This window comes from Nostocoides vanveenii, assembly GCF_039531165.1.
GTDB classification, from domain to species: Bacteria; Actinomycetota; Actinomycetes; order Actinomycetales; family Dermatophilaceae; genus Nostocoides_A; species Nostocoides_A vanveenii.
This window is the reverse complement of the sequence record NZ_BAAAPN010000103.1, coordinates 1-56,467: the sequence shown is the minus strand read 5'-3', so window position 1 is coordinate 56,467 and position 56,467 is coordinate 1. Positions and strand designations below refer to the sequence as shown.

The following is a 56,467-nucleotide window of genomic DNA, read 5'->3' as shown; positions in this document are numbered from 1 at the left end:
GCGAGATCGAGGAAGTCGGCACCGACGATGTCGATGGTGCCCTCGAAGGCGTTCCCGACGACGTCGATGACCTGGGCACGCCGCCGGTCACGGCTGACTTCCCGAAGCGCATAGCCGAGACCGAAGCGGCGGGCGGTTGTCGCCGCCTCGCTGCGCGGGCCAAGTCCGGCGATCGAGGTGATCGCCGCCAGCGGAATGATGCTCCCGCGTTGCTCCGTCGGCGCGACCGCGAGCCAGTCGGCTCCGACGTCGACGAGGCGACCATGGGCGCGGGCACCGCCGACCAGCCGCAGGTCGATGGTTAGCCCCCGGTGCGCACACAGGCGGCCGGCTAATTCGATCCGGGCGCGCTCGCGCCTGGTGCGGTCGGCCACCTCGGCATCACGAACGGCGCGTTCCTGCGCGTCAAGGGTGACCTCCAGGTCGGCGAAGAGGCGCTCGAATCGATCACCCCAGTCCACGCTCCCCATCGTAGGGAGGCGCCCGTGGCCGCGCGCGACGTCATCCACAGGGCACGAGGCCACCGGTTGCGCACATCGGCAAAGCACGCCAAACTGCTGCAAACGATATCTTTTATCACCAAATCACGCAGAGGGGGAGCCATGGTGGGCCTGATCTATCGGGCGATTCGGCCGGGACTGGCGCTCGGCGCCCTGCTCTTCGCTTGGGCGGCGCTCGGCTGCGGCTCGCTCGTGGCCGGGTCGGTGCTGTGGGACGCCAAGGACGACATGCAGGTCGATCCCACTGTGGTGGTGGCCGGGGGCCTGGGCACTGCCGGCCTGATCCTCGCCTGGGCCGTATGCAGTGATGTCACCCTGGCCGCGGCGCGCCTGCTGCGCGCCCCACGACGGCCGCATCCCGCGGATGCGGCCACCCAGGCCCGGTGGGCGGCGCGGGTGGCCGCCGTCCTGATCGGCTTGGGCACCGGTCAGGGCGTCGCCCACGCCGCCCCCGGTGCCGCCGCGCCCATCTCGGTAGTCGCCGTGATCGGCGCCGGCCCGGTCTCCCCAGGCAACCCGTCCGCGCCGGCCACGGCGCCCGATCCCCGCTGGGGTCACGGCTCTGACGGCACCTCCCCCGAGATCGCCCTGGTCGGCGGACGTCCGCCCGAGGACCGGCCACCGGACGAGGTCGTCGTGCGCCGCGGCGAATGCCTCTGGGATATCGTCGCGCGCCACCTCGGCCCCAGCGCCTCAAGCGCCGACATCGCCGGCGAGTGGCCCCGCTGGTATGCCGCCAATCGCGCCCGCATCGGCGCGGATCCCGATCTGATCCGGCCCGGCATCCGGCTGCACATCCCGCAGGCGCGGTCATGAGCGCCGCGCGCGCCGGTGCCGCCGTGACCCGCGGGGCCGCCGCGGACCTGCCGCCGATCCGGGTGCTGCCGATCCCCGAGCACCGGCCCATGGCACTCGACCCGGACGAGCCGGTCTTCGTCACCTGGACGGGCGCGATCGATCATTCGCAGCCCTTCATCCAGGACGCCCTCGCCTTCGAGTTGATGCCCCGCCGCAGCGATGTCGACAGGGAGGTCGCCAAGGTCGACTTGCCCGATCCGCACATCTGGATCAGGACCACCGGGCAACTTCTCATCGAGGTGATGGCCGGCCTGCGCTCACCGGCCCAGGTGGTCCGGGCCTGCGCGCCCGAGGTCTATGACGCTATTGCCCGGCGGCATGCAGCCATGGCGCGGCGGCGACCCGAGGGCCAGGGCCCGTCGATCCGACCGCGCGTCGCGCGAGTGCGGACCTCGAACCCGGTGCCGGGGGCCATCGAGGCGGCCCTCCTCATCGTCCACGGCGCACGCGTTCGCGCCATGGCCGTGCGCGTCGACGCCACCGTCACCGGCTGGCGGGTGACGGCCCTGCAGTTGGGCTGAACCGGGCCCGACGGGCTACTTCGTGTCGCGGCCGTGACAGGCCTTGTACTTCTTGCCCGACAGGCAGGGGCACGGCTCGTTGCGCTTGGCCAGCGCCAGCTGGTCCGCGGTCAGCGGTCGCGAGCGGGGATCCTCATCCCGCTCGACCACGTCACCGGACTCGCTCGGCGCCGAGTAGTGCAGCCGAGAAGGACGCAGCTCCTGCTCGAGGCCCTTGGCCGTGACCGCGGGGCGCGCGGCCCCGGCAAGCCCCGGCTCGGGCTCGCCCGCGGCGGCATCCGCCGCGTCCAGACCGCGCAGCATCTCGCCGATCGCGACCGGCTGCAGCGGCGCAGCCTCGGGCTGCTGCCCTTGGACCTCGGCGTTGAACAGGAAGCCGACAGCCTCCTCCTTGATCGCGTCGTTCATCGCCTCGAAGAGCTGGTATCCCTCGCGCTGGTACTCCACGAGCGGGTCGCGCTGGGCCATCGCGCGCAGGCCGATGCCCTCCTTGAGGTAGTCCATCTCGTAGAGATGCTCGCGCCACTTGCGATCGAGCACCGAGAGGATGACCCGGCGCTCGAGTTCACGGGTGACCGTCTCGCCCAGCGCCGCCTCGCGCGCGTCGTAGGCGTGGTGAATGTCGGAGATCAGCTCCTCGGAGAGTGACTCGTGCGTCAGGCCCGCACGACCACCGGCACCGGCTTCGACCTGGGCCGCGGTCACACCCACCGGGTAGAGCGCCTTCAGCGCCGCCCACAACCGGTCGAGATCCCAATCCTCGGCATAGCCCTCAGCGGCTTCGGAGTCGACATATCCGGCGACGACATCGGTCATGAAGCCGCGGACCTGGTCCTGCAACGATTCACCCTCCAGCACGAGGCGACGCTCGTCATAGACGACCTCCCGCTGCTTGTTCAAGACGTCGTCGTATTTGAGGACGTTCTTGCGGATCTCGTAGTTCTGGCCCTCGATCTGGCTCTGCGCGCTCTCGATGGACCGCGAGAGCAGCTTGCCCTCGATCGGCGTCGCGTCGTCCATCCGGGCCGAGGTCATCACCCGGTCGACGAAGCCGGCGTTGAACAGCCGCATCAGGTTGTCCTGCAAGGAGAGATAGAAGCGCGACTCCCCCGGGTCACCCTGACGACCGGACCGGCCCCGCAACTGGTTGTCGATGCGGCGGGACTCGTGCCGCTCGGTCCCCAGGACATAGAGACCACCGAGGCCGGTGACCTCGTCATGCTCGGCGGCAACGGCCTTCTCGGCCGCGGCGAGCGCGTCGTCCCACGCGGCTTCATACGCCTCGGGGGTCTCTTGCGGGTCCATGCCCTTTTGCTTCAGGCTCGCAACGGCCATGAACTCGGGGTTGCCGCCGAGCATGATGTCGGTGCCTCGACCGGCCATATTTGTCGCGACCGTGACCGCGCCCTTGCGCCCGGCCTGCGCGACGATCGCAGCCTCGCGCTCGTTGTGCTTGGCGTTGAGGACCTCGTGCGGGATGCCGCGGCGGCGCAACTGGTCGCTGAGATATTCGGACTTCTCGACGCTGACCGTGCCGACGAGGACCGGTTGACCCTTGGTGTGTCGAGCGGCGATGTCGTCGACGACCGCGACGTACTTCGCCTCCTCGGTGCGGAAGACGAGGTCGGCTTGGTCCTGGCGGATCATCGGGCGGTTGGTCGGGATCGGGACGACCCCGAGCTTGTAGATCGAGTGCAGTTCGGCCGCCTCGGTCTGGGCGGTGCCGGTCATCCCCGAGAGCACGTCATACATGCGGAAGTAGTTTTGCAAGGTGATCGTGGCGAGCGTCTGGTTCTCGTTCTTGATCTCGACGCCTTCCTTGGCCTCGATGGCCTGGTGCATGCCGTCGTTGTAGCGGCGGCCGGCGAGGATGCGCCCGGTGTGCTCATCGACGATGAGGACTTCGCCGTTCATCACGACATAGTCCTTGTCGCGGTGGAAGAGTTCCTTGGCCTTGATCGCGTTGTTGAGATAGCCGATCAGCGGGGTATTGACCGACTCGTAGAGGTTGTCGATGCCGAGGTAGTCCTCGATCTTGTCGATGCCCGACTCCAGGACGCCGACGGTCTTCTTCTTCTCATCGACCTCGTAGTCGCCGAGGCCGGACTCGAACTCGCCCCGGTTGAGCCGGGTGACCATCTTGGCGAACTCGGTGTACCACTTGGTCGCCTGGTCGGCCGACCCGGAGATGATCAGCGGCGTGCGGGCCTCATCGATGAGGATGGAGTCGACCTCGTCGACGATGGCGAAGTTGTGGCCGCGCTGGACGAGCTCGTCGGTCGACCAGGCCATATTGTCGCGCAGATAGTCGAAGCCGAACTCGTTATTGGTGCCATAGGTAATGTCCTTGGCGTATTCGGCGCGGCGCTGCTCGGGCGTCATGTGCGAGAGGATGCAGCCGGTCTCCAGGCCGAGCATGCGGTGCACGCGGCCCATCAACTCGGACTGGTATTCCGCCAGATAGTCGTTGACCGTGACGACGTGCACGCCCTTGCCGGCGAGCGCGTTCAGATACGACGGCAAGGTCGCGACGAGGGTCTTGCCCTCACCGGTCTTCATCTCGGCGACATTGCCCATGTGCAGCGCGGCTCCACCCATGATCTGGACGTCGAAGTGCCGCTTGCCGAGGGTCCGCTTGGACGCCTCGCGGACCGCCGCGAAGGCCTCGGGCAGGATGCTGTCGAGGCTCTCACCCTTGGCGATGCGCTCGCGGAAGAGATCGGTCTCGCCGCGCAATTCTTCGTCGGTCATCTTCTCGAAGTCCTCTTCGAGGGCGTTGACCGCGGCGGCGATGCCTTCGAGGCGCTTGACCACACGGGATTCACCGGCGCGCAACAAGCGCTCGAACAACTTGGGCACGGAGGAACTCCTGACATAGCGACCTGGAACCCGACAAGACTAATCGAGGCCGAGCTCCCTTCCCCAACGTGCCGGGACGGGGGCACGTTCCGGGAGGGAACGGCATACGGGCGGGCAATGCGGTGGCCGCGCGCATCGCGCGCGGGTGAGGATTGCCGTATGCCGTTCCCCGCCAGTGTCCCGGAACTCACCGACGGCGTGGTGCTGCTGCGCGCCCACCGCCCCACCGATGCCGACGGCATCGTCGGACAGTCGAACGACCCCGCCTCGATGCGGTGGACGACGGTGCCGCGCCCGTATGCCGGCAAGCAAGCGCAGGAGTTTCTCGCATCGATCGAGGCCGGGTGGAACGCGGGCGAGGGAAATCTGCACTGGGCCATCTGCGAGGTCAGCGCTCCCGAGCGCTATCTCGGGACCATCGACCTGCGCGAGCGGCCGGGCGGCACGGCCGAGGTCGGGTTCGGCCTGCACCCGGACGGCCGTGGCCGCGGCGTGATGGCGCGGGCCGTGCGGCTGCTGGCTTGCCACTACTTCACCGAGCGCGGTGGGCGGCGGCTGTATTGGTATGCCGAGCGCGGCAACTGGGCGTCCTGGCGGGTCGCCTGGGCGTGCGGCTTCCAGCATCACGGGCTGTTGCCGCTGAAACTCGCGGGGTTGGCGGACGTGCCGGGCGATCCGGCGCGCGACGGCTGGGTCGCCAGCGTCGGGGCCGAGGACGATCTCGGCCGGCCGGCCGCGCCGTGGTACGTGCCCCCCGTTCTCGACGGCGACGACATCCGGCTGCGGCCCTGGCGGGAGTCGGACAGCGAGAGCGTGGAAGCGGCAGACCACCCGGCCCATTTCGTGCCGGCGGGGGCGATCCCGACGCCGGAGAATTGGGCCGCGTGGTTCGAGCGGCGGCTCGGAGTCATGTCGCGGGGCACGAGCGTCAACTGGTGCATCGCGGATGCGCGCAGCGATCGGGCGCTGGGCGAGGCGCTGGTGTTCGTCCATAACGGGTCCCTGGACGCGGCGGACACGGCCGAGTTGGGCTATTACCTGTTTCCGTCGGCGCGGGGCCGGGGCGCGGCAAAGGAGGCGGCCCGGCTCGCCACGGCGCACGCCTTCACGCCGCGCGAGGCAGGCGGCCTCGGTCTGCGGCGTCTGGTCGCCGAGACCGCCGCCGACAATGCGGCGAGCAATGCCGTCCTCGAATCAGCGGGCTTCACGCGCTGGGGGCACGAAGCGGCCGCCACGGCGCCCGACGGCAGCATCGGCCCGGCCGACCACTGGGAGCGGCTCGCTCCGTAGGCGACGCGTACGTGGCAGCGTGAGAGTGGTGACCAACTCCGCGTCGGCCGGCGACTGGTCAGCGGCATTCCTACGCGTGGGTAACATGTCCAGGCATCTCCGCCCGGCAGCAACTCCAGCCTCAAAGCCGAATAGGTCACGATCGTCAACAACACCGGTCCACGCTCTCGCTGACCGGGTGGACGCTGCGCGACAAGAGCAACCACGTCTTCACTTTCCCGAGCTTCTCGCTGCGCGCGGGTGGCTACGTCTACGTCAAGTCGGGGAAGGGCACCAACAGCTCGTCCTCGATCTACTGGCAGCAGACGTGGTACGTCTGGAACAACTCCGGCGACTCGGCCTACCTGCGTGACAGCAAGGGCACGCTGAAGGACTCCTGCACCTGGGGTTACGCGATGACGACCTCCTGCTGACGCCCAGGTACGCCGAGGAAGGTGGCGAGCAGGTCGAGTTCCGCCACCAACTCGGCCCGGTCGGCAGGACCGCCGCGGCCGGGCTCCCACGTTAAACGCTGGACGCGAAGCACACCGGCGGCCCGGTCGGACTTCAAGTCCACTCGCGCGACCAGCTCGTCACCCAGGAGGAAAGGCAGCACGTAGTAGCCGTGCACGCGCTTCGGCGCCGGGACGTAGATCTCCAGCCGGTAGTCGAAGCCGAAGATCGCCGCCACTCGATCCCGTTGCCAGACAAGGGAATCGAAGGGTGAGAGCAACGCCCGGGCGGTGATCGCCCGCGGCCGGCGCGCGTCGCGATGGACGTATGCCGGCCGCCGCCACCCCTCGATGGACGCCGGCACGAGCGTCCCCTCCCCCACCAGGCGTTCCACGGCCGCCGCTGCCGGCGCCGGTGGGATGCGGAAGTAATCGCGCAGGCACTGCAGGCTCCCGACGCCATGTGCGCGGGCGGCGATCTCGATCAGCCGCGTGATCGCGACATCGTGGGGCGGGCGGCCGGCCGGGTCGGTCGCCGAGCGCATGCCGGGCGGCAGGACGCGGTGGAGCGCGTCATACCGGCGCTCGAATTGCGTTGTGCGACCGGCAGATCCGATCTCACCAGCCCAGAAGAGATGCTCCAGGGCGTTCTTGACCAGTGACCAGTTCCAGCCCCACTCGCTCCTCGACCGGGGCACGTCGTGCGCCAGCGCGACCTCGGTCTCGCGCGACGTCATCGGCCCGTGTCGCTCGATCTCGGCCCGCACCGCGGCGACCAGGCCGGGATGCTCGCGCTCGACGCGCTGCATCCCGCCCCACGAGTCGGTCTTGGCGCGCTGCATGCGGAAGTCCAGCAGCGGCCACGTGCTCGGCGGGATCAGGCTCGCCTCGTGCGCCCAATACTCCACCAGCCGCCGCGGCGCGCGATCACGGATGCGATCGAGGAGGGTCGCGTCATACCGACCGAGCCGGGAGAAGAAGGGCAGGTAGTGGCTGCGGGCGAGCACATTGACGCTGTCGATCTGGATCACGCCGACGGTGTCGATCACGCGTTGCACATCGCGCACCGGAGTCGCCGACACACCACGCGGCCGCCCAAATCCTTGGGCGGCCAACGCGATTCGCCGTGCTTGGGCCCGGCTGAGGCGAAGCTCGGTCACGACAACCGGATCAGGACAACGCCGCCTGGGCCGCGCCGACTTCCAGGTGGATGACGCCGTACTTCCAGCCGCGCCGCCGATAGACGACGCTCGGTTTGTCGGTCTCGCTGTCGTGGAAGAGGAAGAAGTCGTGGCCGACGAGCTCCATCTCGCGCAGCGCGTCGCTGAGGGTCATCGGGACGCTCTCGTGCACCTTTTCGCGGACCTCGATCGGCGAGTCACCGAAGGCCCCGAAGAGGTCCGGCTCGGTGTCCTCCACCGGCGCGGCGGTCGCCGGCTGTTCGACGATCGCGGGCGCGGCCTCGACCTTGCGGCCGCGTGAGACGCGGCGCCGATCGTTGGCGCGGCGCAGGCGCTCGACGAGCTTGTCCTGGGCGAGATCGAAGGCGGCGTACTTGTCCTCATGGATGGCTTCGGCGCGCACGACGGGGCCGCGGGCATGGCAGGTGATCTCGACGCGTTCGGAGGCTTTGGTTTTGCTGCGGGTGGGTTCGTGGGTCAGCATCACCTCGATGCGCAGGGCGCGCGGCGCCAGTGCCTCGACCTTGGTCAGGCGGGCATTGACGTGATCGCGGAAGGATTCGCTGACGGGTTGGTGACGGCCAGAAATGACGACATCCATGTGAACTCCAAATGGTGACGGATCAGCTGCGAACTCGAGGCGTCGAAAAGGTACACTCCGGTCGCATCACCTGCCTCGCGTGACCGCGGCCAGCGAAAGACGTTCCCATAGAGGGACGCTAGCCCAAACCCTGACCGCTGTGGGACTCGGGTCGGAATCGGCGTGGCGTGGCCGCGATGGCCGCCTGGCCGACGACCTCGATGCCGGTCGCGTTCAGCGCCCGCGTTGCTTCGGCCATCGACGCGCCCGTGGTGAGGATGTCGTCGGCGAGGATCACCGTGGCGCCGTGCCAGTCCCCCGCCCGCACCCGCATCCGGCCGGCGAGATTGCCCGCCCGCCCGGCCGCATCGAGGCCGGCCGTGTCCCTGACCCGGCCGTGCACGCGCAGCACCTCGGCGCTCGGCAGACCAGCCTCGCGCGCGGCCAGCCGGACCAGGTCCCGCACCGGATGATCCCCGCGGGCGCGGATCGAAGCAGCCGAACTCGGCATCGAGAGCACCACATCGATTCCCGTATGCCGGGTGCTCACCGCCTCCGCCGCACGCACCAGCGCCTGCGTGAGCAGCACGGCGAGAATCGTGCGCAGGTCGCGTCGCGCCCCGTCCTTGTAGCCACGGATCAAACCGGACAGCGGCGGCAGGTAAGCGGCCGTCACCCAGGTCGGGCCGATGCCGAAGGGTGCCGGCGCCGGGAAGACAGGCTGCGGCCCACCCGCGAACGTCGTCCCCGTCACCGCATCGACGCACTCAGCGCACAGGGTGAGCAGGGGCGCGCCGCACCCTGCACACCGGCGGGGCAGCGCGAGATCGATCAACCCCGCCACGTCGAATCGCCGGCCCATCGCGCCATCGTCCCAGTATGCCCACGCCAGGGGACCCGGGTCCCAACCGGGCTGTGGACAACCCTCAGCGGCCGGGGACGATCAGATCGCTGCCCACGGCGGGGAGCCAGCCGGCACCCGCACGCACGAATACCCGATCCTTGGTGCGCACCACCAGTCGCCGCTCACCGCCCAGCGTGGTCAGGGCGAGCGCGCCCTTGACCGCGGGCAAGGGCGTGACCTCCTGGCCCAGGGTGACCAGGAAGGGTCGCTCCACATCTTTGGTCACCGAACCCAGGACCGACAAGGTCGTGTCGTCGATCCAGGTGACATCGCGCAGCGACGCGAACTGCGGTCCGAGCCGAAGTGGCGTCGCTGCCAGCGCGGTCGGCAGACCATTTGCGGACCGGACGATGCCGGCGACATCCAGCCGGGCGTCCTTGTGGTGGCGGTCGGTGGACACGATCGCGATCCGGCTGCCGTCCACCGACACGCTCAACGCGACCGGCAGGCGGCCGGTGAGCCAGTCGGCCGGGATCCGCACTGCGGCCGCGTCCGGGTCGGTCGCGGGCCAGACGAGCGAGTTGACCGCCCAGACCGCGGCGTCGTTCGGCTTCTTGGCCAGCCGGCCGCCGACCCACAAGGCCCCCATCCGGTCGTATGCCGGCGCGGTCAGGTCGGTGCCGAAGTTCGGCACCGTCTCGGCCGAGTCCGCCCGGAAGCGGGCCAACTCGCCCTGGTCGACGGCCGCCACCTCCTGCCCGGTGAAATTCGCCGCCAAGTCGTCGAAATAGGGCTGCACTGCGGGAAAGACGGGAGTCCGGTCGGTGAAATCCTCGGCCTGGCTCTGCTCCACCTGTGACGGATCAACCGAATACAGGCCCTGCCCCACGCGCACCAGCGGCAACACGCCGACGTGCGGGCCCAAAGAGTCGATGCCCAACTCGCGCAGGGTGGCGACGGGAGCGTCGATCCCGGCAAGGGCAAGCCGGGTGCCCTCGACCGTGACATCGACCCCGACGACGCCGGGCGCCTGGGTGACCGTCGAGACAAGTTGCGCCCAGATATTGCGCCGGGCGGCGGAGTCATTGGTGATCCCGGTGCCAGCCAGGTTGACCGTCGCGATCCCGTCGGACACGGGCACCGAGTCCACCAGCAGGTGAACGCCGCCACCGAGATCGGTGCGGACGGCACCGGTCAGGTAGTTCGGCACCGCGCCGAGTTGCTGCCGCACCATCCGCGTCGCCATCCGGTCTGAGACGACCCAGCGCACGTCGGGCACGAGCGAGGCACTGCCCGTGGCCACATAGTTGACGGTCACCTGCCGCATCAACCCGGCGAAGGCGCTCGGCGACAACCAGCGTCCAAAGGTCTTGGGGACATCGCTGATCCGCCACTCGCCGCCGACCTCGGTCAGCATGAGATCCATCCGCACCGGTTCCGAGCCTGGCGCGGCCGGGGTGTACCGGCCGTCCGCGGTGAGCGTGCCGACGGGGGTGGCCGTCAGCCGATAGCGACCGGCCAGCCCGTCGATAACCACCGCACTGCCTTCTTGGACGACCACCGTGCCGACGTCGGGGTTCCAGCGGGCCGCCGCACCGGTCGTCAGATAGGACTTGGCGCCGGCGATGGCATCACCGGAGACCCCACCGGCGCGCAGGAAGCCGCGGATCACATCCTCCGGAGTAGCTCCCGGCCGGGGACCCTCGGGCAGGATGACAACCGGTTGGCCGTCCTGGGCGTCGACCGCGAGCCCCGGGCGGATCCGGTCGTCGGCGTGCAGGCCGACGCAGCCGCCGAGCAGCCCGACGACGGCGAGGGCTGCACACAGGCGGGTCGCGCGCGTCATCCGATCGCCCCGGGGCGATAGGGCCGCAGTTTCGTCGTCGCGTCCTTGTCCGCAAGCTCGGGCGGTGCCAGCGGCAGTGGTGACTCGCCGATCGGTTCGCCGGCATGCCGCGGCAGCGTTAGGCGGAAGACCGAGCCCTGGCCCGGCTCGCCCCAGGCCTGCAGCCACCCGTCGTGCAGGCGGGCATCCTCTAAGGAGATGGCCAAGCCCAAGCCGGTGCCGCCGGTCGTGCGGGCGCGGGCCGGGTCCGCCCGCCAGAACCGGTTGAAGACCAGCCCGGCCTCCCCCGGGCGCAGCCCGACGCCGTGGTCGCGCACGGCAATGGCCGCCGCCGTAGCATTCTGGGCGAGGGTGATCGTGATCGGCCGGCCCTCGCCGTGCTCGATGGCGTTGACGAGCAGGTTGCGCACGATCCGCTCGACGCGCCGGGCGTCGACCTCGGCTACCACCCCTCGCTTGGGGATCACCATCTTGACCTTGGTCTCCTTGCGACGGGCGAGCCCGTCGACGGCCTCGACGACGCGTCGCACGACACCGCCGAGATCGGCCTGCTCCGGCTCGAGGGCGGCAGCGCCGGCGTCGAAGCGACTGATCTCCAGCAAGTCCGCGAGCAGTTCCTCGAAGCGGTCGAGTTCGGTGTTGAGCAACTCCGCGCTGCGGCCCAGCGCGGGCGGGAACTCGCCCCGGCTGTCGTGGATGAGGTCGGCGGCCATCCGGATGGTCGTCAGCGGGGTGCGCAACTCGTGGGAGACATCGGAGACGAAAACTTGCTGGACCCGAGAGAGATCCTCCAGTTGCCGGATCTGACTCTGCAGGTGATCAGCCATGGCATTGAACGAGCGACCGAGCAGGGCGAGGTCATCGGCGCCCCGCGCACTCATCCGCTCGTTGAGATTGCCCAGCGAGAGCCGCTCGGCGACAGCCGCGGCGCGCCGCACCGGGCTGACGACCTGCCGGGTCACCAGCCAGGCGATGGCACCGACGAGGGTGACGAGCAGGGCACCGCCGATGAGGAACAGCCGGCGGATCAGGTCGAGCGTGGCCTGCTCCCGATCCAGCGGATAGATGAAGAAGAGGTCGTAGTTCTCGGCGGTCCGGACCTCGACGCGGGTGCCGACGACAACCGCGGGGATGGTCGGATGCTGCCAGGTGGTGGGAATCGACTCAGCCGTCAGGGCGCCTCGGTCCAGGGCGATGATCGTCGACTGTTGGTGGGCGGCGTCGGCGTCGAGGGCCTGGCGCAGGGTCAGGGGGATCGGCGATTCGCGCAGGCCGCCGGTGACGACGGTGTCGATGATGACGGCACTCTCGTTGTCCAGCGAGCGGGTGAAGACGACGTACCGGTCCGAGTCGGAGGAGCTTTGCGCGACCTTCTTGATCTCGTCACTGGCGAAGGTGTTGAGCGCGTCCGGTGTCTGGGTGGCGTCGGTGTTGTCGAAGTCCTCCTGGATCCGCGCGGCGACGGCCTTGGTCTCGACCTCGGCGCGGCTCACCCGGTCGTCCTGCAGGCCGTTGGCGATCGACTGGAAGAGATTGAAGCCGATCAGGGACACCGCGAGGATGCCGAGCAGCACCGTCGAGGTGACCACCCGCAACTGCAGGGAGCGGCGAAGCGGCCCGATCAGCCGGCGCAGGAAGGTCATCACCGGCCGTGCCGAATCAGCTGCCGGTCCCGGCCTTGTAGCCCACGCCGCGGACGGTCACCACGATCTTGGGGTCCTCGGGGTCGTGTTCGATCTTGCTGCGCAGGCGTTGGACGTGGACGTTGACCAGGCGGGTGTCGCCGGCGTGGCGGTAGCCCCAGACCTGCTCCAGGAGCACCTCGCGGGTGTAGACCTGCCAGGGCTTGCGGGCGAGCGCGACCAGCAGGTCGAACTCCAGGGGAGTCAGGGGGATCTGCTTGCCGTCGCGCTTGACCGAGTGGCCGGCGACGTCGATGGCGAGGTCGCCGATCTCGAGCCGCTCCGGTTCACCCTCGTCGGTGCGCCGCAGCCGAGCCCGGACCCGGGCGATCAACTCGGCCGGTTTGAAGGGCTTGAGGACATAGTCGTCGGCGCCGGACTCGAGGCCGACGACCACGTCGACGGTGTCAGTGCGGGCGGTGAGCATCACGATCGGGACGCCGGACTCGGCGCGGATGCGCTTGCATACGGCAATGCCGTCCATCCCGGGGAGCATGACATCGAGCAGGATCAGATCCGGGCGGTGGTCGCGGAAGGCCGCCAGCGCGGAGGCCCCGTCGGCGACGTGGTGGACATCGAGGCCCTCCCCCCGCAGCACGATCCCGAGCATCTCGGCCAACGCCAGATCGTCATCGACGATGAGCACGCGCCCCTTCACGGCCTGACACTGTCCTTCCACGATCCCCCGATAACGATTCGGCCAATCATCACACAGCGCCCGGCCGTTGCCTGGTATGCCGCGCCCGGCCGGCCCGAAGCGGAGAAGAGCTTGGGCGGGCCGGGCGGCGAGGCAGGTCAGTAGCGGTAGTGCTCCGGCTTGAACGGGCCGGCGACGTCGACGCCGAGATACTCGGCCTGGTCCTTGCGCAGCTCGGTCAGTTCGACACCGAGCGCGTCGAGGTGGAGGCGGGCGACCTTCTCGTCGAGTTGCTTGGGCAAAGTGGTGACTGCCGGCTTCCCGTCCTCATCGAGATAGGCCTCGGGGTGGTTGAACAGCTCGATCTGGGCGATCGTCTGGTTGGAGAAGCTGTTCGACATCACGAAGCTCGGGTGCCCAGTGGCGTTGCCGAGGTTCATCAGCCGGCCCTCGGACAGCACGATGATCGAGTGGCCGTCGGCATAGGTCCACTCGTGAACCTGCGGCTTGATCTCGGTCTTGACCACGCCCGGGGTCGCGGCGAGGCCGGCCATGTCGATCTCGTTGTCGAAGTGGCCGATATTGGCGACGATGGCCTTGTTCTTCATCGCGGCCATGTGCTCGGCCGTGATGACGTCGAAGCAGCCGGTCGAGGTGACGAAGATGTCGCCGAACTCGGCGGCCTTGTCCATCGTGGTGACCTGGTAGCCCTCCATCGCGGCCTGCAGGGCGCAGATGGGGTCGATCTCGGTGATGACGACGCGCGCACCCTGGCCGGCGAGGGACTGGGCACAGCCCTTGCCCACATCGCCGAAGCCGGCGACGACGGCGACCTTGCCTCCGATCAGGACGTCGGTGGCCCGGTTGAGGCCGTCGACGAGGGAGTGGCGGCAGCCGTACTTGTTGTCGAACTTGGACTTGGTGACCGAGTCGTTGACATTGATCGCGGGGAAGAGCAGGTCGCCCGCCTCGGCGAGCTGGTAGAGACGGTGGACGCCGGTGGTGGTCTCCTCGGTAACACCCTTGATGCCTTCGGCGATGCGGGTCCACTTCTGCGGGTCCTGCGCCATCGTGGTGCGCACGAGCGCCTTGAAGACGCCGAACTCCTCGGAGTCCTCGGGCGTGGTGGGCGGGACCTGGCCGGCCTGCTCCCACTCGCGGCCCTTGTGGACCAGCATGGTGGCGTCGCCGCCGTCGTCGAGGATCATGTTGGGGCCCTCGCCGACGGGCCAGGTGAGGATCTTGTCGGTGCAGTCCCAGTACTCGGGCAGGGTCTCGCCCTTCCAGGCGAACACCGGGACGCCCTGCGGGTCCTCGGTCGTGCCGGCCGGGCCGACGACGACGGCCGCAGCGGCCTCGTCCTGGGTGGAGAAGATATTGCAGCTGGCCCAGCGGACCTCGGCCCCGAGGGCGGTGAGGGTCTCGATGAGGACCGCGGTCTGGACGGTCATATGCAGGGAGCCGGCGATCCGGGCGCCCTTGAGGGGCTGGGCGGCGCCGAACTCCGCGCGCAGCGCCATCAGGCCGGGCATCTCGTGCTCGGCGAGGCGGATCTGGTGGCGGCCGGCGGTGGCCAGGGCGAGGTCGGCCACCTGGTAGTCGAACGACATTGAGAAATCCTTGTCAACGGTGTCGGACGGCCCGTCGGTGGCCGCGCGCGTGCGCGGCCGATTGACGTATGCCGTTGTGGTGGCCGGCGCCGCCGCTCTCGGCGCGCGGGTCAACACCCACGCCGGGGTGGACAAGTTTACCCGGCCGGGCGACGTGCGGTGCTACGTGAGGAGATCGCGCAGTTCGGCGACGGCCGGGGCGTGTGTGGGGTCGTAGCCGTGACCGAGGGCGAGGTAGGTAGCCGAGAAGTCGAGGGTCGCGACGAGTTCGGCGAGGCGGGCCAGGCCGGGGCCGGGCGCCGGGGTCAGCGACCGGACACGGGCGCCCCGCGCCTCGGCCAGGTCGCTCACACCCTGCGCGAGATTGATCCGGGAGATCTCTTCCGCGCTGAGGTCGAGGCCGTGGTCGGGCTGGATCGGGGCGAGGTCGAGGCCGCCCAGGTGCAGATCGGGGTCGGTGCGGGGGTCGGCGTCGCGGACCATGAGCAGACCGGCCTCGGTGCGTTGCTCCTCAAGCTCCGGGTCGGCGAAGATGTCGCGCCCGCCGTCGGCGGCGCGGGGCGCGGCATACGGTCCGTCAAGGCAGGCGAGAATCGACGCGGCCGCGTCGGGGAGCACGCCAGTCAGGGCCGGCACCCGGGCGGTGCGGGCGAGCATGGTGCCGGCGCGCCGGGCAGCGACGCCGGCCAGCGGGCCGTCGCCGAGCACGAGCGGCAGCCGGTCGGCGAACTCGACGGCGAGGGACTTGGCCGGACTGACGAAGGATTCGCTGGTCGGCCGGGAGGCCTCGGCAACCGCGTCCAGCCGGTCGGCGGCAGCCTCCAACTCGTCGGCGGCCATGGGCAGCACACCAGCGGCAGACATCGCCAGCAGCGCGGGCGTCAGCAATGCCCAAGCAGCGGCGCGCGAGGCCGCGTGCGGCGCGGTGACGGGCAGGAACACACCGCGCGCGGACGCGGTGACGTGCGCCAAGGGCGAGTCGGCAGCGCCGATCCCGACGAGTGCGGCACCCCGGCGGGCGGCCTCGTGGGCCAGGCGCATCGGGCCGCCGGCCCGCCCGGAGAGCGAAACCGCGACGACCACGTCGAGCGAGCCGACCCAGCCCGGCAGCGGCAGGTCGTGCGTCGGCCACACCGGCACGGGCGACCGGCCCGCGGCCAGCGTGGCGAGCACGTCGGCGACCAGGTCGTCGGCGCCCATCGCGGCGACGACGACGGCTCGGGGACGCTCGAGGCGGCCCGAGCGCAGGGCCGGGTTCTCGCCGGCGAGCGTGAGCCCGCGGCGAATCTGGGCGCCCGAATCGGCCAGGGCGCGAAGCATGCCAGCGCGATCGGCGCTCGCGAGGGCGCCCGCATCGTCGAGCCGGTCGTGGTCGAAGGCAGCCATGGCGATCAGGCGGTCGGGCGGGCCTTGTCGATCAGGAGCACCGGGATGCCGTCCTCGACGGGGTAGGCGCGGGCGCAGTCGTCGTTGGTGCAGACGAGTTCAGGGGCGCCGTCATGGACGTCGTCGCGCAGCTCGGCCAGGCAGTTGGGGCAGCGCAGGAGTTCACGGACCCAGGGGGTGATCGTGGTGGGCTCGCTCATGCGTCGGCATCCTTCGGCGTCGAGAGTTCGGGTCGTGTCGAGAGTTCGGTTCGTGCTCCAGTCTCCCCCAGCGCACCCGGCGGGCGCACCCTGGGGCGCCGCTCAGTCCGAACTGGTGGGCACCGCACGCAGGTGAGCGCGGCGATTGCCACCCGGCCCGCTAGGCGCGGGGGGTGCCGGGGGCGGTGCAGCGGGTGTGGCGCGCCGGGTCTCGCGCACGACATTGGCCAGCGCGACGAGATCGTCGTGGGTCTCCGGGGGCGCCGCGTCGATCGCCAGGCGGACGACTTCCCAGCCCCGCGGCGCGGTCAACCGGTCGGCGTGATCACCGCACAGGTCGTAGGAGTGCGGCTCGGCATAGGTCGAGAGCGGCCCAAGGACGGCGACCTGGTCGGCATACACATAGGTGAGCGTGGCGATCGCGGCACGGCCGCAGGCGGTGCGGGTGCAGCGGCGAGCGACGGTCACCGGGGAAGACTAAGTCATCCCGTTGCCCGATGGCACCCACGGCTCGCCGTACCATCGCCGGTATGACGCGCCAGACACCCACCCGCGGGCGCGACCGGCACGGACGCGGCCCGCGCGGTCCGCTGGCCTGGCCGCCCGTACCGGCGATGGTGACCCGGGCGCAGGCGTTCGACGAGTTGGTGATCGAGTCGGCCGCGCGATTCGATCGAGCCCTCGGACAGCGTTATGCCGCAACGGAATTCGCGGTCGAAGAGGTGCCACCCAGCGAGCCGGCACCATGGGAGGACGAGCGGCTGCCCCTGGGCCGGCTCTTCCCGCCGGCCGGCCGGCTACCCGCCCGAATCGTGCTCTACCGGCGCCCGATCGAGGCGCGCTGCGCGGACCCGGCCGAACGCCCCGAGCTGGTGCGGGTGATCCTCGCCGAGCATGTCGCCGCCCTGCTCGGCGTCGCGCCCGAGGACCTGGACTCGCATTGACCCGGCGCCGGACGTTCAGCCGCGATCGGGCTGGACAGTGACCGGGGTGACCGTGAGCCGGACCGGCTGGAGCGGGAGGCCCGCGAGCACGAAGTCGTCCCCCGCGGGTGCGCTCGTGGTGACCGCAGCGTGGAGTTGGCCGGCCCCGGAGGTGGGGCGCACCCATACGGCAATGCTGTCGCTGACATCAAAGGTGCGGCTGGCATCGGCGGGCACGGCGATCGTGGCCGTCCGGGGGGCGCCGTCCGCGGCGCGGGTGGTGACCTGCGCCGTGACGGGGCCGTCGACAGCTGCCAGCGCCAGCGTCCGGTGGCGTGGTGAATCAGCGGCGAGGGGCGGATAGGCAGCGGCCGAGACGGCTGCGGTCGCGGGCGAGGCGACCGACCAGCCGAAGTCGCTGCCTGACTTCGGGGCGCTGAGGGCGGCGGCGGTGACGGGCTGATCGGCCGTGATCTCCAGGGCGAGCGTGGCGTCCGGCGCCGGGATCGAGAGTTCGGCGACGCTGCCCGCGGGCACGCGCAGAACACCGCGGCCGCCGGGCAGGGCCCGGGGACCGTCGGTCGTCAGCGCGCGGATCTGGACGAGCGCCTCCTTCTCCCCCGCACCGACCACGCGGACCGTCGCGGGCACGTCCGCCGGGATGCCGGGGACCACCAGGCGGGTGCCCGGCGTCGCGAGGGGCGCGAGGTCCTCGATGCCGCGCGGCGTGACGCCGTCGAGCCAGTAGTCGTTCAGCGCGGCGACGACGAAACCGCCCCGGCTGACCAGATGAAAAGCGGGGCTGGCCTCGTCGGGGGCGAGGGCGTCGAGTAGCACGCTGGTGCGTGCCCGCGGCGGGACGACGATGCCGCGCCCGCCGGGTGCATCAATGGGGCCGGTCTTGCCGAAGACGTCGACATCGACGGTCACCGAGTTGGCGCCGGGGTTGAGAAGCAGAAGCCGCTCCTGGCGGCCGGGTTCGCCCGATCCACCGGTCAGCCAGGCATCCGCGGTGGGGGTCAGGCAGGGCAGGGCGGCCAGCCCTGCGACCGTCTTGCCCGCGGCGTCGTTCTGCTGGCCCGCGATCAGGCCCGGGGCCCGCGCACCGGTTGCCGTCACCAGCGCCGGGTCCGGGCCCGCCATGGTCGCCGTGACGGGGGTCCGCGCATCGCTCGATCGGGCACCGCCGGTGGCCGTCGTGTCCGTGGCGAGGATGCCGTCCTGGCCGGTGCGGGCCTGGAGGTCGCCCGTCGTCCCCACCGAAGTGACCGCAGGTGGCAATGCTTCGACGGGCGCTGCCGACCCGATGAGGGTGGCTATGGTGGCCACCGAGGGGACGCCCGGGACGCCGGCGATCTCGGCTCCCGGGCAGAAGAGCGCGCTGGAGGTGACGGCGACCTGACCGGCGGCGCCGGCGACCGGATCGGTGCGCACGTCGACGGTGGTTTCGACCTGCCCCGCCCCGTAGACCAGCGCGGCGCCCGCAGCCAGCGTGGCAACGGTCCGGGCGGCGGCGGTGATCGGGCGCGTCATGCCGGCTCCCCTTCGGATTGACCGGCGGGAGCGCCCGCGGCTGCGGCGACGGATCGCGGCGGTGCGCCGAGCGGGATCGCGAGATAGACCAGCAGGAGCAGAGCCGCGAGGTAGGCCCATTGGCCGAGCCGGTGCTGCGGGGGCACCGCAATCCGGACGGCATCGGCGCCGGCGGGCACGGCATACGTCAGTAGGCCGTCGGCGCTGACGGTCGCGGCGAGCCGGGTGCCGGAGGCGGACACGACGGCGCGGCCGGCCCAGCCGGCCGGTTCGGCGATGACGAGCGTGCCTTGGCCGGTCAGCGGCTCGCGGGTCGCCGCGTGCGAACCGGTCACGGGGACGGTGCTTCCCCACCCCGGGGCCGGGGAGGCGGCGGGCACCCACCGCACGCGCGCGGGGGCGAGGCGCTCGGCTCCCGATTCGGGTTCTACGCGCCAGACCGGCCGGCCGCGGTAGTCGCCGATCCGGGTCAGGCCGGACGTCGCATCCAGCTGGCGGATCAACGGCGCGCCCAGTTCGCCGTCGGCTACGACGAAGCCGATCGCCCACTGGGCCAGGCCACGTGCCGGATCTGCGCCGATGCCATTGGCGCCGGCGTCCACCAGCGCCGCGATCTGGCGTTCGAGTTGCCGGTTGCCGCTGTCGGTGGGCAGGTCGCGGGCGGGGATGCCCGGCTCGCGACCGATCAGGTCGTACGTCAATCCCGATGGCGCGGAAGCGGTTTCGGTTTTCGGACGAAGAATCAGGGTGCGCGTGGCAGCGTCGCCGGTGGCCTGGTCGCTGGCGACGGCCGGCCGCGGATCGAGCGCCGGCGAGAGGCCGCTGCCCAGGCCGCTCCAGGCGAATTGGCCGGCCAGCGCCAGCCCGCCCAGTCCCGCGACGACGACGGCGGGGACCCGCCACGCCGCGCCTGGGGTCACGGGGTGGCCGACCCGGCCGGTGGCAGGGGCCGGGTCGTCCATCGCCAGCAGGCCCGCCCCGAGCAGACCGGCGACGACGACGAGGAGACCGATGCCCGGCCAGGGCGTCAGCGAGGTGCCGTCGGCTGCCGTACCGACCTGCAGGTGCGGGCTCGCGAGAGCCAGCGCGAGCCCGCCGAGGGCGAGGAGCGCGGAGGCAGCGGCCAGCCCGGGACGCCGAGTTGGGCGGGCCAGGCCGAGCACGCCGAGGACGAGGACCGGGACGGCCAGCCACACCCGGTAGTCGCCGGGCCCCCCGAGCGCGGAGCCGTCGGGCGTCGTCGGGCCGGCGTGCAGCAGAGCGAGTTGCCAGGGCGGCGGTGTCGCCTCGCTGGCCAGCCCGCCCCACCCGCTCAACAAACCCGCGGGCCGCTCCCTCAGGCGCAGCAGTGTGGGGGCGGCGGCGAGGGCGACCAGCGGCAGGAAGCCGATGGCCCGGACGCGTGCCACGCGGCCGCCTGCGAGGAGCAGCCCAAGGGTGAGCGCCCCAGCCAGGGCAAGGGTGCCTGGGAGGACGGTCGCCAGGCCCGCGGTCGCGAGCGCGGTCATCGCCATCACGCCCGGGCGCACCGCGGGCCGGGTCATCGACACCACCCCGGCGAGCACGATCGGCAAGGCGACGAGCGCTGCCAGCGGGCCGAGGCGGCCTTGAGCGAGCGCCGTGACGGCCACGGGATTGACGACCCAGAGCAACGCGACCACCGCGCGCGGCAGGCGACGCTCGGTACCGACGCGGGCTGCGGCATACGTGATCAGCGCGGCGAGCGGGAGGCTCGCCATCATCAGCAGGCCGATCACGCGGCCGGCGGGGTTGGGTCCGGCCTCGCCGGGGAGGGCCTGAAAGAGCCAGGTCAACAGGGCGAGGATGCCGGATCCGGGCGCTCCGGGGCCGGCGACACCGAGCCCGGAGCCGACCCAGCCGTCCCACCACGAGTGCCACAACGCGGCGGCGTCGCTGCTGAGCGGGCGCAACTGGCCGCCGTGCAAGCCGGCGGTCAGACCCGCGTCGAGGGAGCCCGGCAGGGTTCGTGCAGCCGTGGCAGCGAGCCCGGCGATCAGAAAGGTCCCCCAGACCGCGGGGCTGGAGATCAGCGGTCGCGCCTCGCCAGGCGCGCTGGGGGCCGGAGCGCGGGAGCCGGCGCGGCGAGGCACGAGGACGTCATGGAGGCGATCGCGGGCCCGGGCGCGCGCCTGGGACGAGGTGACGAACAGGCCCCGCAGGTCGCGATGGCGGACCCGCCGCCGGCCGCGAGTGCGCCAGCGGGCGGCAATCGGGCGCCAGGGGTCGAGGACGGCGATCAGGTCGCCGGCCTGGCGGCGGGCGGCGGCCGGCCTCTTCAGCACGGCCAGGCCGAGCGCGACGGCCGCGGTGCTCAGCGCGATCCACAGCGCGCGGATCGGGGCGGTCAGGATCGGACCGCGGGCCAGGGCCACTCGCCGGGCATCGCGGCGATCGGACGCGCTCGGCACCGAGGCGTATGCCGTGCCCAGCCGGACCCGCGCCCGCGGGCTCAACTCGACCCGGTGCCCGGCGAGTTGGGCGCGCCAGCCGAAGTCGAGGTCGCGCCCGAGCGAGCCGAGCGTGGAGCGGTGGGCGCCCAGATCGGCATACGTCGTGCGACGCAGGAGCAGGCCCTCGGCGGGCGCCGCGAGGGCATCGACGCGGTCGTCGTACTGCTGCTGGTCGGGTTGGCCGGGGCGCGGGTCGAGTTGGAGCCGGCCGGAGCGGGTGATCTGGATCCCGAAGCGCTGCAAGCGAGAGGTGCGGTTGGCGTCGGTGAGTTTGGGGGCGGCCATGCCGACACTGTGGGAGCCGGCGAGGGTGGCGGCGAGATGGCCGAGGGCGTCGTGCTCGGCCACCGTAGCGCCGGTGAGTAGCCACAGGGCGCTCGTCCCCGGGTTGGCGGCGTCGCCGGCCGCAGCGTCCGCGGCGGCCACCGCATCCGGCAGGCCCTCCCGCAGGTCGGTCCCCGGACGGACGCGAAGGACCGTGGTGGTGGGCAGCTGATCGAGCAGGGCCTGGGAGCGCGGCAGACGTTCGGTGAGATCACCGGCCGGCGTGGCGTCGAGCACGACCAGGGCATCGGCGGGTAAGTCCTGGTCGGCGAGCGCCCAGAGCGCGTCGATGAGCGCATCGTCGATGCGCTCGGCGAGGAGAACAGCCGTGACGTGGAGGCCCGACGCGGGCACGTCAGGCGTCAGGGGCGCAGTCATACGGGTGCAGCGGGGAGCGGGCGCCGAGGCGCGCCGGCTCAGACCGCGCGCCGCTTCAGCTTGCGGCGCTCGCGCTCGGAGAGCCCGCCCCAGATGCCGAAACGCTCGTCATTGGCCAGAGCGTAGGCCAGGCATTCGGCACGGACGTCGCAGCCGACGCAGACCTTCTTGGCCTCCCGGGTGGAGCCACCTTTCTCGGGGAAGAAGGCCTCCGGATCGGTCTGGGCACACAGCGAACGCTCCTGCCAGGACAGGGCTTCGTCGACAGCGAGCCCCAAATACACCACGTCAGGCACGGGCCACTCCTCACTCCACTTCGGACTTACTTGTCAGTAGCGAACACGCCACATCGTGCCCGTACCGTAACCACACCAATGGAATTACATGCGTGTCATACCCCGGAAGTCAAGCCCTCGAGGGATATACGCAAGGATGCCGCCATGTTGATCACCGCCTTGGCCGGCGGCGTCGGTGGCGCCCGCTTCCTGCGCGGGTTGCGCGACGCCCTCGACGCGGACCCTGCTCTCGCGCAATCCGATCTGACGATCGTCGCCAATACTGGCGACGACATCACGCTCTTCGGGCTGCGGGTCAGCCCCGATGTCGACACCCTGCTCTACACCCTCGGCGGCGGGATCGACGAGGCGCAAGGGTGGGGACGCGCGGACGACAGCCGCATCGTCCAGGGTGAGCTCGCGGCATACGGCGTGGGACCGCAGTGGTTCGGGCTTGGCGACCGCGACTTCGGGACGCACATCGCGCGCTCATACTGGCTCGGCGAGGGCCTACAGCCGACCGCCATCACCGAGCGGCTGGCAACCCGGTGGGGACTGCCGGGACAACGGATCACCCTGCTGCCTATGACGGACGCGCCGGTCGAGACCCATGTCGTTGTTGAGCGCGAGGACGGCCCGCAGGCGATCCACTTCCAGCAGTGGTGGGTCGAGGACCGCACGCGGACGCCCGCGCAGCGCTTCGTCGTGGCCGGGCTGGACCGAGCGGCCGCGGCGCCCGGGGTGCTCGACGCGATCCGCGAGGCCGACCTGGTGATCCTGCCCCCGAGCAACCCCGTGGTCTCGATCGGGATCATCCTGGGCGTGCCCGGCGTGCGCGATGCCCTGCGCGGCACCACCGCGCCGGTGGTCGGGGTGTCACCGCTGATCGGCGGGCGACCCGTGCGCGGGCATGCCGACGCCTGCCTGAGCGCCATCGGCGTTGAATCGAGCGCCGCTGGGGTGGCGAGCCTGTACGCCGACTTCCTCGACGGGTGGCTGATCGACCCGGCCGATGCCGTCCCCGGCCCGCCGGGCCTGCGCGTCGAGACCTATGACCGCGAACTGCTGATGGGCGAACGCGCGGGCGCTGCGCGCCTCGCGCGGGCGGCGCTGGACCTGGGCCTGGCGCTGCGCAATGACTGACGCTGTAGTGGAGGTTCAGGCTTTCCCGGTGGTGTCCGTGATCGGGGTGCGGGGCATTCCCGAGGTGGTAGCCGGCGCGGATCTGGCCGCGCTGGTGCACGCCGGGATCGCCGGCGGGGGGCTGGCGATCGAGCCGGGCGACATCGTGGTGGTCACCAGCAAGATCGTCTCCAAGGCCCACGGTCGGTATGCCGATTCCACCGACCGGCGCGCCGTCGTCGCCGCGGAGACGGTGCGGGTGGTGGCCGAGCGGATGACGAGCACCGGGGCGACCCGCATCGTCGAAGGCCGCTGTGGCGTGGTGAGCGCCGCCGCCGGCGTGGACGCGTCGAACACCGGGGCCGGCGAGGCGATCCTGGTGCTGCCGGAGCGCCCGGACGAGGCGGCCGAACAGTTGCGGGCCGGCCTCGCGCTGCTGGCCGGACATGACGCGTTCGGGGTGATCGTCACCGACACCGCCGGCCGGCCCTGGCGCGGCGGGCAAACCGATTTCGCGCTGGGCGCGGCGGGGGTGCGGGTGATCGAGGACTACCGCGGGCTGCCCGATGCCGACGGCCGGCAGCTGGACGTCACCGCGATCGCCGTTGCGGACGAGCTCGCGGCCGCGGCCGATCTGGTCAAGGGCAAGGTCGAGCGCATCCCGGTGGCCCTGGTGCGCGGGCTGGGCCGGCTGGTCGCGCCGGACTCCTCGGTCCCGCGGGACGGTGCGGCCCGCCTCGTGCGCCGCGGCCCCGGCGACTTCTTCGCGATGGGGCACATCGAGGCCGCCCGGGCCGCACTCGGTGCCGCGCCGGGATCCGCCGAATCGGTGGCTGTCGGCATCCGCTCGGTGGGTGCCGAGCCGGGAAGCGAACGCCTGGCCCGGGCCGTCCGCCTGGCCGCCTTGACGTTGACCGACACGCCTTCCGTGCTCGAAGCGAGCGGCGACACCGAGCCCGAAGCACGGGTGGTCCTGCACGTCCCCGGTGACGATGTCGACCTGGGCCGGCTCATCGCCCGCCTGGAGGTCGCCCTGTGGTCCGAGGGCCTGACCGCCCACGCTGAGCGGGCCGGGCGAGTCCTGACCCTTCGGGCAAATGGGTCGGGAGGGTAAAACGGGGGCCGCGCCGGGGCCGGCGGGAGCCGGCGAGCGCGAGGAGGGCCTGCACGCGATAGCGGTGACCGGCATACGGCTCCAGTAGGTGCGCCAGCTCGTCATCGTCGATGTCATGGCCGAGCAGCGCCCAACCGATCTCCTTGGCGACGTGATAGTCGCCAAAGCTCGGCGAATCGGGATCCCCGAGGGCGCGCTGGGTGCATTCGGCCGCCGTCCAGACGCCGACCCCGGGCAGGGCGAGCAGCCGCGCGCGAGCGGCGGGCAACGGCATACCGACGATCTCCTCCAGGCGGCCGGCCACCCGGGTCACCCGCATGATCGTGTCGGAGCGCTGGGGCGTCACCCCCGCCCGGAGGTACTCCCAGGACGGTATGCCGCGCCAGCCCGCCGCGGTCGGCGCCATCACCAGTCCCGCGCGCGGGCCGGGCGCGGGCTCACCGAAGCGCCGGACCAGGGCGCGGTAGCCGGCGAAGGCCTCCTTGCCGGTGACCTTCTGCTCGATGATCGCCGGGACGAGGGAGTCGAGCACCAGCCGCGAGCGGCCCAGCCGCCATCCCGGATTGGCGCGTCGAGCGGCGGCCACCTGCTCGTGATGGGCGACGAAGCCCGCCCAATCGTCCCGCGCGCCGACCAGGTCCGGCAGTCCGTCGAGTAGCCAATCGGCGCCGGCTCCCCAGGCGGTCCCCACGACCGTCCCGGCTGCGGCGTCCAGCCGGACCACGAGCGTGCCCGGGCCGGCGGGCGTCTGCCGGCCCAGCCAGATGCCTGCCTCGTCACGCGCCCACGTAGGGTCCCCTCCCCCGTGGCGATAGGTGCCCAGCACCGCCGAGAGGGCCAGCGGCCCGGCCGGCGCATAGTGCCGTTCCCGCGGTTGCGCCATCGCCGGTCAGCGACGGCGGAAGGTCAGGAGAATGAAGGTGTAGTCGAGGTTCACCCTGGCCCAATGGCAGGGGCGCTCGGGATGGGCCAGCACCTCGTCGGTCAGCTCACCGACGAGGTCGAGCCCGGCCTCGGCAGCATCAGCGACCAGGGCGCGAATCTCGGCGGGTCCGAAAATGTGTACGGGCACCCCGTAGGCGGCTTTCCCGGTCGTATCCGGCGGCTCTTGGTCGTAATCGGTGGAGATCACGAGCACGCCACCGCAGCGCAGCACCCGGGCGGACTCGGTCAGGAAGGGCTGCAGCGGGACACCGTGCTCGATCACCGACATGCAGGTGATGGCGTCGAGGTAGCCGTCGGGCAGCGCTGTGGCCGTGACATCCCCATAGCGAAAGAGCACGCCGTCGCGCCGGACCGGGCCGGCGAACTCCAAGTTGATCCCCGTCAGGTCCGGGACGCCGTAGAGCCGCAGCCACGGCAAGATCGGCGAATAGCGCGCGCTGCCCGCGTCCATGACCCGGGCGGGGAAGGCGCCGTCCCGGCCGCCCAGGGACAGCACCGCCGCGACGGCACCGAGCGCGTCCCAGTTCTTGACCCGGTCGCGATGCAGTGGCAGGCGCAACCGGCCGGCCTGCACGACGGCCGCATCGGACTCGGCGCGCGACTGCAGCACCGCAACCGGGCCGATCCCCGTCGGCACCGGGCGGGCGGTGCCCCGCCGCGCTTCGACGCGACGCTGGATCCCGACGCGCGCCCAGAGCACGTGCTCGGCTCCGCGCTTGGCGACGGCGAGCAGGCGGCCGCCGGGTGGTGCCGCGACTTGGGAGGGTGGGGCAGCGCTCATACGGGAGAACCTACGTCCTGCTGCTCATGTGCTCGGGCAGCAGGTGGTGGGCGCGCGCCCAGCCCCAGCCGATGCCCGCCCACAGCACGTCGGCGATCACGGTGACGAAGCGGGCCAGCACGACGACCGCCGTCGCGGCCGGCGTCGTCATGACGCCGACGAGCAGCAGCACGAGGATGCCCTCGCGGACGCCGACACCGGCCGGCAGCAGGATGCTGGCCATCCCGATGGCGGCCGCGAGGCAGAAGCCGCTGATGCTGACCAGGGCCACCTCGCCGCCCGAGCCGGTCAGGCCCCGGATGTCGCGGGCGAAGGCCCACACGATCGCCCCGGTGCTCAGCCAGGCGACCGTGGTCCACGCGGCCGCGGCCACGATGGCGCGGCCGCTGAAGTCGTGCTCGAGGGGTTCGCGTCGCAGCAGGCGCAGGCCGGTCGCGATCGCCCGGTTGAGCAATGGCGGCCAGAGGGCCCCGAGGAGGAGCACGACGGCAATTCCGATGAGCGGCAGCGCGTCCCCGCCACCGCGACCGAGCAGCGCGGGCACCGCCGGCAGGCCGACGAGTGCGCCGCAGAGCAGGGCGAGGGCCATGGTGACCAGGCCGACGACGCCGGTGCGCCGCCGTGGGACGTCGAGGCGTGCGGCGATTTCGGCCTGGGCGAGCACGCTCCATACCGACCCCGGGAGGTATTTGCCGAGTTGACCGACGAGGAAAACCCCGCTGGCTGGGGCCACGTGCAGCGGGCTGCCGAGATCCGCGAGCAGGGCCCGCCACCCGAGCATGCTCAGCGCTGGCGAGGCGATACCGAAGGCCAGCGCGAGCACCCACGCCGACACCGAGACCTCACCGAGATGATCGGCCACCGCGGACCAGTTCTTGGCGAGCGCGATCGCCACCGCGATCAGCACGAGCGCTGCCAGCGCGATCCGGATCAGCGCGAACGCGCCGCGCCGCGCCGGTCGCGCCGCGTCCGCCTCGCTCACCGACGGCGCCAGGTCAAGCGTGCTAGCCCGTATGCCGCGCGCGGGTCGCGCGCGTGCGTCTGGGCATAGCGCATACGGGAGGTCAACTCCCCGTCCAGATCACCGACGAGCCGCAGCCCGGCGTTGTCGGCGTGGGCGAGCACCGCGCGCAGATCGGCCGGGCCGAGTGTCCCGGGGACATCCTGCGGGCCGAGCGCGACCGTGGTGATCAGCAGGCCACCCGAGCGCAGGGCCCACGTCGCCTGCCCGAGCAAGTCGGCGAGTTCTTCGGCCTCGGCATCGGTCGGATGCAGTCGCGTCAGGACATCGATGGAGCCAGGATCGACGTCGAGCTCGTCGCCGACCTCGAACTCCAGCGGGGCGAACCCGATGGCGCGTGCCCAGGACGCGAAGGGTGACGTCGGCCCGGACTGATCGACGATAAGCGCCGACCGGTGCCCGTCGTCGCGGACCCGCAGCACGGCGGCAAGGCCGCCGATCGCCGCCCAGCCGCCGACCTTGGAGCCGCGGCGCGGCAGGCCCAGGCTGCGCACCAGATCGCGCGTGTCGTCGGCGTCGGAATCGCTGGCCAGCACATCCGTCGGGTGGATCCAGTCCGGCAGGTCGCCCGGCGCGAGCTCGATCCGCGGCCGCAGGCCGGCCACCGCCCCTTTGGCCCGGTCGCGCAGGGTGATCCGCGAGCGCGAGCGGGGCTCGGTGGCGAAGCTCATGGCCAGGGCCTCGATGGTGCCGAGGTAGGCCGCCCAGGGGCCGCTCAGGTCGGGCGGCTCGACCCCGCCCCGCAGGCGGCGGACAACGTCCGGGTCGGCCAGCTCGCGCAATGCCGCAACGAGGGCGTCATGATCGCTCGACGGCACGAGCAGGCCGTCGACACCGTCGGTGACATCGTCGCCGAAGCTGCCCACCTTGGTCGCAAGAGCGGCCAGGCCGTGCTTGTGCGCGAGCAGGGCGTTCTGCGAGGCCGTGGCCGTGCGATAGGTCAGGGCCAAGACGTCGTGCTGCGCGAGCAGATCGGCGATCTCGGCCGCTGGGACGTAGCCGGAACGGATCGAAACCCGGCCGTCGATCCCGGGCAACTGCGCGGCCTCGCGGACCCGGTCGCCGGCCTCGCCCCACGCCTCACCCGCGACGGTCAGGGTCGGTCCGGGCACGTCGGCGAGCGCACGGACCAGGTCGTCGATGCCTTTGTAGGGTCGAACGAGGCCCAGAGCGAGCAACCGGGCCGGACCGGCATAGGGCTCGCGGGTCGCGGGCTCGCCACCGGGCAGGTGCGGCGGCAGGGGCACGGTACGCACGAGCTCGGCCCCCAGGGCGGCCGCGACATGGGCCTGTTGGGGGGTGTGGACGATGACGGCGTCCAGGCGTCGAAACAGCGAGCGCACCAGGGCTTCGTCGCCGGGGCGCGACTCGTGCGGGAGCACATTGTGGGCGATGGCGACAAAGCGCGGGGCCGACCCACCGGAGGTGGCCGCCTTGTGGATGGCCAGCAGGGTGGGCACGAGTTGCGGAACGACGTGGACGACGATGACGACGTCCGTGGACCGGACCGCGCGGCCCACCCGGACCCACGAGTCCGGGCGGTTCCAGGACAGCGGCCGGGTCGCGGCCCGAAAGGGCGGCACCTCCGGCTCGTCCATCGGGACCTCGATCTCCCCGGGATAGAGCATCTTGGGGTAGAGCCGCTTCCAGGAGAGCAGCTCGACGCGGTGGCCGGCCGCCTGCACATGGTGGGCGAGTTCGGTCGTGTGCACCGCGACCCCGCCCTTGAACGGATGGGTGGGGCCGATGATGGCGACTTTGAGGGCCGCGTCGTCGCTCACACGCCGTCCCGCGAGCGCACGACGAGGTCGGCGAGGAGAGCGAGTGAGCCGATCATCAACCCGCTGACGATGAGCAGAATCGTGTTGGCGGGGAAATAGAACGGGTGGCGAACCATGTCGACGACGCCCTTGACCAGGCCGATCACGAACAGCCACAGGGCCATCGGCATCAAGACCTTGAGCGGGTCGAAATACATGACCATCCGCAGCACCTGCAGGATGTAGCGGTAGGCGTCATTGACGAAGTGGAATTTGCTGGTGCCGGAGCGCTTGGCATAGGCCGTCGGGACATAGCGGATGTCGTGCTGATTGGACAAGAAGGCGATCGTGATCGTGGTGACGCACGAGAAGCCGGCCGGGAGCAGCCGCAGGTAGGGCAGGGCGACGCTGCGGCGGAAGGCGCGCAGGCCGGAGTTGAGGTCCGGGATCTGCTGGTTGGTCAGGCGCTCGGCGATCTTGCGGATCAACCACTTCGCGGGGACGCGGGCCCACTTGTGGGTGCCCTCCTCGGTCGTGCGGGCGCCGACGACCTGGTCGTAGGTCGGGTCGTCGAGCAGGATCCGCACGAGCTCGGGGATGCGCTCGTTCTCATAGGTCATGTCCGCATCGGTCCACACGACGATCTCGCCGTATGCCTGCTGGGTCCCGATCCGCCGGGCCGTGCCCGACCCGCCGTTGCGGCGGAAGGGCATCAAGCGGATATTCGGGTCGTCGTGGGCGGCCCCCGTGAGGACCTCGAGGGTGTTGTCGGTGGAGGCGTCGTCGATGCAGAGCAGTTCATAGCTCAGGCCGCTGGCCAGCATCGCCGCCGTGATGCGCTCGATCTCCAGCAGGACGTGCTCGCCCTCGTTGTAGCACGGCAGGACGATGGTCACGAGGGGGCGCCGGGCCGGGTCCGGCACGCGAACAGCGGTCTCGACGGTCGGGGTGACGAACTCGGTCATGGTGGTTACGAGGGTACCCGGCCGCCCGCGCGCTTGTCAGGCCCGCGCGCTTGTCAGGCCGGGGCCGGGGCGAGCCAGACGTCCAGGGTCAGCGGCACCAGGGACGCGGGACGCTCGATCAGCAGGCGGGGCTCTTCGAGGACGGTGACGTCGACGGCCTGGGTGGGGGTCGCGCCCAGGGCCGTTAGCGCGTCGGCGGAGTCCGCGGCGAGCAGGATCAGGCGGGAACCAGCCGGGAGGGCGGCGGCGATCTCGGACACAGCGGACCGCAGCGCTGCCGGGTCGCGCCGCAGGGCGGTGGTCGTCGACAGGGCCGGACGGCCGCACTGCCCACGCACGACCTGGGGCCACTCGTTTGCGGCCCGCGAATCGACGGCCAGCACGACATCGCCGTCGACGAGGGCATGACAGACCGAGACGATCGCGCTCAATGATCCGCGCTCGACCCGCTCCGTCCGGTGCGGCCAGCTCGCGAGCGCGGTCGGCACGGCCAGCGCGGCGGCGCAGGCGGCCGCCAGGATCCGGAACGCCCGCCGGTGCCGAGCGGGCCCGCAGCGCCACAGCCATGCGGCGGCCGCAACCACCAGGACGACGACAAGCGGGATCGCGATCACCAACCGCCGCTCGGCCCACGGATGGTCCGGCGTGATCCCGGGCCGGTAGAGCGTCAGCAGCGTCGAGCCCGCGGCCACCACCAATGGCCCGGACCATGCCGGCAGAACCTCATCCGCTTGCCACGCCAGGGCCATCCGACGCACCCCCCAAGCCAGGGCGACGAGCGCGGTCACCAGGGCGATCGGTCCGACCCACCAGGCCAGCCAGGTGACCGATTGCTCGGCATAGGTCCGGCCGCCGTCGATTGGCAGTCCTTGACGCAATTGCAGGCCCGCAACCACGTGGGAGCCGGGGTCCTCGGCGCTCTGCCGCACCGTCATGACCAGGGGTCGCAGGGTCAGGGCCACCCCGATGACCAGCACCGCGATCACCAGGGCGGCGGACAAGGAGCGACGAACGGAGTCGGGCAGGCCCATCCCTCGACGAGCCGCCACGAGGGTCGCCGCACCGGCCAGCGCTAGCGCCACCGCAAGGGCCACGAGCGGCACCAGGCTCGCGGCAATGCTCCCGAGATACTCGCGGGACAGGGCCAACCCAGCCGCAAAGGACACGCCGACACCGATGCCTGCCCCCGCCAGCAGTGCCCGCGGCCACCTGCGCTCCTGGATCGCCCCGAGAGCGGCCACCGGGATCAGAAGCATGGCCTCGCGCAGTCCGTCGATGCGCACCAGGCAGGTCCCGCCGATCAGCAGCCCGGCCATGAGCGCGGCCCGCCGGTCCTCGTGCCGCGCCGCGAGCACACAGCCGAGCAGCCCGGCTGCGAGCGTGACCAAGGCCAGTGGCTCGGAGTAGGTCGCCCGGGCCACGTGCAGCATCGGGAAGGTCAGCGCGGCCAGCGCGCCGGCGACCGGTCCCCACCACGGCCCGACCGTGACGGCGGCCAGGATCGAGAGCCCGAGGACGCCGAACGCCGACAACCACGCCGGCTGCACGAGCATCGCGCCGATCCCCCCGATCCAGTCACCGAGCGAATAGATCGCGGCCGGCCCGATCACGAACTGCGGTTCGATCGCCGGCGCCCCGGCCGAACCGACCTGATAAAAGGCCGGACTCGCCAGCGTGATGCCGGGGATCCCGAGAACCGCCGCCCCACCGAACGCGGCCGGATCGATGGCCAGCACCCGATGCCCAGTCTCGGCCAGGGCCAGGGCCGCTTGCAGATTGGACCCGGCGTCCCGTCGCGGCAGCACTTGCCCGTTGTGGGTGGCCGCCGCCCACCAGCCGGCGGCCAGGGCAACCGCCAGCATTGCGAGCGCCGGCCCGACGCCGATCGGCACCGGGCGCACCGGGCGGACCAGCAGCGCCAATCCGGCCAGCATCACCGCGAGCAGGGGCCAGACGACCAGCGGCCGCCACCACCCGAGCCCCCCGAGCACGGCTGCCAACGCCGAGGTCGCGACAAGGAGCGAGCCGAGCACCAGCACGGCCCGCTGCACGACGTCCCCGATTGCGGTCACGGCGGCCAGCCTAGACAGCACCACCGACTCCCCACCTACGATGCCTCGGTGCGCCCCGACCACCTCCTCCCCCACCTGCTGCGCAGCGACCCTGCCCGGCCGCGCATCACGTGTTACGACGACCGCACCGGCGAACGCATCGAACTCTCCGCGCGCGTCCTGAACAACTGGGTCGCCAAGGCCGCGAACCTGCTGCAGGAGGAGTTCGACGCCGGCCCGGGCACCGTGGTCGCGATCGACCTGCCCCCACACTGGCGCACGCTCTACTGGACGCTGGCCGCCTGGGCCACCGGGGCGACGGTGAGCCTGCCGCCGCCGGCGACACCGGATGTCCTCGTGACAACGGACCCGGCCGCTCCCACCGACGCCCCGCTCGTCGTCGTCACCCTCGCGGCGCTGGCCCGCCAGGCCACATCCACCCTGCCCGCCGACGCCGTCGACGAGGCCCGCGAACTCGCCGGCTTCCCCGACACCTTCGGCGCTTTCCAGGAGGCCGCCGACTCCGATCTCGCCCTGGTCGCGGCCGGCGAGTCGAGCACCTATGCCGATCTCGCGGCCTACGTGCGCGTCACCGGCATGGCCCGGGCGCGTGTCCACACCGAGACCGAGGACCTCGAGACCTTCCTGCGCCTGGCGATCAGGACCTATGCGGCCGACGGCTCGCTCGTGCTGACGATCGGCGGCCCCGCCCCCGCCGACCGGCTGCGCGCCGAGGGCGTCGCTAGCTGAGGGCCCGTTCGAGCTCGCGGTCGAACTCGGCCTGCCGCATCCGCGAGCGCAACTCCTCATCCAGCGCGGCCCACGTCAGGGCGCGGATGACGCCGGTCTGGGCGATGCGGTACTTCCCCTGCACCCGCTTGACGGCGGCCAAGGTCGACGAACCGAACTCGCCGTCCTGCGTCACCCGCAGTGCCCGTTGCGCATCCTTGACCGCCTGCCCGGTCATGCCCGAGCGGAGCACGGTGGTGGTGCGGTATTTGATCAGCGGATACTGCAGGCGCTCCATCTGATTCCAGACACCTTTGTTGACCCACCCGTTGACGTTCAAGCTCCACTTCGTCTGGAACTTGCGCACCGCGGCAGTGGTCTGCGGCCCGTAATCGCCATCGACCGTCACGCCCGGCAGATTCTTCTGCGCGAGGGTGACCGCCGCGCCGGTGGCGCCCGGCTTGAGGACCGTGTCCTTGTACTTCGTGAACTCGGTGTCGACGCTCACCAGCGGCCCGGTCGCGGTCGAGCACTTGGCGGCGCTCCACGTCTTCAGTGCAACGCCGGTCCACCAACTCGTGCGCTTGCACGCGCCGTCCCAGAAGAAGCTGAAGTGGATGTGGTCGGTGTGCGGCACCGCACCGGTGTAGGTCGACCACGTCTCCGGGTTCCGATAGGCCTTCCACACCTTGTGGTTCCAGACGATGAACATGATCCCGAAGCGCCGCGCATTCGCGCCATAGACGCCATTGACCGGCTTGGTCAGCCAGGTCGTGACCGCGTCCGCGATCTCCTTGTCGGCCGCATTGCCGGCGTTGAGCATCCAGTCCAGGGCCCGGCCGTCGTAGTGCTGGCTGTCATCGGACTGGCACGGCCGCACCGTCCCGTAGGAGAGCCGGTTGTAGTGCGTCGACATCAGCGTGGCGAAGTCGGCGACACCCGGCTTGGTCACCTGATCGCAGGTCGTCTGCGGTTCGTAGCTCGGGTCGAGCACGTCGACGGCCGAGGGCAGCGGCTGGGGTGGGGTGGGCGGCGGGGGAACCGCGGCAAACGCGGCGATGGGGACGAATCCGAGCGCGGCCGCGGTGGCGGCGACAGCGGCGCGACGAGGGCGGATGGGCACGGGTGGACACTCCTGGATGAGCCGGCTGCGTCGAGCCGGGGCCGTCGCGGGACGACACGCGGGCGGCGGCCGCCGTCGGTGGCGGGCCGCATCATTTGTCCCACGAGTCACACCGAAAGGCAAGGCCCAGGGGCGTGTCTTCAGGCACGGCATACAGTGAGGTCATGGACAAAGTCGTCGTCAATGCCGCCGACGCAGTCGCCGATATCACCGACGGCGCCACCCTCGCCGTCGGCGGTTTCGGGCTGTGCGGAGTTCCCAGTGTCCTGATCCAGGCGGTGCACCACGCCGGCCCTGTGGGGCTGACCGCGGTCAGCAACAACTGCGGTGTCGACGACTGGGGCCTGGGCATCCTGCTTGCCGACCGCCGGATCGCGACGATGATCAGCTCCTATGTCGGTGAGAACAAGGAGTTCGAGCGGCAATTCCTCGCCGGCGAACTCGAAGTCCACCTCACACCCCAAGGCACCCTCGCCGAGAAGCTGCGCGCGGGCGGATCGGGGATCCCCGCCTTCTACACCGCGACCGGCGTGGGCACCCAGATCGCCGAGGGCGGTCTCCCCTTGCGGTATGCCGCGGACGGCACCATCGCGCTCGCCTCACCGCCGAAGGCGACGGCCGAGTTCACCGTGGGCGGCGAGACGCGCACCTACGTCCTGGAGGAAGCGATCTCGACCGACTTCGCGCTCGTGCGGGCGTGGAAGGGCGATCGTCACGGCAATCTGATCTACCGCTCGACAGCCCGCAACTTCAACCCGCTCGCCGCGATGGCCGGCCGGGTGACGATCGCCGAGGTCGAAGAGCTGGTCGAACCCGGTGAGCTCGACCCGGACCAGATCCACACCCCGAGCATCTTCGTCCAGCGCGTCGTCCCGCTGACCCCGCAGCAGGCGGCGAACAAACGCATCGAGCGCCGCACCACGCGCCCGCGCCCGGCGAGCCAGGAGGGCTGAGCGATGGCACTGACCCGCGAAGAAATGGCGGCGCGCGCGGCCCGCGAACTCCACGACGGCGACTACGTCAACCTCGGCATCGGCCTGCCCACGCTGGTCCCGAACTACGTTCCCGACGATGTGCACATCGTGCTGCAGTCGGAGAACGGCATCCTCGGCATCGGCCCCTACCCGGTCGAGGGCGAGGAGGATGCCGACCTGATCAACGCCGGCAAGGAGACCGTCACCCTGCGCCGGGGCGCCAGCATCTTCGACTCGGCGACCAGCTTCGGGATGATCCGCGGCGGCAAGGTCGACGCGGCCATCCTCGGTGCCATGCAGGTCTCCGTCACCGGCGACATCGCCAACTGGATGATCCCCGGCAAGATGGTCAAGGGCATGGGCGGCGCGATGGACCTCGTGCACGGGGCCAAAAGGGTGATCGTGCTGATGGAGCACGTGGCCCGGGACGGCTCCCACAAGATCCTCGCCGAGTGCGCACTCCCGCTGACCGGCAAACGGGTGGTCCAGCGGATCATCACCGACCTGGCGGTCATGGACGTCACGGATGCCGGCTTGGTGCTGCGCGAGCTCGCGCCGGGCGTCAGCGTCGACGAGGTGCGCGCGGCGACCGGGCCCGAGTTGACGCTCGACCTGGAATGACCGCGCCGGAGGCGTACTACCTGCCCCTCGGCGAGGGGCGCTTCGAGTCGACCACCGCGACGCAGAGCCCGTGGGATTTCGCGGCCCAACACGGTGGCCCGCCGTCCGCCTTGTGCGTGCGCGAGATCGAGCGCCATCACGACGACCCCACTATGCGCGTCGCCCGCTTCACCGCGGACTTCCTGGCACCCATCCCCCAGGGCGTATGCCGTGTCACCACCCGCACGGTCCGCCCCGGTCGGCGGGTGGCGCTGGTCGAAGCCGAACTCACCTTCGGTGAGCGGGCAGCGGTCGTCATGCGCGCCTGGCTGATCCACCGGGAGGACGACCGGGCCGAGCCGGCCGACTGGGCGCCGCCCGCGCGCGGGCTGCCCGGCCCCCAGGAGCAGCGCTATTTCCCCGGCATGGACCCGGCGTGGGGCTACGGCCGCAGCATCGAATGGCGTTGGGCGAGCGGCGCTTTCGACATCGAGGGGCCGGCCGCGGTCTGGGCCCGGCCGCATACGGCAATCGTGGCGGGCGAGGCGCCGACCCACACGCAGCTGGTGGCGGCGGTCGCCGACTCGACCAATGGCATCAGCGCTCCGCTACATCTCGACGGTTGGCTGTTCATCCCGCCGAGCATCACCGTCACCTGCCTTCGGCCCGCCGAGGGCGAGTGGATCTACCTCGATGCGGCGACGCACGTCGCTGCCGACGGGATCGGCGTCGCGCACGCGACCATCTCGGACGCGCGCGGCTTCGTCGCCTATGCGACCCAGCCGGTGCTCATCGACCGCCGCTGATCAGGACTCGGCGGCCGCCTGCACGCTCGCGTCGTCCACATGGCTCGATCCGCCGATGACCGTCAGCGTGCCGAGCCAGTTCAGCGTCTGCAGATAGCGCGCCACGGCGCTGGGCAGATGGTCGTGGATCGCCAGCACCGTCGGCCGGCCCAGCGGCGCGCCGAGCAAGGCATCCATCAAGAAGCCGTCGTCGCCGGCGGCCAAGACCACCTTGCTCCCGGGCATCTTGGGTGCGAAGAAGCCCGCGACGGCGACCGAGACTTCATAGCGATTGGCGCCTGATAGGCGGATCGTGGTGATGCCGCGCTTCTGCAGCGTGGAGACCACCAGTCCCGACACCGATGCGGGACCGCCCACGACCTGGGTGGTCGTGGGCTTCAGCGTGTCGATCGCCGCTGCGGCAGCCGCGCCGAGGTCCGCCGCCGGCGTGAACAGGATCGGCGAGCGCGTGCCGACGGCCGGGCCACCGACGCTGACGGCGTCCGGCAGGGCGGCACCGCCGACGACGACGGCATTGGTGACCGGCTTGATCTGGCCCATCCGCAGCGCGACATTCTTCGACACCTCGTAGCGGTCCGCGCCGTCGATCCGGCTCACCGTCAATCCCCGCGCCGTCAACTGGTCGAGCACCCGCTGATCGACAGAGTTGGCGCCTCCGATGATCACGGCGTACTTCAGGGACGACACCCGGCGATTCAGCTCACCGACGGTCGGCATCGGCAAGGCGTACTGATCGGTGAGCAGCAGAGGCGCACCAAGCGTCTTCGCCAGCGGCGGCGCGGCAACGGCGTCGGGCAGCTTCGCGGGGTCGGCACTGACGAGCACCACGGTCTGCGCATCCACTGGGACACTGCGCGCGACCGCCGCCGCCAGGGCGCTCTGGTCTGCTCCCGTCACCCGTTCCACGCGGTGCCGGACCCAGGAGGAGGGCAGACCGAGCCGCGCGGCGAAGGTCGTCCCCGCCACCTTCCCGGTTGCTCCGTTGCCGGCATACGCATAAACGGTGCCGAGCGCATGGGCCTGGGTGCGCCTGCTCAGATCGAGACGGGCGACATCCGACACGCCGGCCGCCGCCGCCAGGTCGGCCCCGGAGACAGTGCGCGTCCACGACAGATAGGGATTGCCGGGTTTGGTCGACCACGGATCCGCGGCACTGATCAGATAGGGCAGCGCCGTCCCCCACGCCTCAGCGCTCGACTGCGTCCACCCGCCATTGCTCGGCGAATAGAAGGCGCGGATCACGCTGCCGGCGTATTTCGGGACCTGACCGGTCGTCGCGCTGCCACCCGAGCGCACGGCGGCCTTCCACGCGTCCCAGGTAGGGAGATTGCCGCTCGCCGGATACCCGGCGAACACCTGGTCGTCCGTGTTGTTGTAGACATGGCAGCCGCATGAGGGGCGCAGGCCGTCCTTGATCTTGCTCAGCGCATAGGCGCGCGCGGCCGCGGCTTGGGCTTGCAGCGCACCGGCCGGCCACGACCAGGGCATCTCCGCGATCCGGTCGAGATACTCATCGTGCAGTCGCACCCGCAGTCCGACCTGCACGGCCGTCCCGGTGTCCGAGGGGGTCACGGTGAGGATGCCGACGTCAAAACGGTTGGTGCCGACATTGGCCAGAGTCTTACCGTCGGCGAAGCGCATCGTGACCGTGCCGCCGCTGACTGTCTTCCGGCCGGTGCACGCGGCGCACGACGCGGTCACGGTGGACCCGGATCCGGTGAAGGTCACGCTCGTGCTGGCCCCACCGGACATGGTGACGCCCCCGGCACTGACCGTGAAGGCCCCGCCGCCGGCCGCGAGTGCCGAGGTCGTGACCGTCGAACTGGTCACGTGGTCCTGGACATTGACCACCAACGTCATCGCGTCGGCGGCCGGGCCCATCGTGGTGCCCGGATAGTAGAACTTCAGGATCTGCGCGGCCTTCCACCCGGCGTTGGCCTGGGCGAGCGCGCCGTACTGGCTCATCCCCACGCCATGCCCGGCGCCCGCTCCGGTGATCGTCCAGTTCGCGGCCGCGGCAGACCCGGCGCTGGGCGTCTGCGTCCGGTCGACTCCCCGTTGGCCGTATGCCGCACCCCCTCCCGCAGCGCTGGGCGCCGCCGTCGCCGCCGGCACCGACACGGTAGCGAGGGCGATCACAGCGGCACCGGCCGCGGCACGCAGGCCGCGGACAGCGGCATACCGGCGAGTTGTCATAACGATCCTCCAGTTCGTGGATCGGCGATCCGTCCGCGCGCCAGTTCCGGCGGCGAGGAGAGATAGCCGACTCCCCATGCCCAGTGCATAACGGCCAGCGCGACCGGCGTCAACGCGCGCGTGCGGGGATTCTCGCCGCGGGCGGCGAGGAGTCCCCCCAACGTCACAGCCCCCGCATACGCCGTCGGAACCAACCATGCCGGACGCCACACTAAACCCACAAGTCCCGCGGCGGCAGTCCCGAGCACCATGGTCGGCGGCGCGAGATAGCGCAGATTGATCGAGCCCTCGTGGTGCCGGGCGATGACATGGCGCCACCGGCCGTACTGGAAGTATTGCCTGGCCAGGGCACCGGGCGTGCTCCGCGGGCGGTAGGTGACGACCAGGTCGGGTGTGAACCAGATCCGCCCGCCGCGGGCTCGGATGCGGTGGTTCATCTCCCAGTCCTGCGCTCGCTCGTAGTGCTCGTCGAAGCCGCCGACGGCGACCAGGGCGGCCCGCCGGAAGATCCCGAGATAGACCGTTTCGGCGGGGCCGGCGGCACCACCGACGTGGAAGGCGGCATTGCCCACGCCGATCCGGCTGCGCATCGCGGCGGCGACGGCGCGCTCGAAATCGGTGCGTCCGCTGGCATGCATCACGCCGCCGACATTGTCGGCCTCCTGGGCGATCAGGGTCGAGACGCCGATGCGCAGGTAGTCGACCGGGATCTCGGCGTGTCCGTCGACCCGCGCGATGATCTCGCCGCGCGAGGCCCCGATGGCCGCGTTGAGGGCGGTCGGCGTCTTGCCGGTGGGGTTGGGGACGAGACGAATGCGCGCGTCGCGGCCCGCGAGCACGGCGGCCACCTCGTCGGTCCGGTCGCTCGATGGGCCGAGCGCGAGCACGATCTCCACCTCACCGGGGTAGTCCTGAGCCGAGATCATCGCGACCGCATCGGCCAGGTGCCGCTCCTCGTTCAGGATGGGCACGATGACCGACACGAGCGGCCATTCGGTGGGCAAATCTGCAGTCTGCGGCGTCGGCACGCCCCAAGTATCCCGGCTCGGGTCAGGTCGGGCGTTTACCCTGTCCGGCATGACCCGGCCCGTCGAGCGTTTGGTGCGCACGTGAGCGATCGCTTCGACGGACGTGACACATCGGGCGACGCGCGGGCCATTCCCCAGCGGCGCCGGACGCCGTCCGCGACTCCCCCCGCACCGCCCGTCGGCGACCGCACCCAGGCGCTGCCCACCCAGCCGCGCGACCCGTATGTCGGCTGGCACGATGACGATTTCGACGCTCCCCCCGCGTGGTCACACCGGCCGGAGCCGACGATGCCCACCGGGCCGGCAGCTCCGCCGGCCCGGCCGACCCGGCCCGAGCGGCTGGTTCCGCCACCGAGGCCGCGGGGCACCGGGCATACGGTTAGGCGGGTCGTGGCGTTGCTGCTCGTGACCGCGATCGCCTGGGTCGCGGCGACGATCTGGGCCGTCCACGGCGCCTGGTCGAGCGTTGGGCGCGTCGATGCCACCCCGGCCGGCGGCCACATCTCCGACACGGCCGGTAGCAACTACCTGATGGTGGGCTCCGACGCCCGCGCCAAGCTGACGCCGAAGCAGCGCAAGGAACTGGGCACCGGCTACGCCGAGGGGGCGCGCACCGACTCGATCATGGTGCTGCACACCGGCGGCGGCGATCCGACGCTGCTGTCGATCCCGCGCGACTCCTATGTGGAGATCCCGGGGCACGGGATGAACAAGATCAACGCCGCCTTCGCCATCGGCGGCCCGCCGCTGCTCGCTGCGACCATCGAGAAGTCGACGGGCCTGCACCTGGACGGCTATGTCGAGATCGGGTTCGCTGGCTTCGCCAACCTCGTCGACGCGGTCGGCGGGGTGCGGATGTGCCTACCGCACGCGATGAACGACGAGAAGGCGCACATCGACCTGCCGGCCGGCTGCCAGACGCTGAACGGCAAGAACGCCCTGGGCTATGTCCGGGCCCGCTACTCCGACCCCGAGGGCGACCTCGGGCGCGTCAAGCGGCAGCGGCAATTCCTCGGCGCCCTGATGGGCAAGATCGGCACGCCCTCGACGGTGATTTTCCCCTGGCGCCTGCACTCGATCGGCACGTCCGCGGGCAGCGCCGTCGCCATCGGCAGCGATGACGGGATGATCGGCACCTCGCGGGCGTTCCTCGGGCTGCGCGCGGTCGCCGGGGGCAAGGGCAACTCCGTGACGGTGCCGGTCTCCAACCCCGGCCTGCCGACTGCGGCCGGGCTTGCCGTCGAGTGGGACGCCGCCGGCGCCGAGCGCCTGTTCAGCGCCCTGCGAGGTGACGACGCGATTCCGGCCGAACTGCTGCCGACCAAGGCCCCTTGACGCGTCAGCGCAACAACTGGCGGGCCATGACGATCCGCTGGATCTGATTGGTGCCCTCGTAGATCTGGGTGATCTTGGCGTCGCGCATCATCCGCTCGACCGGGAAGTCTTTGACATAGCCGGCGCCACCGAGCAGCTGCACGGCGTCGGTGGTGACCTTCATCGCGACATCCGAGGCGAAGCACTTTGCCGCGGCCCCGAAGAAGGACAGGTCCCGGTCATGCCGCTCCGACTTGGCCGCGGCCACATAGACCAGTTGCCGCGCCGCCTCGAGCTCCATGGCCATGTCCGCGAGCATGAACTGCAGGCCCTGGAACTCGGCGATGGCCTTGCCGAACTGCTTGCGCTCCTTGACATAGGCCAGCGCCACGTCCAGGGCCCCCTGCGCCACTCCGACGGCCTGGGCGCCGATGGTGATCCGGGTGTGGTCGAGCGTCTTCAACGCGACCTTGAGCCCCTCACCGCGCGCACCGACCATCCGGTCCTCGGGGATGGTGCAGTTGTCGAAGAGCAACTCGCGCGTCGGGCTGCCCTTGATCCCGAGCTTGCGCTCCTTCTCTCCGAAACCGAATCCGGGGTCGGACTTCTCGACGACGAAGGCGGTGACATTCGCCCCGCGGCGACCACCGGGGTCTGTGACGGCCATGACCGTATAGAGCTCTGCCACACCGGCATTGGTGATCCACGCCTTGCCACCGTTGAGAGTGAAGGTGCCGTCGCCGTTGTCGCGGGCCTGGCAGGTCATGCCGGCCGTGTCGCTGCCGGCCTCGCGCTCGGACAGGCCGTAGGCGAACCCCTCACCCGCCGCGAGCCTGGGCAGGTAACGCTTCTTGACCTCCTCGCTCGCCGCGATCATCAGCGGCATCGAGCCGAGCTTGTTCACCGCCGGGATCAGCGACGCCGAGACATCGGCTCGCGCGACCTCCTCGATGACGATGCAGGTGGCGAGCGCGTCGGCGCCCACGCCGTCATACTCCTCGGGCACGTGCGGCGCGAAGAACTCGGACGCCACGAGCGCGTCGTGCGCCTCCTGCGGGTAGCGCGCCTGCTCGTCGACGTCCGCGGCATACGGAGCGATCTTGTCGGTCGCAATGTCGCGGATCGCGTCCCGGATCGCCTCGTGGTCCTCGGAAAGCCGGTAGGTGTCGAAGTCAGGGTTGGTCATATCGCCAGGCTAGACCGCGGCGCCGAGACCAGCCGCCGCGAGGTGACCGCGGTCATACCAGGCGTGTCAGTCGCGGCCGGGCAGGTGCCAGCGCCGGTGGTGCGGCTGCTCGGGCGAGGCGTCCGAGAGCGCCGGGATCACCTGCTGCTCGAAGAGCTCGACCCCGGAGAGGTCGTAGGCCGCCTCGGCGAAGTAGCAGATGGCATACGCCATGCCCAGGCCTTCCAAGGCGACCAGGCGCTCGGCGATCTGCTCGGGCGTCCCGACGGCGGGGCCGTTCTTGATGCCGGGCAGCTGGGCCTGCAGGATCTGGTCGGGCACGCCGGATCGCTTGTAGTGGTCGACCAGCCAGGCGAGGCGGTCGTCGATCTCCTTCTGGTTTGCGCCGATGACAACGTTGTAGTTGGCCGTGCGGGTGATGGACCCGAAGTCGCGGCCGATGTCGCGGCAGTGCCCCGCCAAGATCGCCGACTTGGCCGCGAACCCCTCGAGCGAGCCGTCGAAGTTGGTGTAGTCGGCATACTCGGCCGCGATGCGCAGCGTCTTCTTCTCCCCGCCACCGGCGATCCACATCGGTATGCCGTTGCTCGCCGATCCGGGGGCGCTCGTGCCCTGCAGGGGGCGCGGCCAGACCTGTGCCCCATCAACCTGGTAGTGCTCGCCGGCAAGCGTGGCCGAGCCCGTGGTCCATGCCTGGCGGAAGACCTCGACGCCCTCGCGCAGCCGGCCCAGTCGCTCGCCCGCACTGGGGAAGCCGTATCCATAGGCGCGCCACTCGTGTTCGTACCAGCCCGCGCCGATGCCCATCTCGACCCGCCCCTCGGAGATCACATCGACCGTCGCCGCGACCTTGGCGAGATAGGCGGGGTCGCGGTAGCTCATGCACGTGCACATCTGCCCGAGCCGCACCCGCCCGGTCACCGCGGCAAAGGCGGACATCAGCGTCCAGGCCTCGTGCGTCGCGTCCTGGCTCGGCATCGGGACGGTGTGGAAGTGGTCGTAGACCCAGATCGACTCCCACTCGGCCTGGGCGTCGGCGCGCCGCGCCAGGCCGGCCATCACGCCCCAGTGCTGGTCGGGGTCGATGCCGGCGAGGTCCATGCGCCAGCCCTGCGGGATGAACATTCCGAATCGCATGCCCGCAACGCTACCCGCGCGTGAACTCAGCCCGGCCCACCGCCGCTTAGACTCCCCAATCGTGTCCACCCCCGCCGCACCCGCCACCATCGCCGTCGTCGGCACCTCGTATGTCGGTCTCTCGCTGGCGATGCTGCTCGCCCGGCAGAACCGCGTCTTCGCCCACGACATCGATGCCCGCAAGATCGCGATGCTGCAAGCGGGCGAGAGCCCGATCAGCGACCCGGACATCGAGCGCTTCCTGAATCAGGAGCGCCTCGACATCACCTATACGGTCAGCCCGGACGAGGCGTATGCCGAGGCCGAGTTCGTCATCATCGCGACGCCCACGAACTACGACGAGGTGACGAACTACTTCGACACCCGCTCGGTCGAGTCAGTGATCCGGGACGTCATGCGCATCAACCCGGACGCCGTCATGGTCATCAAGTCGACGATCCCGGTGGGGTTCACCGCGGGTGTGCGGCGGCGGCTGGGCACCGAGAATGTCATCTTCTCCCCCGAGTTCCTGCGCGAGGGCCGGGCCCTGCATGACAACCTGCACCCCTCGAGGATCGTCGTCGGCGAGGTCAGCGATCGTGGCCGTCGGTTCGCGGATCTGTTGGCCGCGGCAAGCGAGGACGACGACACACCGGTCCTGCTGACCGGATCGACCGAGGCCGAGGCGATCAAGCTGTTCGCCAACACCTATCTGGCGATGCGCGTCGCCTACTTCAATGAGCTCGACACCTTCGCCTCCACGCACGGCCTCGACACCCGCCAGATCATCGAGGGTGTCGGGCTGGACCCGCGGATCGGCAGCCACTACAACAACCCGTCCTTCGGCTATGGCGGCTACTGCCTGCCGAAGGACACGAAGCAATTGCTGGCGAACTATCAGGACGTGCCCCAGACGATGATCAGCGCCATCGTTGATGCCAACACCACCCGCAAGGACTATGTCGCAGCCGACATCGTCTCGCGCCGCCCGCGCGTTGTGGGCGTCTACCGGTTGATCATGAAGGCCGGCTCGGACAACTTCCGCTCCTCCTCGGTGCAGGGCATCATGAAGCGGATCAAGGCCAAGGGGATCTCGGTGATCGTCTACGAGCCCGAGCTGGAGGATGCGTCCTTCTACGGCTCCGAGGTGGTGCACGACTTCGCCGAGTTCAAGGCCCGCAGCGATGTGATCGTCGCCAACCGCCGTGCCCCCGAACTCGCCGATGTGGCCGACAAGGTCTACACCCGCGACCTCTTCGGCTCGGACTGACCGGGCGCTTTGCTGCCATAGTGAACCGATGACACTGACTCATCTGAACGACCCGGACCTGATCGACGACCTGCTCATCGATCCTGGCATCTGGGTTATCGTCGGCCTCTCCGACAACCGCGAGCGGGACGCCTGGCGGATCGCCCGCTATCTGAAGTACGAGCTCGACAAGGGCATCATCCCGGTCCACCCCAAGGCCGAGACGGTCCACGGCGAGCCGGGCTACGCGAGCATCTCCGACATCCCCGACGGCGTGGACGTCAAGGTCGTCGACTGCTTCGTCAACTCCCAGCATGTCGGAGCGATCGTCGACGAGGTCATCGCCAACAAGGACCGCCTCTCGATCGACGCCATCTGGATGCAGTTGGGCGTCAAGGACGCCGCGGCCGCCGACCGTGCGCGCCGCGCCGGCCTCGACGTCGTCATGGACACCTGCCCCAAGATCGAGAACAAGCGCCTCATGCCCGGGCGCTGACGCTCGGCGTCAGCCGCCCGCCCGTCCCCGCAGCGCCGCCCCCTTGGCGTATGCCGTGTCCCGCATCCCCGCCTGAAAACTCACCACGGCCGCCCGCACCCGGGCCGCCTCCTCGCCCTCCCCGCACCCGAGGATGCGGGCCGCGAGCAGCCCGGCATTGCGGGCTCCGCCGATCGAGACCGTCGCGACCGGCACGCCGGCCGGCATCTGCACGATCGAGAGCAGCGAGTCCATCCCGTCCAGGTAGGTCAGCGGCACCGGCACCCCGATCACCGGCAGCGGCGTGACCGACGCGAGCATCCCGGGCAGGTGCGCCGCCCCGCCCGCGCCCGCGATCACGACCCGCAATCCCCGGGCGGCAGCCTCGCGGCCATACGTGATCATGTCCTCGGGCATCCGGTGGGCAGAGACGACATCGGCCTCAAAGGCGATTCCGAACTCCTGCAAGGCAATTGCCGCTTGCTCCATCACGGGCCAGTCACTATCGCTGCCCATGACGAGGCCCACGAGCGGGGATTCGGTCATTCGGTGATCACTCCCGAGAGATAGTCCGCGGCGTGCCGGGCACGCTCGCTCAGTTGCGCCCGGTCGGCGCCGACGACATTGACATGGCCGATCTTGCGTCCGGGCCGAACACCCTTGCCGTACATATGCATTCGCAGCCCGGGATCCCGCGCGAGCAGGTGGCGGTAGGCCGGATAGAGCTGCGGATAGTCGCCCCCCAGCACATTGGCCATTACCGTCACCGGCGCGAGCGGCGTCGGCGCACCGAGCGGCAGATCGAGCACCGCACGCAAATGCTGCTCGAACTGCCCGGTCACGGCGCCGTCCATGCTCCAGTGGCCGCTGTTGTGCGGGCGCATCGCGAGTTCGTTGACGACGAAGCCGCCGTCGAGGGTCTGGAAGATCTCCACCGCGAGCACCCCCGTCACGGCCAGTTCTCCGGCCAGGCGCAGCCCGGCGAGGGTCGCTTCGGCTGCGAGTTCGTCAGCGAGACCCTCGGCCGGAGCCTGCACCTCGACGCAGATGCCGTCTTGCTGGATCGTTTCGACGACCGGCCACGCTGCCGCCTGCCCCGAAGGCGAGCGCGCGATGAGGACGGCCAGTTCGCGCACGAAGTCGACGCGCTCCTCCAGCAGGACCGGTCCACGCTCGAGCCACTCCGCGACGTCTGCCGGGCCGTCGATCACCAGCACGCCCTTGCCGTCGTATCCGCCGGTGGGCACTTTGGCGATGACCGGCCACCCGACCTCCGCCCCGAAGGCGGCGACGTCTTCGGCGGACTGCGCCGCCTGCCACCGCGGGCACGGTATGCCGAGTTCCCCCAGCCGCGCACGCATCGCGAGTTTGTCCTGGGCGTAGACGAGCGCGGCGGGCGACGGATGCATCGGTATGCCGGCGTCGGCCAGTGCCGCCAGCACCGGGGCCGGAACGTGCTCGTGGTCGAAGGTGATGACATCGCACTCCCGGGCGAAGGCGAGCACCGTCGCCGGGTCGCGGTAGTCCCCGACCGGGGCCCAGCGCACCGCTTGGGCGGCGGAGCCGTCCGCTTCTTCGGCGAGCACCGCGAGCGTGATGCCGAGTTCGATGGCCGGGCCAGCGCACATACGGGCAAGTTGACCGCCGCCGATGATGCCGACGACCGGGAAGCCCCCCGGGGCGCGCAGCGGCGTCGAAGGGGTCGCGTCCACCCCGTGAGAATACCCGTGGTCCCCAGCAGCCGCGGTTACGCTTTGGCAGTGTCCACGACCTCCAGCCCACTCGCCTGGGCCCGCGGCACCATCGACACCCTGTGGCGCGAGGTCGTGAAGTTCGGCATCATCGGTGCGCTCGCCTTCGTCATCGACGTCGGCCTGATGAATGTCCTGCGCCACACGGTGCTGGAGGACAAACCGACCACGGCCAAGGTCGTCTCGGCGAGCGTCGCCACGGTCTTCTCGTGGCTCGGCAACCGGCAGTGGACTTTCCGTCATCGCCGCAACCGGTCGGCACCGCACGAGTTCACCCTCTTCGTGGTGACCAATGTCGCCGCGCTGGTGATCGGGGCGGGCGCGATCGCCTTCTCGCACTACGGCCTCGGCCTGACGACGCTGATCGCCGACAATATCGCCAACGTCTTCGGCATCGGCTTGGGCACCCTTTTCCGGTTCTGGGCCTACCGCAGGTTCGTCTTCGCCAAAGAACTCGAGGACGCCTCGGACAAGAACAACCCGAACAACGCCGTGTCCGCGCGGAGCAACTCCAACCGGCCGTAGTTGTTCTCGGCCAGGTCGCGGGCGAGGGCGAGCCCCAGGCCGGTCCCGGAGCTCGAGACCGACCGCTCGAAGATGTGGGCGGCGATCTCTGGAGCCACCCCGGCGCCGTCGTCGCTCACTTCGACGACCACGGTCGGGCCCGACCGGCGGGCGTGCACCGAGACCGTGCCCCGGCCGTGGGCCAGCGAATTCTCGATGAGCGTCGAGAGGATCTGCGAGAGCGCCGGTCTCGGGATGAGTACCTGCAGGCCCCGCTCCCCATGGACCCGCATGCTGCGGCGCGCCCCGCTCAGGGCCGGTTGCCACTCGCGTTGGAGGGCGGCGATCACCGAGTCGAGGGAGACGGCCGAGGTCTCGGCCGGGCGCCGCTTGGCGCGGCCCATGAGGTCGTCAACGACTCCTGCCAGGCGCTCCACCTGCGCGATCGCCGTCTCGGCCTCCTCACGCACGACGACGGGATCGTCGGTCGCCCCGATCTCCTCCAGCCGCAGCAGCAGGGCTGCCAGCGGCGTGCGCAACTGATGGCTGGCGTCGGCGGCGAAGTCCCGCTCGGCACTGAGCGCCCGGCTCATGTCCATCGAACTGGCCGCGAGGACCTCGCTGATCTTGTCGATCTCGCGGATCCCGGTTGCGAGGGGCGTGGTCGACTCTTGGCCGGCCCCGAGCCGCTCGGCCTGGCCGGCCAGGGCGGTCAGCGGCGCGGTCAACTGGGCGGCCTGGCGCCGGGCGACGATCATGCCGATCGCCCCGGCCAGCAGGGCAAGCACCGCGAAGACGCCGAGGGCGACCAGCGCCAGCCCGGCCCCGCTGAGCGAGTTGCCCACGATCCGGTCGGACGGGGCGCGCGCGGCGAAGAGGACCACACTCCCGAACACCGGCACCATGACGATGACCAGGCAGGTCGCGACCACCAACATGGTCGATCGCAGGACGAGCGCACGCATCCGCCGTCAGCCGCCGCCCAGGTCCAAACGGAAGCCCACACCGCGGACCGTGGAGATGTAGCGGGGGCCGGCGGCGTCATCGCCGAGCTTGCGACGCAACACCGAGATGTGCATATCGAGCGTCTTGGTCGAGCCATACCAGTCGGTGTCCCAGACCTCGTGCATCAACTGCTCACGAGAGACGACCTTGCCGGCCTCGCGGTAGAGCACGCTGAGCAGGGCGAACTCCTTGCCCGTCAAGAGCAGCTCGCTGCCGTGGAAGAACGCGCGCCGGGCCTCGGTGTCGATGTGGAGAACGGCGGCCGGCTCGGGATCACTCGCCCCGCGCCGCAGCAGCGCGCGTGCCCGTGCCAGGAGCTCGGCGAGCCGGAAGGGCTTGGTCACATAATCGTCCGCGCCGGCATCGAGCCCGACGACCGTGTCGACCTCGTCGGCGCGCGCGGTCAGGATCAGGACCGGAACCTGCGCACCCGAGGCGCGCAACTGCCGGCATACCTCCAGGCCGTCCAGGGTCGGCAGGCCGAGGTCGAGGACGACGAGATCGACCCCGCGCAGCGCCTCTTCAAGCGCCTCCTGACCGTCGCCGCGGACCTCGACCTCGTAGCCCTCCCGACGCAGCGCGCGCGCTAGCGGCTCGGCGATCGCGATGTCGTCCTCGGCGAGGAGCACCCGGGTCATGGTGTCATCGTATGAGGAAGGGCCGTCAGCGCTCTTCGCTCGCCATGACTGCGGGTCACCTCGCGCGGCGTCACCGCCCCGATCCCGCGCAGGTGCCGCCGCCGCTGGGTGCGCAAGGAGAAGCCGGACAACTCCGCCAGCCGCGCCGACAACTGCTCGTCGGCGAGCACCCGGCCGGACCCGGCGACCGCGGTCAGCCGGGACGCGCGGTTGACCGTCGTGCCGAAGACGTCACCGATCCGCGAGAGCACGGGGCCGTATGCCAGCCCCACCCGCACGGCGGGGAGCATCTCCTCCTCCCCCATCGTGTCCACCAGATCGAGCGCAATCGCTGTGCCGGCCAACGGATCCCGCGAGACGAAGAGCACTTCGTCGCCCACCGTCTTGATCACCCGGCCACCGTGCGCGGTGACGATGTCCGAGGCCAGCCGCTCGAAACGCTGCACCATCACGGCCAGCTCCCGTTCGCTGGCCCGGCGCACGACCGACGTGAAGTTGACCAAGTCGGCGAAGCCGACGACCCGCCGCGGCCCGGCGCCCGCGTCCGTGGGGTCGGCGTCGCTGACCATCCTGGTCACGGCGCCGAAGAGGTGACGCCGCCAGGCATAGGTGAGCAGCTGCTCCATCCGGTCGGCAGCCTGGGCCAGCCGCAGAGCCACCTCGCGGGCGGAGTCGAGGTCGACGTGCGAGTCGGGCGCGTCGTCGCCGGGGGCGAGCGACTCGGCGACAAGCTGGGTCTGCCAGACCGAGAGCCGGTCGGCCGTGCGGGCGACAGCGCGCGTCATGCCCAGGGCGAGCTGCTCATCCACCAGGCCCTCGGTCACCAGGTCGCGCAGTTGGTCGATCGCCTGCAGGTCAGCCGCGGTGACCGCGCGATCGGCGGGGTCGGCGGGGAAGCCGAGAGCGTGCCAGAAGGCGGCGACGGTCGGCAGTGGCACGGCCGGTGCTCCGTTGAGTGCGGTTGCCGCCGCGGTCAGTTCAGGCGCGGCCGGTGGGCCGAGGAGTTGGTCACGGACGCCCTGGAGGAACTCCAGGATCTCGGCGTCGTGGTCCATTGCTCTCCCTGCAGGCGATGATGCGTCTACTCTCCCACGCGCACGTGACGCACGTCACCCGCAGCCAATGCGCTTGCCCGTCCATCGGCGTCGCGCACGAGCAGGCGCCCGTCGTCGTCGACACCGCTCGCGCGGGCACGCACGAGCGCGCCACCGCCACGGTCGATCTCGACGTCCGCGCCGATGGTGGTGCAGGCCGCGCGATACTCCGCCTGCGCAGACCGGAGGCGGTCGCCGCGGGCGAGCAGAACGGCATACGCCTCGCAGAGGGCGATCAGGTAGGCCGTGAGCACGGCCCCACGGTCGAGTTCGCCAGGCGCGCGACCAGTGACAAGGGCGAGCGAGGTTGCCGTCGGCACGGGGAGTTCGTCTCGCTGATGGTCGACGTTCAGGCCGGTCCCGATGACGACACCCGCCGGCGTCACCTCGCACAGGATGCCGGCGAGCTTGCGGCCGGTGGCGGGATCGAGCAGGTCGTTGGGCCACTTGAGGTCGGCCCGTACGTCCACGCTCGCGGCGATCGCCCGGCGCAGTGCGAGGCCGGTGAGCAGCGGGAGCCAGCCCACGGCATACGGCGGGGTGGGCACGAGGACCGAGACGGCGAGACCCGCGCGGGGCGTCTCGCTCCAGGTGCGGCCGAGGCGTCCGCGGCCGCCGGTCTGGTAGTCGGCCACGACCGCGACCCAGGGCTCACGCTGATCCTGGGCGAGGGCATTGGTCGAGGTGACCTCGTCGTGGACATCGACGCGCGTGATCGACGTCTCCTTGATGCGGGCCTGGATTAGGACGGGATCGAGCGGGGGGCGCATGACGGCAAGGCTAGGCTCGGCGCATGGCCGATGACGTCGCTGGGCAGGAGTTGGACATCCACACCACGGCCGGCAAGCTGGCCGACCTCAAGCGACGCGTCGCCGAGGTCGCCAATGCCGGTTCCACGCGGGCGGTGGAAAAGCAACACGCCAAAGGCAAGATGACCGCGCGCGAGCGGATCGCGCTGCTGCTCGACGAGGGCACCTTCATCGAGATGGACAAGTACGCGCGCCACCGCAGCAACCAGTTCGGTCAGGAAAAGCATCGACCCTATGGCGATGGTGTGGTCACCGGCTACGGCCAGGTCGACGGGCGCACGGTGGCTGTGTTCGCACAAGACTTCACCGTCTTCGGCGGGTCGCTGGGTGAGGTCTTCGGCGAGAAGATCGTCAAGGTCATGGATTTCGCCATGAAAGTCGGCTGTCCGGTCGTCGGGCTGAACGACTCCGGTGGCGCGCGCATTCAAGAAGGTGTCGTCTCGCTCGGCCTCTATGGCGAGATCTTCCTGCGCAATGTGCATGCGTCGGGCGTGATCCCGCAGATTTCGCTGATCATGGGGCCGTGCGCTGGCGGGGCGGTGTATTCGCCGGCGATCACGGACTTCACGGTCATGGTCGACCGGACCTCGCACATGTTCATCACCGGCCCCGATGTGATCAAGACGGTCACCGGCGAGGAAGTGGCCTTCGAGGACCTCGGTGGGGCGCGCACGCACAACACCAAGTCGGGCAATGCGCACTACATGGGAACCGACGAGACCGACGCCATCGACTATGTCAAGGCGTTGTTGTCCTATCTGCCCTCGAACAATCTCGAGGAGCCGCCCGCCTTCGACGTGGAGAACGATCTCGACCCGACCGACGAGGACCGCGAGCTCGACACGCTCATCCCGGACTCGGCGAATCAGCCCTATGACATGAAGATCGTCATCGAGCACGTCGTCGACGACGGCGAGTTCCTCGAGGTCCAGCCCCTGTTCGCGCCCAACATCTTGATCGGCTTCGGCCGGATCGACGGGCGCAGCGTGGGCATCGTCGCCAACCAGCCGATGCAGTTCGCCGGCACGCTCGACATCGACGCCTCCGAGAAAGCGGCGCGTTTTGTGCGAACGTGCGATGCCTTCAATGTGCCGGTGCTCACCTTTGTCGATGTGCCGGGGTTCCTGCCCGGGACCGACCAGGAGTGGAATGGCATCATTCGGCGCGGCGCTAAACTCATCTATGCGTATGCCGAGGCCACCGTTCCCAAGGTCACCGTCATCACGCGCAAGGCGTATGGCGGCGCCTATGACGTCATGGGCTCCAAGCACCTCGGCGCCGATATCAACTTGGCCTGGCCGACCGGGCAGATCGCGGTGATGGGCGCGCAGGGCGCGGTGAACATTCTGTATCGCAAGGAGTTGGCCGACGTCGCCGCGCAGGGCGGAGATATGGTGGCCGCCCGCCAGGGCTTTGTGACCGAATACGAGGACACGCTGGCCAATCCCTATATCGCGGCGGAGCGGGGCTATATCGACACGGTGATCTCGCCCTCGAACACCCGGATGAATGTCACCCGGGCGTTGCGAGCGCTGCGCACCAAGCGGCAGACCCTGCCGCCCAAGAAGCACGGGAACATTCCGCTGTGAGCGCCGAGTCGCAAGGCCCTCCGCCCCGCGTCGTGCGCGTGGTCGCGGGCAACCCGACGCCCGAGGAGGTGGCGGTGCTCGTTGCAGTGCTGGCCGCTGCCGGCGAGGACGACGTGGCGCAGTCGCGGGGACCGGCGCGCGAGTGGGCGAGCCCGGCGCGCGCCGTGCGGGCGCCGATGCGCGCCGGCCGGGGTGCCTGGTCGCACTCCGCGTGGCCGCAGTGAGTGCTGGGGCACGCGGCATACGTGCGGCCAGCGTGATCGGATGACGCCGTGAGCAAACGTGGACACGGCAGCAACCGGCGCACGCCGAACCGATCGGCGACCCGCGGCCGGCCCCCGGTACGCACGCATACCGCGATGCGGCCGGAAGACCAGGAACTCATCCAGGGCATCCGCACGGCCATGCGAGCCGAGCCGCTCGCGCTGGCCGACCTGATGTCCAGTGTGCTCGATGCCCTGGACCCGAACTCGGTCACCCCCGGACTCGTGGACAAGCCCACGCTCACCCAACTCGTCGAAAGCTTCAGCGACGTGCCGCTGGCCGAGACCACGGCCGCGCTGATGGTGATCGCCACCTTGACTAGCGATGAACTCCTCGCCGCGCGGATTCGCCGCGAGATCGACGGCCGCCGGCATCCGATGCCCCTGGGCGTCTCGGGACTGGACGACCTGCGCATTGTCAGCGCATGGGCGATGGCTATCCCGGGTGATGTCGGCGACGATCTGATCCTCGGCTTGAGCGCCCCCGGGGTCCCGGACTCCTCCCTGCTCGTCTATATCGACCACCGCTTCGGCACGCTGGTCAAGGATGCCTTCCTGATCGATGAGAGCGTCCCGCAGGTCGTGGCCAACTTGTCCGAGATCGCCTTGCGCGATGGCCACCGGGCCAACTTCGTCGAGGTGAGTCTCGCGGACGCGCGCGCGCAGGTCGAGCCGGCCATCGCGGCATACGGAAATATCGATCACGGGATGCCGCCCGGCGACACCTGGCCGGGCCTGCGGCCGCTGCTGTCGCACCTGGTCAGGCTGCTTCCCGAGGGCGGCACACCCCTGCCTCCGCGCGATCCGGCCGACTTCGATGAGCTCGAGGAGCTGGAAGAGGACGCCTCGGACCTGGCGCACGACTTCCTCAGCGGGCCGTTCGGGGCACCGGTCCTGGGGGACGACCCCGCCGATCACGATCTGGCGCACGTGCTGGCGATGTTCGCGCTCGACATGCTGGGCGATGAGCTCTTGTGGACACCGGAGATCATCGAGACCCTCATGACGTCAGCGCTCCCCACGATCTTGGCGCGGGAGTTGTATGAGCGCGCTCCGGCCGTCTTGCGCGCCTTCGTCTCCTACTGCCACGACGTGGACGGGTGCGATCAGAGCGACACAGCCGCGGCACTCGTCGCGGTCGATCGGTGGGAGGCGCGCTACCACGAGCTCCGCGATGATCCGGAGATCGTGCGCGCCCGGATCGAGGCGTTGACGCAGGAGTGGCGTCAGTTGCACCGGGAAGCCCTGCTCACCCGACTCAGCCCGGACCTTGTTGCGGGCCTCAATGCCGATCCGCTGCCGGACGAGCCGCTCGACCTCAGCGGCGTGGCGTCCGACATCGCCACGCGGGTGCAGGGGATCGCGAGCCTGGCCGACGTGGCGGCGATGGACCTGTATGACGTGGAGATGCGCACCGCGTGCCGACGCCTGATTGCCCAGGTGGCGTTGGCAGACCCGGCGATCTTCCGCCGTCAGTCCAGGGACGCCATGACGGCCGCAGCATTCTTGTGGATCGTCGCGAAGGCGAATGACGCGCTGACGGATGACGGCAACCCGACGGTCGCGGAGCTGATGGCCGCCTTCGAGTTGACCGGCAGCCCATCCCAGCGGGCGATGGTGCTGCTGAAGGCGATCGGGCAGGAGCAGCCCGCGGCCTACGGGTTGCGTTTGAACGACCCGGCCCTGCTCACCGCGCGGTTGCGCTCCTCCTGGTTGGACATCCTGAACCCGTAGCCACCCCAAGCCCACGAGGCAGCTGGTGGGCGTCCGTTCAGGGCGATCGCTCGGCGGCGCGCAGCCGGCGGGTGAAGAAGGTCCGGTCTGCGTCGTCGAGTTCGACGAGGGCCAGCACCCGACGGATCAGTTCGGTGTCGCCCTGCCAGGCCCGGAAGACGTCGGGCACCGTCAGCGCGTGGTCGGGCACATACGAGACTGTGACCGCGTCGCCGCTTCGGATCTCGCCGCCCTCGATGACCGCGAGATAGGCGCCGGTGCGGCCGCGCTTCGCGAACCGCTTGACCCAGCCCTTCTCGCGCATGCGGGAAGCAAAGGTCACGCACGGAACGCGGGGGCCGGTGACTTTCAGCACGGCGGTGCCCACGTTCCAGACCTCGCCGACGATCGAGGCGTCCACATCGAGGCCGGACGTCGTGAGGTTCTCGCCGAACATCCCGTCCGGCAACTCGCGACCGAGGTGCCCGGCCCACCAGTCCAGTTCCTCGCGGGCGACGGCGTACACGGCCTGTTGGTCGCCGCCGTGGTGGCGCCGGTCGCCGAGGAAGTCACCGACGACTCCGCTGCCCAGTCCCCCGAGTTTCGGGCCCGGTGCCCGGACCTCGATGACTGGGGCGGGAAGTTTGGCGATCCCGCTGGGCAGGCCCTTTGGGCCGCCCGGCACCGGGAGGCCGATGTTGACCGATTGCACGCGACCCGACACGCGCCAAGACTACGGGCGGTCGATCAGAGCGGGGTGCAGTCGTTGGCGCAGCCGGTCACGGTGTCGGGGGCGGGCGGCCCGTCCGCGTGCCGCGCCGGGCGGTGCAGGACGGCCGTATGCGGTGTGAACCGAATCTCCGCCTCCGGTGCGTCGGCGGTGGCCACGCCGTCGACGAGCAGCGTATAGCCCTTGGGCGCCGGCGGCGGGAAGAGCAGCGTCGCCCTCGGGTTGCCCGCCAGGTTGGCCGCGCTGCCCTTGCTCGGTTGCAGGATCAGGACGCCGTCGGTGACGGCGGGTTCGGCCGAGACCGCCTTGACCCGCCCGTCCGCGCGGGTGGTGAGCAGGTAGGCCGCCGAGTAGTCCGCGACCACCGCGGCCAGACGATCGATGTCCACGGGGATACTCATCGGTTCGTCGCCCGGACGCGGTTGTTGCGGGGGTTGTGCTCCCGCTCGACGAGGCCGAGTTTCTCCAGTAGCGGCGGGAGATACATGCCGAACCGTGCGCGGTAGCCCTTGCGCAGGCCGTACCACCCGCCGACGGGGTTGCCCTCGTCGCGGCCCCAGGCCTCGACCGTGGCCGGCTTGGCGGGCTTCTGCTCGTCGGCGGCGCCGAGGTCGACCCAATCGCCTTGCGCCCGAAGCCAGTTCGCGAGATCGTCGATTGCGCTCAGGTGGTAGCGAAGCGTGGTCGAGCCGACTTGGCACACCAGCGCTGGCGGGTCCGCCTCTTCGTCGCGCCACATGGCGTATGCCGATGTCCCCGGCGCCGTGGTCAGCTGCCAGGGGTCTTCGCGGGTGCCGCTGCCACTCATGTGATCATGATGGCCCAAAGATCGCGCAGCACCACGATCTCGGCGCCGTGGTGGCTGACCTCGCGGTTGATGTGCAACACCAGCCATCGATAGGGCGGCCCGTTGGCCCTCGGCGGGACCACAGGGCTCGGCGAGGGCTGCGGCATCGAGGCGCCGCATGCCAGCCAGCCAAACGGCATACGCCGAATCCAGTTGAGCGAGAGCGTCGTCCGCGGTGGCGGCATAGGCGAAGTCGTCGTAGGAGGGTGGGCCGCCGAAGTGCGAGGCGTTCCGCATGCCCAGGCAGCCGACGACGATGTGCGCCAGCCGCCAGGCGATCGTCGTGACCGACGGCGGATCGGGGTGCGGGAACGTGAAGTCGACGGTCATCGGCCCGGTCCCGGGTTGCGGCGCAGTCGCCTCCGAAACGCGCGGCCGGACGTTCCACGCATGGGCGACGGGCTCCCAGAAGTACTCCGCGTCCGTCAGCCCGGCCAGTCGCGGTCGCAGTTGGTTGGTCCAGTGCCAATCGAGTCGCTGGACAAGCTCCTCGGTCACGTCCATCTCTCCACCCTTTGCACGGCCGCGGGGCCATACCGGCTCTTCCGATTTGAGGGTGTAGCCGGTTGTCGGCGTGGGGGCGTGTCGGTGTCGGGTTGATGGGTCGAGGTCTTCCGATGATGGGAGTTACGACTCTGCC

Annotated in this window: 53 protein-coding genes (1 of these 53 cut by a window edge); 18 read left to right on the top strand and 35 right to left on the bottom strand. The window is 70.7% G+C overall.

Going from position 1 to position 56,467, the window contains the following annotated elements:
- Window positions 1–461 carry the 5' portion of a hypothetical protein gene (locus ABD209_RS17660; protein WP_324386380.1) on the bottom strand. Its footprint begins 91 nt before the window's first position, so the window shows 461 of its 552 coding nt (coding positions 1–461); the start codon lies at window positions 459–461; its stop codon lies off the left edge, out of view.
- Between the two features lie 141 nt (window positions 462–602).
- Here ABD209_RS17660 and ABD209_RS17655 point away from each other — a divergent pair, with 141 nt between their 5' ends.
- A complete protein-coding gene (locus ABD209_RS17655) occupies window positions 603–1,316 on the top strand; it encodes a LysM peptidoglycan-binding domain-containing protein (protein WP_344068790.1) in 714 nt (237 codons plus the stop codon).
- Window positions 1,313–1,879 (top strand): Rv3235 family protein, encoded by a 567-nt coding sequence (locus ABD209_RS17650; protein ID WP_344068787.1) that lies wholly within the window; start codon window positions 1,313–1,315, stop codon window positions 1,877–1,879. The genes ABD209_RS17655 and ABD209_RS17650 overlap by 4 nt, the downstream gene beginning before the upstream one ends.
- A 15-nt stretch (window positions 1,880–1,894) precedes the next feature.
- Here the strand turns inward: ABD209_RS17650 and secA are convergent, their stop codons facing one another.
- Window positions 1,895–4,738 (bottom strand): preprotein translocase subunit SecA, encoded by a 2,844-nt coding sequence (gene secA / locus ABD209_RS17645; protein ID WP_344068785.1) that lies wholly within the window; start codon window positions 4,736–4,738, stop codon window positions 1,895–1,897.
- A gap of 159 nt (window positions 4,739–4,897) precedes the next feature.
- Between secA and ABD209_RS17640 the strand changes: the two genes are divergently transcribed.
- Window positions 4,898–6,028 (top strand): GNAT family N-acetyltransferase, encoded by a 1,131-nt coding sequence (locus ABD209_RS17640; protein WP_344068783.1) that lies wholly within the window; start codon window positions 4,898–4,900, stop codon window positions 6,026–6,028.
- Between the two features lie 95 nt (window positions 6,029–6,123).
- A complete protein-coding gene (locus tag ABD209_RS19910) occupies window positions 6,124–6,441 on the top strand; it encodes a lamin tail domain-containing protein (protein ID WP_425564720.1) in 318 nt (105 codons plus the stop codon).
- Here ABD209_RS19910 and ABD209_RS17635 read toward each other — a convergent pair.
- The 10 genes from ABD209_RS17635 to ABD209_RS17590 all read right to left on the bottom strand — a co-directional run bounded on the left by ABD209_RS17635 (window position 6,417) and on the right by ABD209_RS17590 (window position 16,893).
- The gene (locus ABD209_RS17635) at window positions 6,417–7,619 is read right to left on the bottom strand and encodes a winged helix-turn-helix domain-containing protein (RefSeq protein ID WP_344068780.1); all 1,203 of its coding nucleotides are present in this window, start codon (window positions 7,617–7,619) and stop codon (window positions 6,417–6,419) included. The genes ABD209_RS19910 and ABD209_RS17635 overlap by 25 nt on opposite strands.
- Before the next feature lie 10 nt (window positions 7,620–7,629).
- A complete protein-coding gene (gene hpf / locus ABD209_RS17630; RefSeq protein WP_344068777.1) occupies window positions 7,630–8,241 on the bottom strand; it encodes a ribosome hibernation-promoting factor, HPF/YfiA family in 612 nt (203 codons plus the stop codon).
- A 118-nt stretch (window positions 8,242–8,359) separates the two neighbouring features.
- A complete protein-coding gene (locus ABD209_RS17625) occupies window positions 8,360–9,082 on the bottom strand; it encodes a ComF family protein (RefSeq protein ID WP_324386933.1) in 723 nt (240 codons plus the stop codon).
- Between the two features lie 64 nt (window positions 9,083–9,146).
- Window positions 9,147–10,910, bottom strand: a complete 1,764-nt coding sequence (locus ABD209_RS17620) for an LpqB family beta-propeller domain-containing protein (RefSeq protein WP_344068773.1) — start codon at window positions 10,908–10,910, stop codon at window positions 9,147–9,149.
- Window positions 10,907–12,553 carry an MtrAB system histidine kinase MtrB gene (mtrB, locus tag ABD209_RS17615; RefSeq protein ID WP_344068770.1) on the bottom strand — a complete coding sequence of 549 codons (1,647 nt, stop codon included), beginning with the start codon at window positions 12,551–12,553 and terminating at the stop codon, window positions 10,907–10,909. The genes ABD209_RS17620 and mtrB overlap by 4 nt, the downstream gene beginning before the upstream one ends.
- A gap of 16 nt (window positions 12,554–12,569) precedes the next feature.
- Window positions 12,570–13,250, bottom strand: a complete 681-nt coding sequence (gene mtrA, locus ABD209_RS17610; RefSeq protein WP_324386936.1) for an MtrAB system response regulator MtrA — start codon at window positions 13,248–13,250, stop codon at window positions 12,570–12,572.
- 137 nt (window positions 13,251–13,387) lie between these two features.
- Complete coding sequence (gene ahcY / locus ABD209_RS17605; RefSeq protein ID WP_324386937.1) at window positions 13,388–14,839, bottom strand: adenosylhomocysteinase; 1,452 nt, start codon at window positions 14,837–14,839, stop codon at window positions 13,388–13,390.
- A 162-nt stretch (window positions 14,840–15,001) separates the two neighbouring features.
- Window positions 15,002–16,225: an SIS domain-containing protein gene (locus tag ABD209_RS17600; protein WP_344068766.1), complete on the bottom strand. Its 1,224-nt coding sequence runs from the start codon at window positions 16,223–16,225 to the stop codon at window positions 15,002–15,004.
- Between the two features lie 5 nt (window positions 16,226–16,230).
- Window positions 16,231–16,425, bottom strand: a complete 195-nt coding sequence (locus ABD209_RS17595) for a Trm112 family protein (protein ID WP_324388490.1) — start codon at window positions 16,423–16,425, stop codon at window positions 16,231–16,233.
- 102 nt (window positions 16,426–16,527) lie between these two features.
- Window positions 16,528–16,893: a DUF3499 domain-containing protein gene (locus ABD209_RS17590; RefSeq protein WP_324388491.1), complete on the bottom strand. Its 366-nt coding sequence runs from the start codon at window positions 16,891–16,893 to the stop codon at window positions 16,528–16,530.
- A 62-nt stretch (window positions 16,894–16,955) separates the two neighbouring features.
- Between ABD209_RS17590 and ABD209_RS17585 the strand changes: the two genes are divergently transcribed.
- Entirely contained in the window at window positions 16,956–17,369 is a 414-nt protein-coding gene (locus tag ABD209_RS17585; RefSeq protein ID WP_344068764.1) for a metallopeptidase family protein, read from the top strand.
- 15 nt (window positions 17,370–17,384) lie between these two features.
- Here the strand turns inward: ABD209_RS17585 and ABD209_RS17580 are convergent, their stop codons facing one another.
- From ABD209_RS17580 to ABD209_RS17570, 3 genes are read right to left on the bottom strand one after another with little or no spacing between them, the layout of a single operon-like run.
- On the bottom strand, window positions 17,385–18,881 hold the full coding sequence (locus tag ABD209_RS17580; protein ID WP_344068761.1) for a DUF5719 family protein: 1,497 nt from the start codon (window positions 18,879–18,881) through the stop codon (window positions 17,385–17,387).
- A complete protein-coding gene (locus ABD209_RS17575) occupies window positions 18,878–22,054 on the bottom strand; it encodes a glycosyltransferase family 2 protein (RefSeq protein ID WP_344068758.1) in 3,177 nt (1,058 codons plus the stop codon). Before ABD209_RS17575 ends, ABD209_RS17580 begins: the two co-directional genes overlap by 4 nt.
- 38 nt (window positions 22,055–22,092) lie before the next feature.
- Window positions 22,093–22,350, bottom strand: a complete 258-nt coding sequence (locus tag ABD209_RS17570) for a WhiB family transcriptional regulator (protein WP_324388085.1) — start codon at window positions 22,348–22,350, stop codon at window positions 22,093–22,095.
- Between the two features lie 144 nt (window positions 22,351–22,494).
- Here ABD209_RS17570 and cofD point away from each other — a divergent pair, with 144 nt between their 5' ends.
- Window positions 22,495–23,472, top strand: coding sequence for a 2-phospho-L-lactate transferase (cofD, locus tag ABD209_RS17565; RefSeq protein ID WP_344068755.1), 978 nt, complete (start codon window positions 22,495–22,497; stop codon window positions 23,470–23,472).
- Complete coding sequence (cofE, locus tag ABD209_RS17560) at window positions 23,465–24,565, top strand: coenzyme F420-0:L-glutamate ligase (protein WP_344068752.1); 1,101 nt, start codon at window positions 23,465–23,467, stop codon at window positions 24,563–24,565. Before cofD ends, cofE begins: the two co-directional genes overlap by 8 nt.
- Here the strand turns inward: cofE and ABD209_RS17555 are convergent.
- The 6 genes from ABD209_RS17555 to ABD209_RS17530 are packed head-to-tail and all read right to left on the bottom strand — an operon-like array spanning window position 24,462 to window position 32,109.
- Complete coding sequence (locus ABD209_RS17555) at window positions 24,462–25,448, bottom strand: DNA-3-methyladenine glycosylase family protein (protein ID WP_344068749.1); 987 nt, start codon at window positions 25,446–25,448, stop codon at window positions 24,462–24,464. The genes cofE and ABD209_RS17555 overlap by 104 nt on opposite strands.
- Before the next feature lie 6 nt (window positions 25,449–25,454).
- Window positions 25,455–26,291 carry a methyltransferase domain-containing protein gene (locus ABD209_RS17550; RefSeq protein ID WP_344068746.1) on the bottom strand — a complete coding sequence of 279 codons (837 nt, stop codon included), beginning with the start codon at window positions 26,289–26,291 and terminating at the stop codon, window positions 25,455–25,457.
- A gap of 10 nt (window positions 26,292–26,301) precedes the next feature.
- A complete protein-coding gene (locus tag ABD209_RS17545; RefSeq protein WP_344068743.1) occupies window positions 26,302–27,273 on the bottom strand; it encodes a lysylphosphatidylglycerol synthase domain-containing protein in 972 nt (323 codons plus the stop codon).
- Window positions 27,270–29,093, bottom strand: coding sequence for a glycosyltransferase (locus ABD209_RS17540; RefSeq protein ID WP_344068740.1), 1,824 nt, complete (start codon window positions 29,091–29,093; stop codon window positions 27,270–27,272). The genes ABD209_RS17545 and ABD209_RS17540 overlap by 4 nt, the downstream gene beginning before the upstream one ends.
- Window positions 29,090–30,037 (bottom strand): glycosyltransferase family 2 protein, encoded by a 948-nt coding sequence (locus tag ABD209_RS17535; RefSeq protein ID WP_344068737.1) that lies wholly within the window; start codon window positions 30,035–30,037, stop codon window positions 29,090–29,092. The genes ABD209_RS17540 and ABD209_RS17535 overlap by 4 nt, the downstream gene beginning before the upstream one ends.
- 53 nt (window positions 30,038–30,090) lie before the next feature.
- Window positions 30,091–32,109: a hypothetical protein gene (locus ABD209_RS17530; RefSeq protein WP_344068734.1), complete on the bottom strand. Its 2,019-nt coding sequence runs from the start codon at window positions 32,107–32,109 to the stop codon at window positions 30,091–30,093.
- Between the two features lie 48 nt (window positions 32,110–32,157).
- Between ABD209_RS17530 and ABD209_RS17525 the strand changes: the two genes are divergently transcribed.
- Window positions 32,158–32,838 (top strand): TIGR03089 family protein, encoded by a 681-nt coding sequence (locus ABD209_RS17525; RefSeq protein ID WP_344068731.1) that lies wholly within the window; start codon window positions 32,158–32,160, stop codon window positions 32,836–32,838.
- On the opposite strand, the gene ABD209_RS17520 is transcribed toward ABD209_RS17525, so the two are convergent.
- Window positions 32,831–33,940, bottom strand: coding sequence for a peptidoglycan-binding domain-containing protein (locus ABD209_RS17520; RefSeq protein WP_344068728.1), 1,110 nt, complete (start codon window positions 33,938–33,940; stop codon window positions 32,831–32,833). The two genes, ABD209_RS17525 and ABD209_RS17520, sit on opposite strands and share 8 nt — an antisense overlap.
- A 164-nt stretch (window positions 33,941–34,104) precedes the next feature.
- On the opposite strand from ABD209_RS17520, the gene ABD209_RS17515 reads away from it, so the two are divergent.
- Genes ABD209_RS17515 through ABD209_RS17505 form a run of 3 tightly spaced genes read left to right on the top strand, consistent with a single transcriptional unit; the run spans window position 34,105 to window position 36,320 of the window.
- Window positions 34,105–34,893 carry a CoA transferase subunit A gene (locus ABD209_RS17515; RefSeq protein ID WP_324385699.1) on the top strand — a complete coding sequence of 263 codons (789 nt, stop codon included), beginning with the start codon at window positions 34,105–34,107 and terminating at the stop codon, window positions 34,891–34,893.
- A gap of 3 nt (window positions 34,894–34,896) precedes the next feature.
- Window positions 34,897–35,535 carry a CoA transferase subunit B gene (locus tag ABD209_RS17510; RefSeq protein WP_344068725.1) on the top strand — a complete coding sequence of 213 codons (639 nt, stop codon included), beginning with the start codon at window positions 34,897–34,899 and terminating at the stop codon, window positions 35,533–35,535.
- Window positions 35,532–36,320 (top strand): thioesterase family protein, encoded by a 789-nt coding sequence (locus tag ABD209_RS17505; RefSeq protein WP_344068721.1) that lies wholly within the window; start codon window positions 35,532–35,534, stop codon window positions 36,318–36,320. Before ABD209_RS17510 ends, ABD209_RS17505 begins: the two co-directional genes overlap by 4 nt.
- Here ABD209_RS17505 and ABD209_RS17500 read toward each other — a convergent pair whose 3' ends face one another.
- Together ABD209_RS17500 and ABD209_RS17495 are read right to left on the bottom strand one after the other, a co-directional pair.
- Window positions 36,321–38,516 (bottom strand): SpoIID/LytB domain-containing protein, encoded by a 2,196-nt coding sequence (locus ABD209_RS17500; RefSeq protein ID WP_344068718.1) that lies wholly within the window; start codon window positions 38,514–38,516, stop codon window positions 36,321–36,323. It abuts the gene before it with no gap.
- The gene (locus ABD209_RS17495) at window positions 38,513–39,544 is read right to left on the bottom strand and encodes a glycosyltransferase family 2 protein (protein ID WP_344068715.1); all 1,032 of its coding nucleotides are present in this window, start codon (window positions 39,542–39,544) and stop codon (window positions 38,513–38,515) included. Before ABD209_RS17495 ends, ABD209_RS17500 begins: the two co-directional genes overlap by 4 nt.
- Window positions 39,545–39,625: 81 nt before the next feature.
- On the opposite strand from ABD209_RS17495, the gene ABD209_RS17490 reads away from it, so the two are divergent.
- Window positions 39,626–40,879, top strand: a complete 1,254-nt coding sequence (locus tag ABD209_RS17490; protein ID WP_344068712.1) for an LCP family protein — start codon at window positions 39,626–39,628, stop codon at window positions 40,877–40,879.
- A gap of 4 nt (window positions 40,880–40,883) precedes the next feature.
- Here the strand turns inward: ABD209_RS17490 and ABD209_RS17485 are convergent, their stop codons facing one another.
- Both ABD209_RS17485 and ABD209_RS17480 read right to left on the bottom strand, forming a co-directional pair.
- Window positions 40,884–42,044, bottom strand: a complete 1,161-nt coding sequence (locus ABD209_RS17485; RefSeq protein ID WP_324385705.1) for an acyl-CoA dehydrogenase family protein — start codon at window positions 42,042–42,044, stop codon at window positions 40,884–40,886.
- A 66-nt stretch (window positions 42,045–42,110) separates the two neighbouring features.
- Window positions 42,111–43,181 carry an LLM class F420-dependent oxidoreductase gene (locus ABD209_RS17480; protein ID WP_344068709.1) on the bottom strand — a complete coding sequence of 357 codons (1,071 nt, stop codon included), beginning with the start codon at window positions 43,179–43,181 and terminating at the stop codon, window positions 42,111–42,113.
- A gap of 61 nt (window positions 43,182–43,242) precedes the next feature.
- On the opposite strand from ABD209_RS17480, the gene ABD209_RS17475 reads away from it, so the two are divergent.
- A complete protein-coding gene (locus tag ABD209_RS17475) occupies window positions 43,243–44,430 on the top strand; it encodes a nucleotide sugar dehydrogenase (RefSeq protein WP_344068706.1) in 1,188 nt (395 codons plus the stop codon).
- A gap of 28 nt (window positions 44,431–44,458) precedes the next feature.
- Window positions 44,459–44,905, top strand: a complete 447-nt coding sequence (locus ABD209_RS17470; protein ID WP_344068703.1) for a CoA-binding protein — start codon at window positions 44,459–44,461, stop codon at window positions 44,903–44,905.
- 9 nt (window positions 44,906–44,914) lie between these two features.
- Here ABD209_RS17470 and purE read toward each other — a convergent pair whose 3' ends face one another.
- Complete coding sequence (purE, locus tag ABD209_RS17465) at window positions 44,915–45,430, bottom strand: 5-(carboxyamino)imidazole ribonucleotide mutase (protein ID WP_344068700.1); 516 nt, start codon at window positions 45,428–45,430, stop codon at window positions 44,915–44,917.
- Window positions 45,427–46,596, bottom strand: coding sequence for a 5-(carboxyamino)imidazole ribonucleotide synthase (locus ABD209_RS17460; RefSeq protein WP_344068697.1), 1,170 nt, complete (start codon window positions 46,594–46,596; stop codon window positions 45,427–45,429). The genes purE and ABD209_RS17460 overlap by 4 nt, the downstream gene beginning before the upstream one ends.
- A gap of 48 nt (window positions 46,597–46,644) precedes the next feature.
- Here ABD209_RS17460 and ABD209_RS17455 point away from each other — a divergent pair, with 48 nt between their 5' ends.
- On the top strand, window positions 46,645–47,160 hold the full coding sequence (locus tag ABD209_RS17455) for a GtrA family protein (protein WP_344068695.1): 516 nt from the start codon (window positions 46,645–46,647) through the stop codon (window positions 47,158–47,160).
- Here ABD209_RS17455 and ABD209_RS17450 read toward each other — a convergent pair.
- The 4 genes from ABD209_RS17450 to ABD209_RS17435 are packed head-to-tail and all read right to left on the bottom strand — an operon-like array spanning window position 47,061 to window position 50,646.
- On the bottom strand, window positions 47,061–48,104 hold the full coding sequence (locus ABD209_RS17450) for a sensor histidine kinase (protein ID WP_344068692.1): 1,044 nt from the start codon (window positions 48,102–48,104) through the stop codon (window positions 47,061–47,063). The two genes, ABD209_RS17455 and ABD209_RS17450, sit on opposite strands and share 100 nt — an antisense overlap.
- Before the next feature lie 6 nt (window positions 48,105–48,110).
- Complete coding sequence (locus ABD209_RS17445; protein WP_344068689.1) at window positions 48,111–48,782, bottom strand: response regulator transcription factor; 672 nt, start codon at window positions 48,780–48,782, stop codon at window positions 48,111–48,113.
- Window positions 48,779–49,837 carry an adenylate/guanylate cyclase domain-containing protein gene (locus ABD209_RS17440; protein ID WP_344068686.1) on the bottom strand — a complete coding sequence of 353 codons (1,059 nt, stop codon included), beginning with the start codon at window positions 49,835–49,837 and terminating at the stop codon, window positions 48,779–48,781. Before ABD209_RS17440 ends, ABD209_RS17445 begins: the two co-directional genes overlap by 4 nt.
- A 26-nt stretch (window positions 49,838–49,863) precedes the next feature.
- On the bottom strand, window positions 49,864–50,646 hold the full coding sequence (locus tag ABD209_RS17435; protein ID WP_344068684.1) for a biotin--[acetyl-CoA-carboxylase] ligase: 783 nt from the start codon (window positions 50,644–50,646) through the stop codon (window positions 49,864–49,866).
- Between the two features lie 23 nt (window positions 50,647–50,669).
- On the opposite strand from ABD209_RS17435, the gene ABD209_RS17430 reads away from it, so the two are divergent.
- Genes ABD209_RS17430 through ABD209_RS17420 form a run of 3 tightly spaced genes read left to right on the top strand, consistent with a single transcriptional unit; the run spans window position 50,670 to window position 54,271 of the window.
- The gene (locus ABD209_RS17430; protein ID WP_344068681.1) at window positions 50,670–52,274 is read left to right on the top strand and encodes an acyl-CoA carboxylase subunit beta; all 1,605 of its coding nucleotides are present in this window, start codon (window positions 50,670–50,672) and stop codon (window positions 52,272–52,274) included.
- The gene (locus tag ABD209_RS17425) at window positions 52,271–52,498 is read left to right on the top strand and encodes an acyl-CoA carboxylase epsilon subunit (RefSeq protein ID WP_344068678.1); all 228 of its coding nucleotides are present in this window, start codon (window positions 52,271–52,273) and stop codon (window positions 52,496–52,498) included. The genes ABD209_RS17430 and ABD209_RS17425 overlap by 4 nt, the downstream gene beginning before the upstream one ends.
- 48 nt (window positions 52,499–52,546) lie before the next feature.
- Entirely contained in the window at window positions 52,547–54,271 is a 1,725-nt protein-coding gene (locus ABD209_RS17420; protein WP_344068675.1) for a hypothetical protein, read from the top strand.
- A gap of 37 nt (window positions 54,272–54,308) precedes the next feature.
- Here the strand turns inward: ABD209_RS17420 and ABD209_RS17415 are convergent, their stop codons facing one another.
- Genes ABD209_RS17415 through ABD209_RS17405 form a run of 3 tightly spaced genes read right to left on the bottom strand, consistent with a single transcriptional unit; the run spans window position 54,309 to window position 56,331 of the window.
- The gene (locus tag ABD209_RS17415) at window positions 54,309–54,974 is read right to left on the bottom strand and encodes an MOSC domain-containing protein (RefSeq protein ID WP_344068672.1); all 666 of its coding nucleotides are present in this window, start codon (window positions 54,972–54,974) and stop codon (window positions 54,309–54,311) included.
- A 23-nt stretch (window positions 54,975–54,997) separates the two neighbouring features.
- A complete protein-coding gene (locus ABD209_RS17410) occupies window positions 54,998–55,369 on the bottom strand; it encodes a pyridoxamine 5'-phosphate oxidase family protein (protein ID WP_344068670.1) in 372 nt (123 codons plus the stop codon).
- An 8-nt stretch (window positions 55,370–55,377) separates the two neighbouring features.
- A complete protein-coding gene (locus tag ABD209_RS17405; protein ID WP_344068667.1) occupies window positions 55,378–56,331 on the bottom strand; it encodes a DinB family protein in 954 nt (317 codons plus the stop codon).
- Between the last annotated feature and the right edge of the window lie 136 nt (window positions 56,332–56,467).

Bases quoted from the DNA above. Each gene is read 5' to 3' on its own strand.
- ABD209_RS17655 (WP_344068790.1), top strand. From the start codon at position 603: ATGGTGGGCCTGATCTATCGGGCGATTCGGCCGGGACTGGCGCTCGGC.
- ABD209_RS17650 (WP_344068787.1), top strand. From the start codon at position 1,313: ATGAGCGCCGCGCGCGCCGGTGCCGCCGTGACCCGCGGGGCCGCCGCG.
- ABD209_RS17640 (WP_344068783.1), top strand. From the start codon at position 4,898: ATGCCGTTCCCCGCCAGTGTCCCGGAACTCACCGACGGCGTGGTGCTG.
- hpf (WP_344068777.1), bottom strand. From the start codon at position 8,241: ATGGATGTCGTCATTTCTGGCCGTCACCAACCCGTCAGCGAATCCTTC.
- ABD209_RS17625 (WP_324386933.1), bottom strand. From the start codon at position 9,082: ATGGGCCGGCGATTCGACGTGGCGGGGTTGATCGATCTCGCGCTGCCC.
- ABD209_RS17620 (WP_344068773.1), bottom strand. From the start codon at position 10,910: ATGACGCGCGCGACCCGCCTGTGTGCAGCCCTCGCCGTCGTCGGGCTG.
- mtrB (WP_344068770.1), bottom strand. From the start codon at position 12,553: ATGACCTTCCTGCGCCGGCTGATCGGGCCGCTTCGCCGCTCCCTGCAG.
- ahcY (WP_324386937.1), bottom strand. From the start codon at position 14,839: ATGTCGTTCGACTACCAGGTGGCCGACCTCGCCCTGGCCACCGCCGGC.
- ABD209_RS17600 (WP_344068766.1), bottom strand. From the start codon at position 16,225: ATGGCTGCCTTCGACCACGACCGGCTCGACGATGCGGGCGCCCTCGCG.
- ABD209_RS17595 (WP_324388490.1), bottom strand. From the start codon at position 16,425: ATGAGCGAGCCCACCACGATCACCCCCTGGGTCCGTGAACTCCTGCGC.
- ABD209_RS17585 (WP_344068764.1), top strand. From the start codon at position 16,956: ATGACGCGCCAGACACCCACCCGCGGGCGCGACCGGCACGGACGCGGC.
- ABD209_RS17580 (WP_344068761.1), bottom strand. From the start codon at position 18,881: ATGACGCGCCCGATCACCGCCGCCGCCCGGACCGTTGCCACGCTGGCT.
- ABD209_RS17575 (WP_344068758.1), bottom strand. From the start codon at position 22,054: ATGACTGCGCCCCTGACGCCTGACGTGCCCGCGTCGGGCCTCCACGTC.
- cofD (WP_344068755.1), top strand. From the start codon at position 22,495: ATGTTGATCACCGCCTTGGCCGGCGGCGTCGGTGGCGCCCGCTTCCTG.
- cofE (WP_344068752.1), top strand. From the start codon at position 23,465: ATGACTGACGCTGTAGTGGAGGTTCAGGCTTTCCCGGTGGTGTCCGTG.
- ABD209_RS17555 (WP_344068749.1), bottom strand. From the start codon at position 25,448: ATGGCGCAACCGCGGGAACGGCACTATGCGCCGGCCGGGCCGCTGGCC.
- ABD209_RS17550 (WP_344068746.1), bottom strand. From the start codon at position 26,291: ATGAGCGCTGCCCCACCCTCCCAAGTCGCGGCACCACCCGGCGGCCGC.
- ABD209_RS17535 (WP_344068737.1), bottom strand. From the start codon at position 30,037: ATGACCGAGTTCGTCACCCCGACCGTCGAGACCGCTGTTCGCGTGCCG.
- ABD209_RS17515 (WP_324385699.1), top strand. From the start codon at position 34,105: ATGGACAAAGTCGTCGTCAATGCCGCCGACGCAGTCGCCGATATCACC.
- ABD209_RS17510 (WP_344068725.1), top strand. From the start codon at position 34,897: ATGGCACTGACCCGCGAAGAAATGGCGGCGCGCGCGGCCCGCGAACTC.
- ABD209_RS17505 (WP_344068721.1), top strand. From the start codon at position 35,532: ATGACCGCGCCGGAGGCGTACTACCTGCCCCTCGGCGAGGGGCGCTTC.
- ABD209_RS17500 (WP_344068718.1), bottom strand. From the start codon at position 38,516: ATGACAACTCGCCGGTATGCCGCTGTCCGCGGCCTGCGTGCCGCGGCC.
- ABD209_RS17485 (WP_324385705.1), bottom strand. From the start codon at position 42,044: ATGACCAACCCTGACTTCGACACCTACCGGCTTTCCGAGGACCACGAG.
- ABD209_RS17480 (WP_344068709.1), bottom strand. From the start codon at position 43,181: ATGCGATTCGGAATGTTCATCCCGCAGGGCTGGCGCATGGACCTCGCC.
- ABD209_RS17470 (WP_344068703.1), top strand. From the start codon at position 44,459: ATGACACTGACTCATCTGAACGACCCGGACCTGATCGACGACCTGCTC.
- purE (WP_344068700.1), bottom strand. From the start codon at position 45,430: ATGACCGAATCCCCGCTCGTGGGCCTCGTCATGGGCAGCGATAGTGAC.
- ABD209_RS17450 (WP_344068692.1), bottom strand. From the start codon at position 48,104: ATGCGTGCGCTCGTCCTGCGATCGACCATGTTGGTGGTCGCGACCTGC.
- ABD209_RS17445 (WP_344068689.1), bottom strand. From the start codon at position 48,782: ATGACCCGGGTGCTCCTCGCCGAGGACGACATCGCGATCGCCGAGCCG.
- ABD209_RS17440 (WP_344068686.1), bottom strand. From the start codon at position 49,837: ATGGACCACGACGCCGAGATCCTGGAGTTCCTCCAGGGCGTCCGTGAC.
- ABD209_RS17435 (WP_344068684.1), bottom strand. From the start codon at position 50,646: ATGCGCCCCCCGCTCGATCCCGTCCTAATCCAGGCCCGCATCAAGGAG.
- ABD209_RS17430 (WP_344068681.1), top strand. From the start codon at position 50,670: ATGGCCGATGACGTCGCTGGGCAGGAGTTGGACATCCACACCACGGCC.
- ABD209_RS17405 (WP_344068667.1), bottom strand. From the start codon at position 56,331: ATGGACGTGACCGAGGAGCTTGTCCAGCGACTCGATTGGCACTGGACC.